Origin of the sequence: Ornithinibacillus xuwenensis, from assembly GCF_039614845.1 — a bacterium.
GTDB classification, from domain to species: domain Bacteria; phylum Bacillota; class Bacilli; order Bacillales; family Amphibacillaceae; genus Ornithinibacillus; species Ornithinibacillus xuwenensis.
This window is the reverse complement of sequence record NZ_JBDIML010000002.1, coordinates 346,028-402,115: the sequence shown is the minus strand read 5'-3', so window position 1 is coordinate 402,115 and position 56,088 is coordinate 346,028. Positions and strand designations below refer to the sequence as shown.

Sequence of the window (56,088 nt, the reverse complement as noted above, 5' to 3'; positions counted from 1 at the left end):
TCCAGGCTCGCTTTCTGAAGTGTTTTCTTACGTTGGAGAGATGCGCTTATAAAGGTTCTGTTTTGATTTAACATTGAATTTGTTTCAAAATGATTGGTGCATTGAAGGATAGAGTCACGGCGGATTTCACGTTTTTGAGGTGCCGCTTCTATCACACATGAATTTCCATGTTTATCTAGTAAGGAATAGTTATAGCAATACCCTTGTGGAATATGTGTCATGATATTAATCGCCTCATCCACATCCTTACACTGTTCTAAAATAATACGCACAATTGTAGTTGCTAAAAACCCTAGTCCATCACTATCCTCATTCACTAGATGTAATCCTACTACTAGACCGTGCTCGTTCATGCCATCCAGCCTACCTAGAATTTGTTGACTGAACCCCACACTTGCATAGCCATTATCCGGATTTTGAAACACGAACCTAGCATCATAGAGCTCTGGACTAAAATCATAATTTCGAATATAAACATTCCCATCTGCATAGGCTGTACAACCCATTGTTGGAAACTTTACATTAAACCCACTAAAAATTCTAATTGCCGTCTCTAGATTAATGTCCAGACCATCAGAGAGACCACGAATTTCTTCAAGCAGTCCTGGTGAGTATTTTAAGAGTTGTGCAGTCGCCTGTTCTATATTCACAGAATTGCTCATGGACTGTAGTCCTTCAAACCTGCGATCTAAAGATAGTTGTTTCCCCTGTTCATAACCAATTTGATAATGTGATCCACAAGCTTCTATGATATCAACCTTAAGATCCTGATACATCTTCTTTCCCTCCTAGCTTCATGACAGGTATGAAAAGCATGACATCATCCAAATTTTTTCCACGATACATTTCCATCATCGGGCCTACTGGCACAAAGTGATGTTCACTCACATATTGAACAACCCTTTTATAAGCTACTTCTATTTTGGAGAAGTCCCCTTTAAAGCTCTGTGCGACACATAAGGATTTCACCAGCTTCTCCTCCATCTGCAGGTTATGCAGATGGGTCGTACTACAAGTATCGTTAACGCCAAAACCAAGCCATGCTTTTACTCTCTTTCTTCCTGATACATATTTGAGATAGTAATTCGTGACGGAAATATCATTTTCTCTTAATTCCTTCTCCCCTTGTAAGAACCGTTTACCAAATTTACCTTGGTCTTCCTCGGCTTCAAACCACAGAATTCTATCCTCCGGCGTCTCCATGAGAGATATCCCCTTGTCATCCGAGTGATTCCCTAAAAATTTCAGTTGTACATCTAATAGTTGTCGCTGTCTATTTAATGTTTGCTTCCAGTTTTCTTTCAGGCTTATCTTCTTCTCCTCATCTGCCATCAAATAGAGCTTGATTTCCTTCAATGGAATATTGACTAATCGTAGACTTGCTATCCACGTAGCTAGTTCAATTTGCGCTTCTTGATAAAGCCGGTATCCATTTTCTTGATTCCTAGTAGGTATTAATAATTCCGCTTCCTCATAATAGCGAAGTGTACTTTTAGGTATTCCTGTCTTCTCAGAAAAAGCTTGAATTGATAATAATTTTTGCACATCATCACTTCCCCTCTACTCCAAGATAAACCTTAAAGCAGCTTGAAGGTCAAGACAATTCTTTAAAAAAAGACCAAATTATACAAATCGTATCATTTGGTCTTTGCATTAGGATAAATTGTTCAAGCCAACTGCTAGTTTCGCACCTAGTAATGCATTATTTTTCACTAGTGCAATATTAGATTCTAAGCTCTTTCCACCTGTCATCTCTTTAATTTTACCTAATAAGAAAGGAGTTGTATCCTTTCCAGCAATTCCTTTTTCCTCTGCTTCTTTTAGTGCAGATTGAATAGCATTGTTAATGACATCCTCAGGCATCGCATACGCTTCAGGAATTGGGTTCGCAATTACTGCTCCGCCATTTAACTGTAAGTCCCATTTTGCTTTTAACGTCGTTGTAATGGTTTCAATGTCATTCGCCTGAAAATTAACAGGATAAGCACTGCTACGCGTATAAAATGCCGGTAAAACGTCTGTCTCAAAGCCGATTACTGGTACCCCTTTTGTTTCTAAGTATTCCATTGTTAGACCTAAATCAAGTATTGATTTCGCCCCTGCACATACGACTGCAACATTTGTTTGTGCTAATTCCTCTAAGTCGGCGGAAATATCCATTGTCGTCTCTGCACCTCGATGAACACCACCGATTCCACCAGTAACAAATATTTTGATATCTGCAAGTTCCGCACAAATCATGGTAGCAGCTACTGTTGTCGCTCCCTTTTGCTTGGTGGCCAGTAAATATCCCAAATCGCGACGTGATGCTTTTGCAACACCTGTACTATTCCCAAACTCCTCAAGCTCTTCATCTGTTAAGCCGATTTTTATTTTTCCATCTACCAATGCAATCGTAGCTGGCACCGCACCATTATCTCGAATTATTTGCTCGACCTCTCTTGCTGTCTGAACATTTTGAGGGTATGGCATTCCATGTGAAATAATAGTAGATTCTAAAGCAACAATTGGCTTACCTGTTTCTTTTGCTGTTAACACTTCTTCTGATAATTCTAGATAATTTTTCATTTATATTTCCTCCATATCTTTCTGTAATTGTAAGGAAGACAGGTTTTGTCTTACGGTATATTTGGTTTGCACTGTTTTGGCAGCATTTACAGCTCCAGCTTTCGCTATTTCCTTAAGACCTCTTCCCTCTAGCCATGTGTGGATGACGGCTGCCGTGAATGCATCTCCTGCACCAGTCACATCTTGTATATCTTGAATTGCAAGAGCAGGCATAAAATGAATGCCCTCTTCCTTATTCCCGATCATGGACCCTTCCTTACCATTTGTAACAACGACATTCTGCACACCTAAATCCAGCCATTTCTGAAGGCCATTCTCCCATTCTTTCTCTGTCTTCATTTGGATATTAAAATAAGCCTCAGATTCTTCTCGATTCGCAATTAACCATGTTAAGCCATCCAAGTTATCTGGAAGTCTCGACATTTTGGGAGCTGATACAGCAATAAATACAAGTGGAATCTTCCGTTGGTTTGCAAATTGTTGCAAATAAAATAATGCATCTGATGCCAGGTTTAAATCTGCTATGATACATCTTGGCTGCGGGAATCCAGTAAGACGAGTTTGTAATAATTCTGGTGTAATGGCATCATATATATCCATGTCTGCAAGTGCTAAGATTAGTTCTCCAGTATCATTAATGACCGCTGAATAGGATCCAGTTGACGCTTTCGGCATTGGAATCACATGATTTAAATCCATATACGTAGAAGAAGCAACTTCAATAAAGCTCCATTCAGCATCCAATCCACTTGCTGTTATTAAGGAAATATCCATACCTAAACGTCCTAAATTTTCAGCAACATTTCTTGCTACCCCACCTGCACTCTGTGTCGATCGAATAGGATTGGAGGTTCCAAATTGTAGCTCTCCCTTTACATAGAATTTGCGATCGACATTGGCACCACCTATACAAATAATCTGATTCGATTCATTTACCACATAGGCTTTTCCATGAATATACCCTTTTTTCACAAGGCCTGATATGAGGTTTGCAATAGATGGTCTAGATAAATCCATTTCGTTTGCTAGTTCCTGTTGAGAAACAAAAGGATTTTTCTTTATCAATTCAAATATCCGTTTCTCATTTTCATTTAATGCATTGTTCATAAGGGACCCCCCTTTTTTCAAACTTTTGTTTAAAATATAAACTTATGTTTATATGGTAACGCTTTCTTTTGTGGAGGTCAAGTGCTAAATACTTCATGAAAAATAAAAAAGACATCTCTTATCTTTTTGAGAGATGTCTCTTACTTTTTATACCAGCCTGACTCCTTATATCGTGATATTGCTTCAATACGATTACTAACGTCTAGTTTATCCAAAATAATGGAAACGTAGTTACGGACAGTCCCTGTTGTTAAAAACAGTTGTTTCGCAATTTCCTTTGTATTCTTTCCTTCGGCAATTAGTTTAATCACTTGTTCTTCCCGCTCTGTTAATGGATTGTACTCTTTCTTATAGGCAATATCGACTAACTCTGGAGCATAAATTTTTCTACCATCCATTATCACTCGAATTGAGTTCGCTAATTCCTCACTTGGACTGTCTTTTAATAAATATCCACTAACATTTGCATTTCGGGCACGTTCAAAATACCCGGCTCTCGCAAAAGTTGTTAAGATAATTACCTTACAGTCATGAGTTTTTAATTCCTCAGCTACATCCAAACCACTTTTCAATGGCATTTCAATATCCATAATACAAACATCTGGCTGATGCATCTTCACCAGCGCGAGTGCTTCTTCCCCGTTTTTTGCCTTACCAACAACTTCCATATCTACTTCTAAATCAAGTAACGAACCCAGAGCACCAAGCAATAATTGCTGGTCTTCTGCTATCACAATACGAATCATAATAACCTCTCCTCTGATTGTTGTTGAATAACATTTGGAATCGTAATGGAAAGAATCAAACCATCGTCACTGTCTATGTCTAAGCTTCCATTTACAAACTCTAGTCGCTCCCTCATGCCACGAAGGCCATTTCCTTTTGATGTATCATAATCGCCAAGACCTACGCCATCATCGATTACGTTGATACACACCTGACTTGGAGATTGCTGAATCTGAACGGTACAAGATCTTGCCTTACTATGTTTAACGATATTGGTAACAGCCTCTTTTAAACACATACTCAGCACATTTTCTACTAATAATGGTGTCCGTTCAAGAATTGGATTACCCTTTAAACAAAACTGCATTTCCGCAGCCTCTATCATCTGTTGAACATGCGTTATTTCGTCCTCCAACCTAGTTCTACGCATATCGGAAACCATTTCCCGTACTTCTTTTAACGCAGTTCTTGCAGTTTGGTGAATATCTAGTATTTCCTTTTGAACCTTTTCGGGATGTTTGTGTAACAACTTTTCTGCCAAATCGCTTTTCAGTCCAATAAGGGAAAGCTTCTGTCCTAGCGTATCATGTAAATCTCGAGCAATCCGTTGTCTTTCTTCTATAACCATCAATTGTGATATTCGTTTGTTAGCGTCCTCTAGTTGGGTTTCCAGCTTTTCTCGCTTTATTCGGTTATACATATTAAATGGCAACAGTATGACACCTATTACACTGATGATAATAAATGGAAATTGTGTATAAAAAATTTGACTTTGTGTAAAAAATCCAATGCTTGTGGCAGTAATCGTCGTTACTAGATGAACAACATATAATGCAATAAACCCTGCTTTGTTTTGAATATTACCAATAAAAAACGCAAGGAATAGTGAAAAATAGACAAAACCAAAATAGAACGTCATGCCGATACTAATCACCATTTCGATGCCAACGGATACATATACTGTCCAGCCCTTTTTTATGAAGGACAATCGAAACGTTGTAAAAAATACAACAATCATGACAATCCCCATTAAAACTTCCGTTGGTGTTGATGACCTGATAATGAAGTAGATAGGGAGAACACAAAAGATAATCCAAATATAAATGCTCAGACCCGTATTCTTCGAGAAAATATGATACCACTTCTGCATGTTCATCCTCCTACATTACTCCATTATGCTTTGCTTGAGTATATCATAGTGCGTACTACAAAAAACCCTTTAATCTAGTTTTATATTAAAGGGTTTTTTATTTTTATTTTTCTGGAACACTAGTTCTTTTGGTAGAAATTCGCATACTTGACTGGTGATTTCTCAAACGAGCTTTAATTTCTCTAAAGCTAACAAAGGTTTTACTTTCCTCATCATATAATCGAAAGCGAATGGATTTTAAGCTTGAGATCAAGGTGATAGTCGTTGCTTTCTGCAATGGTGGTGTAGATTCATGCGCCTTCTCCAAATTATAATTTGGAACTCTTGGACTCAAGTGATGCACATGATGGTAACCAATACTTCCTGTTAACCATTCGATAATCTTTGGTAGTTTATAGTACGAGCTTCCGTCCACTGCTGCTTTTACATAGTCCCATTCCGCTTCATTTTCAAAGTAGGAATCCTCAAACTGATGTTGTACATAAAACAGCCAGATTCCTAGGGCCCCGGAGAGGAATAGAATTGGAAGTTGTACGGTTAGGAAGGCCTGCCAACCAATTGCCCAGATTAAAAGGGCATAAATTAAAGCGATCGTAACATTAATAAAGTAAGTGTTCATTCGTTCCTTTCGCTTTGCACCCTTGCGATTAAAACGGTTGGATATTAAAAATAAATATAGTGGTCCCAAACCAAACATTACAATTGGATTTCGATAAAGTCTATAAGCCAATCTACCCCAAAAGGATGAATCTACATACTCATCCACTGTCATGACCCAAACATCACCAGTTCCCCGTTTATCCAGGTTACTACTTGTTGCATGGTGAATGGAGTGACTCCATTTCCATTTTTCAAACGCAAAATGTGTGATGATTCCGGTAATGGTTCCGAGAACACGGTTAGCCTTTTTATTTTGAAAAAAGGACATATGTGTACAATCATGAAAAATAATAAAGGTCCGAACCACAAATCCTGCCGCTAAGATGCATAGGGCAAATGTTAGCCAAACAGATACGGTTAGACTTTTATATGCGAGAAACCACAGAAGCAAATATGGGACAATGGTATTGAGTATTTGAATGATACTAGCTCTTGTATCGGATTGTGCAAATGGTAATACACTTTTTCTCAACTGGGCTTGCTTTTGTTTACTCATTTTATTCCTTCCTCCTAGTTATAGCTTGTTATCTTCTATATTAGGAGCAAAACACTTGTTATGTAAGTAATAATTGTCAGGAATTTCATATGACAACTGTCATATGTATTCCGAATAGGGGATGGTACCTCTGGCACCATCCCGATAGCTTCCTAATTCTTAATCTGTACTAGCAGGGTGCAGTGGCGGTGGCACTAACCAGCCTTTTTCTTTATTTAATCGAAGTAATTTTGCTCCAAATGCTGCCTTTTGTGTATGCATTGTACCAAATAATGCCGCCAAATCTTCTCGAATACATTGACCAATCATTTGACTATCTGCTATCAATCCCGCTGCAACATCAGCTGACATTTTTGCTGCAATCTCATTATCCATAAACCTTGCCCCAGTTGGAATTGCTTCTAAATCTGCTTCCGGTCTCTCTGGTGGTGTAGGCGGCAATCCTACGCCATTTTCTTTCAGAAGGTTTTCGATTGTTGTAATATCCTGCTTCCCTTTATCAATTGCTTCTTGAATCAGGTTTTTTAAATCCTTATCACCAGCATGATTCAGTAATGTCTGATACGCAACAACCATTGCCTTCCCAGTAATTACCGCTAGCCATGTACCATATACCTCACCATAATGCATTGGCTCATCTTGTGGATTCCCACTTAATATTCCCATTGTAAACCTCCTTACCATATTCAAATCTTGTGCCACACTTCTATTGCACATCCTTATATTGTCTATAATAGAGAAATTGAGTCATTTTTTTCGTAATTCTTTTGTACTTGAGAATGAAATATTGGTTTTACACTTAGGATGATTAGTATAATAGAGAAAAGAGCTTATCAGGAGTGATAAATATGAATATTGACAGCATCCTGACTACATTAGCTGAAAAAGAACCAGGAATTATGGGTCTAGAAAACTTTAGGAGATCTGCCGTGTTAATTCCACTTGTTGAACGAAATAGTGAAACGCATATCCTATTCGAAGTTCGATCACTGAATATGCGTCGGCAGCCTGGTGACATTTGCTTCCCAGGCGGTAGAATTGACTCCAATGACCCTACCCCACAGGCTTGTGCCATTCGAGAAACGGTGGAAGAGCTCGGGATAAGCAACCAAAGCATATCAGATGTAACCCCTATTGATTATGTTGTATCAGATATGGGGAGAATCATTTATCCCTTTGTTGGTAGAATTCCAGATGTCAAAAAAATTATGCCTAACGAGTCAGAGGTTGGGGAGGTTTTTACCGTCCCGCTGTCACACTTCCAGCAAACAAAGCCAGATTCGTATAAGGTCAATTTTAAAGTGATTCCAGAGGAAGACTTTCCATTTAACTTAATTGTAGGTGGAGAAAATTACAACTGGCAGATACGGCATATGGAAGAATTATTTTACCGCTATGAGGACAGAGTAATTTGGGGATTAACAGCGAAGATATTACAGCACTTCTTAACATTAATATCAGATAAATAAAAACATCGGATTTCTCCGATGTTTTTTTATGATGCAATCTTTTCTTCCACTTCTTCATTTAAGAACTTAAAATAAGGGATGACTAAGCCCAAGATAGAAACAACACAAATAACGGAACCAATCAGATAATATAACGGTCGAACTCCGAAGTGTTCACTTAGGATTCCGCCTAACAATACTCCGATTGGCATCATTCCCCTAATCACAAGTAATCGTACGGAGAAGATTTTCCCCATTAAATGGTGTGGTACAACTTGTTGAAAAATGGATGTATTATGTACATTAAATATAGCCATGGCAATACCCGCAATCGTTTCGGTTGTTATTGCAAAGATAATCGAATGGGTATAACCTAAGTTCAAAAAAGTTAAGCCGCCAATAATTAAAGCCCCTAACATGACGAACCTTTTATTTTTCAGCTTAATCCTTCCAACAAGAATGGTGCCGATAACATAGCCTAACGGAAAACCAGCCATAAAGTAACCATACACCGCATAGCTTCCATTCAATTCGGTCGTAATGTAAGGGATATTCGTCACCATTGTTACCCCAACTCCAAATTGCACAAAAGCTAAAAATATTGATAGCCAAACAATCACTCTATTCTTAAAGAAATAGTGTAACCCCTCCCGAAACTGCTCTAGCCACGTACCACGAATAGTTTGTACGTGACGATTTTCTTTAATAGGCAGTAATAAGAAGCCACTAGCTAATAAGGACATGCTGACAAATAGTAAAGTCGGTTTAATTCCAATGTATTCAATGACGACTCCTGCAATAATAGGAGCCATAAATGTCATCAGGCGCACCGTCCCATCAATATAACCATTTGCAGCAGGCAACTGTTGCTTTGACACTATTGTCGGTAATATTGCTTGGTTAGCAGGAACGTATAGGGGTGTAATACAGCCAATAATAATTTGAACAATATATATATGCCACGGCATTAAGGAACCTAGTGAATAGGCTAATAGCGGAATGAAAAAGATTATTCCTCTACTCCATAAAGCTATCATCATAATCCACTTTCTACTCCAACGATCAATGTACGGCCCACTAAATAACTGCACAATAAGTGATAGCGAAAAATATAACAGCCACATGCTTCCTAAAGCCATCGTTGAACCAGTCAATTCAAAAATCAATAGACCATTACAGAAGGTCCCAAAAGCTCAGCCTAACTCTGAAAATGCATTACCAATCCAGATTCCTAGAAATGATTTATTTTTCCACATTATCCACACCAGTTTTCGAATAGACTCTGGGTCTTTCACGGATGACTAGGTCTATTATAAGGCAACTATCCCATATGTGGTAGTTACGATTAAAATCTAATTGTAGTACTAATTACTCTTTTTCAATTTCAACTGGTAATACACGGTTGATAGGCTGTTGATAGCTGTCCTGTTCGGTCGCCTTCATCCAAATATGGACTGTTCCATAATCCTTATTCGTTCGAATTAATCTTCCTACACCCTGTCGTAATCTAAGAAGCATATACGGTAAATCAACCTCTTTCTCAGGATTATCCACATGCTTTCGCTTTGCTTTAAATACTGGGTCCTTCGGTGGGAATGGTAGCGAAGAAATTATCACCTGAGTTAACGCTTCTCCCGGCACATCAAGCCCCTCCCAAAGGTGATATGCACAAAGCACTGAGTTTGTTACATGTTGAAAGTTCTTCACTGTTTCACTAATTTCTTGGTTACCTTCATAAAAAACTTCGAATGGCCATGATTTTTCCTTTGACCAATTTTTAAATAATTCCATTTCCTCTAAAGTAGAAAACAACACAAGTGTACTTCCATTATTCTGAAGTAAGCTCTTTTCGATTTCTTCCCATTTATCATCTCGATTATGGTCTCGATGAACATAGAGTTTCATCTTTTCTTCATAGTCAAATGGCGAATTTACCGAGAAGGAATCATATGACTCAATCCCTAAGCTTTGGGCAAGGTATGTAAAATCCCCACCTTGAGAAAGTGTAGCGGAAGAGAATACGAATGGTACTTCCTTTGCAAATACTTCTTTCCTTAAAACATCCTCTACCAATCGTGGCATCATGACAAGCGTTGTCGTGTCCATATTTTCTTCGAGCCAAAAGATTCCCTCATCCTGTTTTAAGAATATGGATAGACCATAATGATAGAACTCCAAATACTCTTCGATAATTTTCAAATGATATTCATCAATTGTAAACATCTCCGAATCAAACACTAATTGATCTAATAGTTTTTCTACCTTTTCAAATAAGGATGATGAAATTCGTTTCATGTCTGAATTTAATTCAATCTCTTTACGGCTCGAGCCCTCAATTGACATTGCTGCACGGTCTAATTCATCAAACCAATCCTCGTGCAACGTTAAAATATCCTCGATTAAATATAACGATTCTTCTCGTACATCTTGTCCCATATAGCCAGTTAATACCTGATGTAAGGTCTCCGAATGAAAGCGATAGGTCAGTCCTTTTTGTGCGGCAAATTCGAGCAGATGACCTTCATCAAAAATTACAGTACTAGCCTCCGGAAGTAATGGCATTTGGCCCTCTCTTTTGCGAGAATCCTTCGTCCATACATGTTCCATATAGAAATCATGAGAACAAATAATTAAATCCTTTGCATGACGGTAGTATTCGCGATTTAAGGTTTGTCCGCTGCGATGCCTTAATTGACAGGTTGAACATTGTTGTAAAGGATCCCAAGCAATTTTATCCCAGGTCTCATCTGATACCCATGGATATTCTTTTCGATCGCCATAGCGTTCAAATAGCTTCTTAGCTGGGCTAGAATCATATACAAAGTCAGGAATATGATCATGAACACGTAAAATGTCCTCGTTCTCTGTGATGCTAGATAGTTGATCGAGCTTCCTAGCACATACATAATTCTCCCTTGCCTTTGCCAGTCTAACATCTACCTCAAGACCCAAAGCTTTTTCTAATTTCTCAATATCGCCACCTTTTTTCACAAGCTGTTCAATTAAGGTTTCATCCGCACAGGATATTATCGCTGGCACTCCTTTGTATCTTGCATAACAAATAGCGTAAAGTAGGTAGACAAATGTTTTACCTGTTCCAACTCCCGCCTCTGCAAAGATCGTTCGTTTTTCTTTGAAGGCTTTTTCTAATTGGAAGGCCATGTAAATTTGTTCATCCCTTAATTCGTACCCTTGTTCAGGTAAAATATCATAGAAGACATCTCCTACATAATCACCTAAACGTTCAAAAAAGTTCTCTGTTCTCGCAACTGTAAATGGTAAAGCGTTTTTTGTCATATTCATACCTCATTATGTTTCATTAATAAAGTTTAATTGTATCATGCCAAGCTACACCAACACACTCAAAAGCTACAAATCATACCAGTTTACTGTAGCTTACATTTTATTTTTCACTAATTTTTGATTATCATAGATATATAACCAATATATATTGGAGGAGTCATATGGATATCGGTATCGGTTCACTAATATTTTTATTTTCCATCATGTTAATTATCGGTGTACTAGCCACAAAATTCTCTTCTCGCCTCGGATTACCCGCTCTTATTTTATTCCTCCTAGCCGGAATGCTATTAAATAATCTTATCTATTTTGCAAACGCAGAGCTTACGCAATTAATAGGAATTATGGCTCTTATTATTATCCTGTTCGATGGCGGAACACAAACAAAATGGACAAGTATACGTCCTGTAATCGGACCAGCGAGTGTACTTGCTACAGTAGGTGTTCTGTTAACTACCATTATTACTGGCTTTGCTGCGATGTATATTCTGGACTTCTCCTTAATGGAAGGAATGCTATTTGGTGCAATTGTTGGTTCAACAGATGCTGCGGCGGTATTCTCTGTATTAGGTAATAAGAACTTTAACAAGCGGTTAACATCAACACTAGAAGCTGAATCAGGCTCCAATGATCCAATGGCTGTATTTTTAACAGTGGCATTAATTGAGCTCATTCAAATACCCGAAACGTCTATTTGGATAGCTATTGGAGGCTTCTTTCTCCAAATGGGCTTAGGCCTAGTATTTGGTTTGGTCCTTGGAAAAGCAACGGTTATGGTTATTAATCATATTAAGCTAGATACTTCCGGATTGTATCCGGTATTAGCAATGGGAGCGGCAATCTTTACCTATGCCATAACGGATTCACTTGGTGGTAGTGGTTTGCTCGCAGTTTATGTAATGGCTGTATTTGTTGGAAATAGTGATCTAACTTATCGCTATACAATATTACGCTTCAATGAAGGATTTGCTTGGATGATGCAAATCGTCATGTTTACCTTATTAGGATTACTAGTCTTTCCAAGTCAATTACTTGATGTTTTCTGGCAAGGAATATTGCTCGCCATAATCTTAATGTTTATTGCACGACCTGTGGCCATATTTATTAGCATGTTATTCATGAAGTATAATGTAAAGGAAAAGCTCTTTATTTCTTGGGCAGGATTAAAGGGAGCAGTTCCCATTGTATTAGGAACCTATCCCATCATAGCAGGCTTAGAAAATAGTCAGCTAATTTTTAATGCGGTATTTTTCGTTGTTCTATTTTCTGCATTAGTCCAAGGCGGCACACTAACATGGCTAGCCGAAAAATTACGACTGATTAATCATGAGGATGATGATTCCACTCCAAGCATAGAGCTAATTAACTTAGGGGCGACAGAGTCCGAAATCATGAAGATGACAATCGTTAAAAGAAGCCCTGCAAATGGTGTTTCGTTAAATCATTTGAACCTGCCAAAAGACACCTTAATCATTGGCATTACTCGAAACAACACCTTACTTACACCTACGGGAGAGTCTGTTATCCAAAAAGGTGACACCGTTTATGTATTAAGTGATAAAGAAAGTAGGCTTAAAGCCAAAGAAATTTTAGTTGGAAAATAACGAAGAAGCCGATATTCTTTTCATCTGAATATCGGCTTTTGTCATACAAATTTATTACATCAATAATTGAATCATCCAAGGTGTCATAATAGAGACCAGAACAGCACTTAAAATCATTGCAATGGAGCCAATAGAGCCAGCTAATTGATTGTCCTCCATCGCAGATGCTGTTCCAATAGCATGAGATGCACTTCCAAGTCCTAGTCCTTTTGCAAGACTATGTCTTACCCGAAACACCTTAAATACGAGCGAGCTGATGGATACTCCGCCAATTCCTGCAATCATAACAAACACGGCAGCCAATGATGTCCCACCACCTGTTGTTTCAGCAATATCCATCGCAACAGCTGTTGTTACATTTTTCGGAAGTAAGGAGTAGGTAATAAAATCGGATAATCCAACTAGCTTTGAAAGAATGATCCCCGTTACGAGCCCCCCAATTGAACCAAATAAACTCCCTACTAGTATGGGCGTCCCAAGTTTTAGTAACGTTTTTCGATTAACATATAATGGGTAGGCTAAGGCTACTACAGCAGGTCCTAAAAGCTCATTAATCCATCTTCCACCAATCATATACGTATCATAAGGAAGCTTACATGCTAAAAGTATCACAATCACAATAATCGTCGAAATAATAACCGGTGCCGTAAAGGGATAGTTATATTTATGATGAACGTTAACGGCAACTAAATATATGCCAATCGTAGCTATAATTACAACTATACCAATGAAAAGATTAATCATGGTTTACTTCCCTTCTTCTAAAAAGCCATTGGCCAATAAGTCCTGATCCAGCCATGACGAATACCGTACTAATTAATACAATGACAATTAATAAAAATCCTTTACCCGCAAAAAGCTCATAATAATTCATAATACCAACCGTTACCGGTATAAAAAACAGAGCAAGGTTATCAACTACTAGCTTTGTACCCTCCTCAATCCATTTCAGCTTTATGACATTAGTTATCAGTAGTAGGAACAGAATAAGCATTCCAATAACACTTCCAGGTAAGAACAAATGAAATGCTTGTTGTATCCATACCCCAATGAAGTAAATCACATATAATACTCCTATATGAAACATTATTTTCACAAATTTTACCAAGGTCTCGCCACTCCAGTAATAATTACTCTTTTTGTCATCCAAACATTATACCAGATGAATGCACTTTCAATTTACAGACATTTTTTGACACATCAAAAAAGACTTTCGGATTACGGTATCCAAAAGTCTTTTCCTTTATAGCTTTTTTTCCACAAATGTTACATTAAAATCCCCGACAGCATTTTCTTCATATAGATTCGTGGCTGAAGTAAAGTAATTTTCGATGGCTGCTTGGAAGTCTATATTCCTTTCAGGAACGCGAATGCGAAAATCGTTTTTATATAGCTCCACTGTAACATCATGATATTGCTGGTTCGTTACTTTGAATGCAATAGTCAATCGTTTAAGATTATTATCTTCCTTTTCAACATCCACATAATCCAATTGTTCGACAGCAACAGAAAGCGAATTAATCAAAACCGTTGTGTTCATGTTGTACACCTCCACTATTACTTCTCATTTGTAAAGGTCTTGGGCATGACAACTGCCATAACTTCTCCCTTTGCACAGCAAACATCTCCTGCATAAACCTCCGTCATGACCTTCCATTTCTTAGGATGGATCTCTTCAATTTTCCCAATTGCCTTAAGGGTAACGCCATGTGATGTAGGCTTGATGAAGTCGATTTTTAGAGATGCTGTGACAAATCTTGGCGGTTCAACACCATCACCAGGCTCATGGCCGTTCTTCCGATGTAATGCTAGTGAAGCCGAACCAGTTCCATGACAATCGATAAGGGATGCAATTAATCCACCGTAAACAAACCCTGGTATTGCGGTATACTCCGGTCGTGGTGCGTACATGGTAATCGTTTGGTCATCATCCCAGCCTGTTCGCAGCTTAAGTCCGTCGTTATTTAATCTTCCACAGCCATAGCACCAAGCATAATCATCCGCATACTCATCTTGGATTGCGTGTAATACTTGCTCAACCATTTCTCCATCTCCTTTATAAAGGTCTAGCTACTTAAGAATTCCAGTTGGATTTACAGTTAATCGCTTATAAAACCCTCTAATTTAGCCAAGCATAACCTGTACATACTAATCATATATATATTCATTCCAGATGACAGCAATGGCTTTTACCATTATAATAAACATAATTCAGGTGTTCACACAATTAAAAAAATTATTAAATAAAGGGTGACAATATGGGAAAGCGTATCTTCTATTTTTTACTATCTAACATTCTAGTGCTTCTAACAATCAGCATTATTTTTTCAGTATTACCAATCGGTAATTACATTACCAGCGATGGAATCAATTTTGGCGCATTATTATTAGTCAGTGCAATAATTGGTTTTACCGGTTCCTTTATTTCTTTAGCTATGTCTCGCTGGATGGCGAAGAAAATGATGGGTGTATATGTTATTGACCCTAGTGGTCCAATGAACGATTATGAAAAGGCTGTTGTTGAAAAGGTTCACCGCTTATCGAGAGCAGCAGGGTTAATGCACATGCCAGAGGTTGGGATCTATCAATCCAAGGAAGTAAATGCCTTTGCTACTGGACCTTCTAAAAAACGTTCATTAGTAGCTGTTTCAACAGGCTTACTTCAGGAAATGGATGATGATGCTGTAGAAGGAGTAATTGCGCATGAGGTTGCTCACGTAGCTAATGGTGACATGGTGACGATGACCTTATTACAAGGCATTGTGAATACCTTTGTTGTATTCCTTGCTCGAATCGTTGCATTTGCTGTTTCCCGATTTGTAAAGGAAGAGCTTGCTCCAATCGTTCATTTTATTGCAGTGATTGTCTTCCAAATCGTGTTTTCCATTTTAGGAAGCCTCGTTGTATTTGCTTACTCTAGACACCGGGAGTTCCATGCTGATAAAGGCGGTGCTGATTTAGCTGGCAAGGATAAAATGCGTCATGCTCTTGAAAGCCTAAAAGCCTATACTAGTCGCATTAAAGGAGAAGAGCAAACAGCTATTTCAACACTTAAAATAAACAACAAACGTAAATCATCCCTATTTTCAACTCATCCAGACTTAGATGAACGAATTAGTCGCTTGGTTTAAAATGCCTAGAAGTGTTTCCAATGAAACACTTCTTTTCTTTTTGGAAAGATGGTACATAGAAATTTTTTCTACACTATCCGCTTCAGTCGTACATATATTTACCATATATAACCTAATAAAGAGGTGAAGTTATGTACTATCAAGCTAGTCCATATTTTCGAAGTCAGTACCCCGTTCGTCCCAGTGGTAATAAACTGAAGGTGATTGGCGAAGGAACGGTTTCTGCCCAACCAGATCAAGCCACCGTCGTACTGGGAGTCGTAACGGAGGATGCTAATCTACAACAAGCACAAGAAACAAATGCCAATCACACGACCAATGTTATAAACGCTCTTCTGAAGGAAGGAATACCACGAGAAAATATTCGAACTTCGGAATACCGTGTAGACATGAACTATGATTTTCAAGATGGCGTTCAAGTATTTCGTGGATATCGCGTGACAAATTTATTAACCATTACAATTGACGAATTGAATCGAGTAGGCGAAATTGTGGATATTGCTGTGGATAATGGCGCTAACACGGTTCGCAATGTAAATTTGACGATTTCTGATAAAGAAGGCTATTATAACAATGCCCTTACCAAGGCCATTCAAAATGCACAACAAAAAGCGGCAGTTGTTGGAGAAACCTTAGGGGTAACCATCGATGAAACACCTGTTCAATTAAAAGAGCTTGGAAGCCGCTCCCCTGATGAACCACGACCATTTGTATTGGGGGTATCAACTGAGAAAGCAAGCACAACACCAATAGAAGCTGGACAGCTACAAATAACAGCTGTCGTGGAAGCTTATTTTCGGTATTAAATTCAATAGTAAAAGCACCTCCTCAAATCATGATGACTTTCGGGAAGGTGCTTTTTCTCTTCCTTAATTTAGGTTATTTATCAACTCTAGCTTAATCATGTTCCTTCATATGATGTTCGAAATAAAACTTATCCTGATTATCTTCAAATGGAAATATTTTTAATTGTTTCGCTTCATCAGCATACCCCTCAAATATTTCACTTAATATTTCATTTGCTTCCTTACCTTCTGTCTCAATACCTAGTTTTTCAGCCGAATCATATATTTTTGCTTCGTGAAGCTCCATCACTATTTCATGATGCTTCTTCCCTTCAATATCAACACCATATTCATCGGCTTCTTTTTCAAGTATTGCCATCTTTACTTCTTCAAGAAGCTCCTTTTTATCTTTTCCTTCCGTTTCAATCCCTAGCTCATCTGCTTTTTTCACTAGCTTTTCATCCATTACTTCTTTCGCTAGGGCTTTGGGATCTTTACCTTCTGATTCAATCCCTAATTCTTCTGCTTCCTTCAGTACTTTCGCTTGATGGACTTCTTTGTACAAGTCTTTTAATTCTTTACCGTCTGTACTAATTCCTAATTCTTCTGCTTTACTTAGAAGATTTGCTTCTGAGACTTCTTTTGCTAACGTTTTTAGGTCCTTACCTTCCGTTTCAATCCCTAACTCTTCTGCCTTATACTTTATCCAAGCTTCATGTTTATGTAGTCTTTTTTCTTCTGCATGATCTGGAGTTGATTCTTTTTCATCCTTGTCCTTTTTAAAGAAATCAAACCATACATCCTCTACTTGATTTTCTCCAAAGGCAGTTGAAGCCTGCCAAGCTACAGCCATCAAGACAGCAGCTATCAATACAATGAATTGTTTTTTCATATTTAATCCTCCTGTTTTATCATTTTCTGTTAATCGTTTGATATTATTTCCAATTATAGAAAATACATGAATGATTCTTTAGCTTTTTTATCCGTTTTCAAACAAACTTCATTTTCCTACTAGTCTTACCCCCATTTCTTTGATACTCTTATTAGAGATGGAAAGCGTTTCCGCTTAATAGTATCCCGAATACTAGAATATTGATTTCTACTAGGGGATGGGGGTAAATAATATGCGTAATTTAGTAATACTTGGCGGCGGTTATGGTGGTATGAAAATCGCGCTAGGCTTAATTGAAAAGGGTTTACCAAATGATACGAAACTTACAATTGTTGATCGAAATCCATACCAATCATTAAAAACTGAATTCTACACGATTGCTGCTGGAACGGTAGCTGATCGAGAAGTACGAGTTGATTTTCCTAAAAATGAGCAAATAAATTATGTATTTGGCGAAGTTGCGAAAGTAGATACAGAAAACCAAAAAATCTTATTCTCGGATAAAAGCGAACAAGTTTTTTATGATTATTTGGTTGTTTCATTAGGATGTGAAGACAATTATCACGGTATTGAAGGGGCAGAAACCTATACAGAGAGTGTACAAACCTTTGCCAATGCTAGAAAGACCGGCCTTGAAGTTGGTAATTTGAAAGCATATGGAAAAGTTACCATAGTGGGAGCAGGTTTGAGTGGGATTGAGGTTGCTTCGGAAATTAGAGAAAGTAGAGCAGATTTAAATATCCGTTTACTGGACAGAGGCGCTTCTGTATTAAAAGCGTTCGATCCTCGAATTCAAGGCTATGTTGCTGACTGGTTTAATAAAAATGATGTAGAAGTTTTACACCATGCCAATGTCGAGTATGTGGAAAAAGATGGCGTATGCAATAATGGGGTATGCTATGTGAATGATGTAACGATCTGGACTGCAGGTGTTCGTCCAAACCGCATCGCAAGAGAGTTACCATTTCAAAAAGATCAGCACGAAAAAATTGTCGTGAATGAATACTTCCAGGTACCAGAACAAACAAATGTGTATATTGTTGGTGATTGCGCATCATCCATACATTCACCTAGTGCACAGCTCGCAGGTGTTCAAGGTGAGCAAGTAGCGGTCATTTTAAATGCTATCCTGCGTCATAAAGAACCAAAACAGCCGAAGGAAATTCGCTTAAGAGGTACCCTTGGTTCTCTTGGTAAAAATGATGGATTTGGTAATATGATGAAGCAGCCGATGACTGGTATTGTACCACGTCTGGTTAAATCCGGTGTATTGTGGCTGAATAAACGACATTAACGAAAACAACCACCCGTGAGAACGGGTGGTTTCTTCATAGATTCTGCCCTTCAAAGATAATATGCCGCTTATTAACCATGCGTTCAGCCGATGTTTCTCATGGACCAAGCTTTATTCTCCTTTGGTTTTACTTTCCTTCTTTTGATCCATCATTAAGGTTAATGGTTTATCATTTCCTGAAATCAGTTTAAATAAAAAAGTGGAGGTGAGTTTATAGCTTTCTTCAATCTTCTCTGCCACAAAACTAGTTCTTTCAAATAATATTGATCGTAAATTACTCAGCTGGCGATAGGATTTTTCCAGTAATGCTTCCTGATTCTCTATATTGTGTATGACCTTATCTTGTTTATCATTTTGAACATCAATTTGTGCTGACATCGATTGTTGTAAAGTAACCAGTTCATCCATTTTACTAGTGAAATGATGATTGGCATGCTCATATTTTTCTAACTGGCTTACGATTTCTTCATTGGATTTATGAATTCGATTTATTTCGTCTAACATATCCTGATTAACCATACTATTTTTCTCAACTACCCGATGTAGCTCTTTACTATTATCCTCCAACATCATCAACCAATCCCTTGCCTGTTTTTCGAATTCAGCGTGTTTATCTCCTGTCTTTTTTATTCCTTCTATTTCATCAGCAACCTCTCTCCATCTACTATCATCCATATATTTTTGTTTTTGCAACGATATCCTCATATCCTTAAATGCTTTATGAAACGAATCATTTGCTTCTTGTTGCACCTGTAACCACTCTTTTAGGAAGTCGCTTTTAAAGTAGCTTTGATTTGGTTCTTCGATTAATTCGTTATTTTTAAATAGATTTGGATGTCCACTCGTGTTCATAAATATTCCCAAGGTAACACTCCCTCTCACATGTCCCTATTCACAATTAGATTCAACTACTTCATTCTATGCACCACTATCCTTCCACGGGACAAATAACTATCCTTCGTTGTATGCAAATAAAAACGCCAGAGGCACGACTCATGCATCTGACGTTTAAAATTTTATATGTTCTTGATTGCATCGGAGATTAATTCATCTCCAGAAATTAAATCAAATGCACGATTAATGGTGGCAGGCTCATCTAGTGCAGCGACAACTGTGCGCGCAACATCCTCTCTCGGAATAGAGCCACGCTCTAAATTATTTGCAGCCCTAACATTACCGGTTCCAGGTTCATTTAATAATCCACCTGGTCGAATGATGGTATAATCTAGGCCTGAGGCCATCAGCATTCTATCTGCATAATGCTTTGCGACATAATAAGGCTTTATTACCTCACTCCAATTAGTACGGTTATGCGCTTGAAGTGCACTGACAATAAGATAACGTTTTACTCCTGCTAATTCAGCCGCTTCCATCGATTTAACTGCCCCATCTAGATCCACCAGCAATGTTTTATCAAAGCCTGTTTTTCCACCAGAACCCGCAGCGAAAACAACTGCATCACAGCCTTTTAACGCATCTGCAAGCGCATCAACAGAACCCTCTAAATCGGCTATAACTGTCTCAACGCCTTTTTCTCGTAGAGCATCTGCTTGCTCTTTTTTGCGAACCAATGCTCGAACTGTATGGTTTTCACTAGCTTGTAAAAGATCTACGATGTGTTTACCGATTTGACCGTTTGCACCAATAAGTAAAACCTTCATTATGAAACTCCTTTCAAAAATACCTTTATCTATATTATTTGATATTTCCTACATAAATGAAAGGATTTCGCATTTTTATGGTCTCAAGTAAAAAAACAAGTAGGAGAGGAAAACCTCTCTTACTTGCTTTTTAGTCCTTCCGATTTAAGTATTCATTTGGTTCTTCACTACCATGTACAGAGCTATTTTTAAATTGACTTTTTCGTCCATTTCGGTGCTCACCATGATTTTTATTTTCTTTAAACATATTATTAAATTCCTTTTCCTTATTGACCAACTCATCGCCTCCCTTTTCATATTCATTATAGTTTTTGGACTTATAGCAAACTTATACTCTCTTTCTGAATTCGGGGTTATGAGACCATTTAGCCCAAAGAATTATTCTAGGATGACCTATTCGCACGTTGGTTCATATGATATTTAGACTAATGAACCATAAGGGAGAATTGTATATGCCAAATGAAGTTTGGGGAGTTGATTCTGCAGCAAGTGTCACCCAAGCGCTCTACAATTGTGTGATAAATAATTTTGGAAAGCCTTCGTATTGGGGAAGATATCTAACAACCGTTCCAAATGTATCCGAAGGTTTAACGGAAAGTGAAGCTTCCTTCATACGCCGTAATGGGATACGGATTTTACCTATTTACAATGATTTCAATTCAGCCGTCGGCTATCGTAACGGGAGAGTTACGGCTGCGAATGCAATATTTCATGCGAGAAGACTTAATTATCCAGAAGGCAACTTCGTCTTTGCTAATACAGAAAGATCCTTTGATATAGATGAAGCATGGATTCGTGGATGGGTTGATGCTTTATATCCGAGTGGCTACCGCCCTGGTATTTATGCAGACCCAAGTACATCTAATTTTAACGAGGCTTATTGTGCAGCAGTTGCCAATAATGCCGAAGTAAGCAACCAGCTTGTTATATGGAGTCAGGAACCAACACCTGGACCAACTAGAAAAAGAGATGCACCAGCGTACAATCCAATTACCCCTAGATGCCAAGCAAATGTGTGGGGATGGCAGTACGGTGAAAATGCTGAGGAATGTCCGATTGATACTAATTTATTTGATACGAGATTATTGGAAGGTCTATGGTAAGAACAAAAGCGCAAGCCCCATGATAGAGACATACGGACGGTACTGGACCGTAGGAGATAAAGGAAACACAGCGACCGAAGAAAGCCGATGTTGACTACTTATCCTACGAAGGCGAGGGAAGTCTCGCTTGTCTTTGGGCGCTGAAGCTGGACGTGGCTGTTCCTGTTAATGGATGAAGTCACTCCAAACATTTATACTTTCTTTACTTACGAGAAAAGGATGCGTAGCTCTATTGCTACTCATCCTTTTCCTTCTTGCGTAACAGTTTTTGTTATAGCGCCTTTGCCCAGCGCTTCGACAACACTTTTACCAGAAATCCTACCTGAGAATAAACACCCACCTAAAAAAGTGCCTTCAAGTGCACGATACCCATGAAGACCACCACCTCCAAAACCGCTTACTTCACCCGCAGCAAAAAGTCCTGTGATTGGGTCTCCGTTATTATCAAGAACCCTAGCTGATAAATCTGTCTGAAGTCCACCTAAGGTTTTCCTACTCAAAACATTTAACCGAACTGCAATTAACGGTCCATTTTTGGGATCTAAGATTTTATGTGGTGACGCAACACGAATTAATTTATCACCGCGATAATTCCTTGCTCCTCTTAACGCTGTTATTTGAAGGTCTTTTGTAAAGGTATTATCCATTTCTAAATCTCTAGCAGTAATTTGTCTTTCAATTTCCTTTACATCAAGTAAGTGATCACCGGTAAGTTGATTCATTCTTTTAACCAATTCATGCAAATTATCCTCAACGATAAAGTCTTCTCCTTTATCCATAAATGCCTTAACCGGAGCGGGCGGACCAGGTAATATTCTCGATAAAACCTTCCGAATGCTTTTTCCAGTTAAATCTGGATTTTGCTCTGAACCTGATAATGCAAATTCTTTTTCAATAATCTTCTCGGTCAGAATGAACCATGAGTAATCATATCCCGTTTTCATAATCGTTTCTAATGTTCCTAACGTATCAAATCCTGGAAAGTTTGGAGCGGCGAATCGTCTTCCACGTGCATCCAACCAAATAGAAGAAGGTCCTGGTAATATTCGGATACCATGCTGTGGCCAGATCGGACTCCAGTTTTTTATCCCTTCCGTGTAATGCCACATTCGATCACGATTGACAATTCTTCCTCCGGCTTTTTCTGTAATTTCGAGCATTCGACCGTCAACATGTGCGGGAACACCTGCTACCATCCGTTGAGGCGGATTTCCTAATCGAGTCGGCCAATTTTTACGGATTAGTTCAAAATTTGCACCAATACCTCCACTTGTAACGATTATCGCTTCTGCCTCGTATTCAAAATCCCAGACAACATCACGAGAGCTAGTTTCACCTCTTTTAGCATCGCTTGGTACTAGCACAGCACCTCCCGCTCCTGTCACACGCCCATTTGCGTGTACTAAATAATCTACGCGATGTCTCGGCCGATAGTCAATCAGACCTTCCTTCCTATATTCACGAACCTTGGTTTCAAATGGTTTAACAATACCAGGACCTGTTCCCCATACAATATGAAATCTAGGCACCGAATTCCCATGCCCTTCTGCTAGATAACCACCACGTTCTGCCCATCCAACTACAGGAAAGAATCGTACACCTAAACTGCGTAGCCAGGACCGCTTTTCTCCTGCTGCAAAATCCACATACGCTTCCGCCCATTTTTTTGACCAGTAATCTTCATCCGCTTCACGGTCAAATCCTGCCGTTCCTAACCAGTCCTGCCATGCCAGCTCTTTAGAATCTTTAATTCCCATTCGACGCTGTTCTGGAGAGTCAACCAGAAACAGCCCGCCAAATGACCACCAGGCTTGTCCCCCTAAGGATGCCTCTGGCTCCTGATCAAGCAATAAAACCCGCTTTCCTGCATCCGCAAGCTCAGACGTAGCAACTAACCCTGCAAGTCCTGCCCCTACAACAATTGCGTCGAACTTCTTCATCATCATTCTCCCCCAATAACATTCGTGACTTTTAAGTGGTTACACTCCATGATGACTTTAATTTCTATCGCATAAACCTTGTTCGTGAACCACCTAACATTAGACCGGAACAAAAGCATATAGAACGATTCTTTACCTAAGTATAGTATTACGATGTCATAACCTCAATTATTTTTTGAAAATTATAAACACAAGTACTTCTAAGCGCTTATTATGATACACTACAAATAAAGTAAAACTTTAATTCGGTGTAGAACTACTGCCCGATACATGCGGGATAAAAATTAAAAACGCTTGTATGAAACATCTATGCTATTCATCACGTCTTATATACGAGATAGGAAGTTAGGAGGAAATTGAGTGGGCCACTCGAAAGCTTTCCATCCGACATGTGATAAAGAAGACCTGGAAATCGTTCAATTAAACCCAAGCCAGGCTATTGAGATAATCATGGATACGTATGGAGATGAGATTAAAAGACTTGTATTTACTTACCTAAAAAACAGTGCCGATACAGATGATGTAACACAAGAGGTTTTTGTGACTATCTACCAAAAACTAAATACCTTTCAAGGAAAATCTTCTTTAAGAAGTTGGATCTACTCTATCGCCATTAACAAAAGTAAAGATTATTTGCGAAGCTGGAATTCCCGCAATAAAAGACTGCGCGAGAAGCTTGCACAATCTTCACATACGATAACAAAGGAAGAGATAACACCTGAAGATAGGACACTCCAAAAGGATAATTCGAATGAGTTGTTCACAAAGGTGATGGACCTACCGGTAAAATACCGTGAAGTTATTATCTTATTCTATTTTAAAGAATTATCTACAAAGGAGATTAGCCAAGCATTAAAAATGAATGATGCAACTGTTCGAACCAGGCTCAATCGAGGCCGTGAAAAATTGAAGGAATGCTTATCTCCAAAACGAGGTGGTGAAAGCCATGGATAAGCAACTAAAAGATTTAAAAACAAAATTCGAAAAGGACATACCGACGTCATTTACCGAAAAAGACAAACAAGCGATTCGAAGTAAAATCAACCAACTTACAGATAAGCAGCCGCGCCGCAGAAGCTTTCGTCTCTATCCACAGCTTCTTACTGGTGTTGTCATTGCGGTTACCATTCTTATAGTTGCTGTTACGATTAATAATCAACCAAATATGTTTAATAGTAGTGACAAAGCCACTGATGCCGAAAGTGAAAAAACGGCTGAACTCAATACTGCCGAAGCACAAATGGATTCTTTTGAAGGTGAAACAGCAGGTGAAGAAGACAGTGCCGGAATGGCAGAGTCAAATTCACTCGGAAATGTTTTCAATCCGGAAACCGTCCAACATGATCCTAGTTTTTCAGTAGAGAACATCGAGGAAAATAGTAATGAAATCATCATTACATTTAGTGGGGCGATGATTGCAGGGAACTTTATGAATAATCAACCACTGGAATTCCAGCCCACTGAAGAATCACGACAGGAAATTCCGATAGCAATGGGCGATGAAGCAAAAGAAATCCCTATATTTATTTCCAATGAAGAATTTGCTCGGGCAGTTTATAAGAGTGAGATTGAGAATTCAGCCCAGCTTTCCTTACAGGTTACGGAGATAAATTATCACTATTCACCCGAAGGATCTAGCATCTATGTAAAGGTCGCCGACCAGCAAGGTATGTCAGGGATTGCAATACAAAGCTATTCCACTACAATCGCATTATCCAAGGAACTACAAGCGGTATATGAAGACTATAAAGCTTCACTAGACGATAAGCTGCTATCCGGATTAAATCCAATTGACGTCTTTAAAATCTACCAACACGCTACCTATAAGGGAGATCTTGAAGTAGAATATGCTTTGTATTACAAACAGGAAAATCATTACTATCCTGATAAAGAAACCTTCTTAGCGGAAGCAAGTTATTCTGAGAACAACGCCGCGGAATTTTATCAAAGCATGCTAGAAGTAAAATCTTTTGAGGAATTTTACCTGAACGAGGAAGAAGTGCTCATTCGATACACCTTAGATAATCTCATCAGTTTCCGACTCTATAAAGACAGCTCATCCAACGTCTGGAAGGTTTCTTATTTGCCTATTCAGTAAATCGAAAAAACATCCGTAACCCAGTAAGGATTACGGATGTTTTTTTGGTGCACGTGGGGCACTTTCAAAGTCTAACTGTCGATGTGTGCCATCACAAAATGGTTTATTTGCTGAATGACCACATCGACATAATGAAAAACTCTTTTTCGTTTCAAATACATTCCCTTCCGCATCCACTAACTCCGCATTTCCGGTAATGCGATAGGAACCATTATCATTAACTTTAATCACTACCTTATCACTCATATAACCCTCTCCTCTGATAATACTCTTTATAAAACCATTGGATGTATTATCTTACGTTTTACAGCCCAAAATGTGCCGATACGCATTTTGCGGAGAGAAGTGACCAGTCGTACAATTTTCACTTGCAATAAAGTTAAATTTCACAGCTATACGGATAAATATATTTAAAATATTATGCTAGTATTATGTTAGAAATTATTAAGCTAACTGTGAAGTAATGTGGAATAAGAAAGTTGTAAGTATTTAGGCTTAGACTAAATACTGCACAGCAAAGCTGATTACTATTTCATGTATGAAAGACTACTAACCAAGGGTGTCCTAATGCACATTTTAGATCAGATACAGGTTTCTTTTAAATTAAATTTAACAAAGTTAATTAGTTCATAAGTTGACATGATTGGTAATACATTTTGCTATTCAAGTAACTTTATAGTTGCATACACTTGACACGCAACCATTTGGTTGCTTATACTTGCTACATGAATTGGGATAATGACGCTATATTCAAAGCACTTAGTGACGCCACTCGGAGGCTTATATTAGATGAGCTATCTGAACGCAACGAGTTAACGTTGTATGAACTTACAACACGTCTCGTTATGAAGCATGACCTTTCCATCTCGCGACAAGCGATAGCAAAACATCTTACTGTATTGGAAGTTGCTGAGCTCGTAAAATCGCAAAAAAAGGGAAAATATCGAGTACTCATTTTCAATAATGAACCACTCAAAAATTTGTTGAAAGGATGGATAGAGTAATTTTTCAAAAAACATCTAACGAGATTCAAGCTCAATTAATAGTAGAGCATTAATCAGATATTAAGGGAGGAAAAACATTTGAAGATTGTTGTTACCAGTATATTCGTAGATGACCAAGAAAAGGCATTAGAATTTTATTCAGAAACGTTGGGATTTGTAAAAAAGCATGACGTTCCTACAGGAGAACATAGATGGTTAACGCTTGTATCACGGGATGAACTAGACGGAACAGAGCTTTTACTCGAACCGAATGAACACCCAGCTGCAAAAGAGTATCAACAGAAGTTATTTGACGATGGAATTCCAGTAACAATGTTTGGTGTTTCAGATATTCACAAGGAGTATAAACGTTTAGTGGAAAAAGGAGTACAGTTTACTATGGGCCCTACAGAAATGGGGAATATTACCATAGCAGTTTTCGATGATACTTGCGGCAATCTTATTCAGATAATACAGCAGTAATTTATGATATAGCATTGAAAATTAGGTGGGATAAAAATGGATAGTAACATAAGATTGGAATTTGAAAAATCTAAATCGGGCGATAAAAATGAGCGTTATGAAGCCTATCATAATATCCTAAAAATAACGGATCAAAAAGTTGATTGGGCGTATGAGATATGGGATCAACTAGTGGAGGACTTAACGCATAAAGATAACCATCAACGCTCTCGTGTAGCTCAATATTTAGCTAACCTAGCCATAAGCGATCCAGAGATGAGGATGATGAAAGATTTCTCTAAATTATGGGAAGTAACCTATGATGAAAAGTTTGTGACAGCTAGGCATAGTCTCCAATCCATATGGAAGGTCGGAATTGCGGGCGCAGCCCAAAAAGAAATGGTGATGGAATATATGGTTCAACGTTTTAAAAAAGGAGCAGATGAAAAGAATTTCACTTTAATTCGTAATGACATCCTTCAAAATATGAAGAATCTATATGACCATTTAAATGATGGGTCTATCAAACAAACGGCTTTAGATTTGATTGATACGATTGAGGACAAAAAGTACCAGAAAAAATATATGAATATATTTAAGTAGTACCTCAATATCATGGCTTGCTGAAGATTAAAAATATCTTCAGCTTTCTAATTTATCAAAGTTTCAAACATAAGTATGTGCTTCACAGTACAAAAAAATTTAAAAAGATGGGGAAGAACGATTAGGTGTTGAGTAAATGATAAAATCGGAGAAAGCACTTGCGTATGATAAGTATAGTGTAGTGGAAAAACCCGATGTATATATTAACGGTAAATTAATCAATCATACTAATGTGGATAGTAACAATAAGGTATCCGATAAAAGAATGTAGAGGCTTAATCGAAATTAAGCCTAACAGAGAACTCCCTAAGAAGTTTGAAGTTAAGTTTAATTTAAACAAAGTGTTAAACCAATCTGGTAAATGGACAATTAAATTTTCTCTGTAACATAAGTCAGCAATACTGATTTTTGATTCTGGAAACATATATGCAACTTGCAAATTTTTCTTATTTAACCAAAGGATGCAAAAGTGAAACAACACGGTCATTACTGTCAATGGACTTTTCTTGACTTCGACTATATTAGTATAAAATCGTGACTTCTTAAGCTCACTGAAAAAAAAATAGTGGAACAGGTGAATATCAGTAAATTTGTGCCATTTTTGTTAGTATTATTGTCCAATTTGTCAAGAACAGTCCAGTGATCAGCGAAACGTTACGAATCTCCTACACGATTTTCCATCCTGCCAATCTTTTCAATTTCCAGGGTAACCAAATCACCAGCTTGCAGAAATTTGGGTGACTCCATTCCAAATGCCACGCCATCAGGAGTCCCTGTCATAATGATATCACCAGGATTAAGTGTAATAAGGTTGGAAATGAAAGCGATTAGATATGGGATATCAAAGATAAATTTTTCTGTGTTAGAAGACTGGCGTTCTTCACCATTCACATAGCTTTTAATTACGAGACTACCAGGATCTTCTATTTCGTCTGCCGTTACAACCCATGGTCCAATTGGAGTACTTCTATCCAATGTCTTACCCTGCAGCCATTGTGGTGTTCGTTTTTGTAAATCCCGTGCTGTAATATCATTTCCGATGGTATAGCCTGCAATAAAATCAAACGCATCCTCTTTCGGCACATTGGATGCCTCTTTTCCGATAACAACGGTAAGCTCTACTTCATAATCAAGCTTGTCGGTAGCTGGTGTTTTGTTAATCTCATCCTCAGGACCAATTAAGGCATTCGAGAATTTAGCAAATAACACTGGATAGTCAGGAATATCACTCTTCATTTCTGCAGCATGCTCCACATAATTTCGACCAACACATATTATTTTTGATGGATTGGGAATAGGGGTGCTTAGATATACTTCTTCACGCAGCAAATAGCTTACATCGTTTGGATTATTTTGAACGTATGTATAGGCTTCAATTCCTTTGGTTATTACAGCATTCCCTGTCTTATAAAAATCATTTGGACTGGTTGGAATGGATCCATCTAAGTCCTCGTTCCTTCTCTGTTTAGAAAGCATTTGTAGATATGCCTCTTGTAAATCTACAACCTTATTTTCTAAAACAAATCCAATCCGTAATGGATCATTATGATCCTTCAAGCGATAACTGACTAGTTTCATTTGCACACCTCATTCTCTATTTTTGGGACTTTCTTTGCACAATTATCCCTACTAATATTCCTAAAATTCCAAAGAAAAGGTATATCAGAAGTCCTTCTAAATACCAATATGAAATGGGTTCACCAATAAGCATTCGATTTCCATCCACTATAATTAGATTATCTTTATTAACACGTATACTGTCTATTATGGAGATCTTGTCTTTATAGATTAATCCCACCAGTAACCTAATAGCACCTATAGAGGAAAATCCAAATGTTAGCCAAAATGCCTTCCACTGGTTTTTTGCATGTAAAAACACAAGAATTAACGGAAAAAATAATACGAGCAAAAACACGCAAAAATGTGTTATCAGATTGGGAAATTCCCACGGGGACAATAACAGATATAAAAAAAGAGACACCAATAGCGCAACTCCATAACGAATAATTACTTTTGACATTGGAATCCTCCCTATTATTGTACCTTATTATGTGGTTATCTGATAATTATGCAAATTCAGTTGTGGGTTTACTTCCTTATTGATATTGTAAGTATAAGGAGAAATTTACTAATAAAGAAAGAAGTTGAACACGATTATGACGAACCCATTAAATTATATTGTAGGGTGTATGGCAGCTAGCGAATTAAACTATGAAACACAAAAGATACAAACCGAACACCGTCTTAAATTAGCTCGCTTTTGGGGTATTGAGGATGGTAACAATATATTAGAAATAGGCTGTGGCCAAGGGGATACTACGGCTGTTCTTGCTTATTTGGTAGGAGAAAATGGTTTTGTACATGGCGTCGATATCGCTTCTCCTGATTATGGAGCCCCGCTTACCTTAGGCGAATCGATTGACTATCTAAAAAGTTCTTCCTTATCCTCTAGAATACAGGTTGACTTCGAACGAGATATCCTATCTGATGACGTAGCATTTAATGAGCATACTTTTGATGCAGTAATTTTATCACACAGTTCATGGTACTTAAACAATGCTCATGAACTTGAAAAAATTCTGCAAAAACTGAAGAAATGGGGTAAGAAATTATGCTTTGCTGAATGGGATACGCGCGTAACAACTGCCGAACAGCTCCCTCACTTTCTTGCCGTTCTTATACAGGCTCAATATGAATGCTTCCAAAGTGAGACATCATCAAATGTTCGCACACTATTTACACCGATGGATTTAAAAGAAATAGCGACAAAGGCTGGGTGGAATATTACGCACGAGAAATCTATCTATTCGCCTATGCTCCAAGATGGGGAATGGGAGATCCATCAAACGCTTTCGGAATATCACGATAAACTAATAAACAGTAATGAAATGCCTTCAAGGCTCTCGACATTAATACAGTCACAAATAAAGCTACTAGAAGATGCCATTAACAAGAATAACGTGAGACCCATGGCTGCTTATACCTTTACAGCGGAGTAATCGTTCAAGTAATATAAAATCTCTTGGCTTCTTTGACCAAGAGATTTTTCTATGCTTCATATTCGTGCTTTAACATGGAATACACTACTGTATCATGAAAGGCTTGTCCATCAAAATCCGTATGCCTTAGTACCCCTTCTTTTTTAAAACCAAACTTTTCTAATAGCCTTCTCGATCCTTCATTTCCGGAAAATATATCACCAACTAATCGATTAAGGTTCAACGTCTCAAAAACATAAGGAAGAATAACCCCCAACACTTCGGTCATCACGCCTGTTTTTTGATAATCCTGCTGAATTACAGCTCCCATTTCTGCTTTTCTGTGCCACATATGTAGCTTATGCAATCGGAATTGTCCAATTAAAGCTCCATCTTCTTTATGAATAATTACCCAGGGTATCTCTTTTTGTTCCTGAAACTTAGCTAAGTATTGTTTAATGGCCGCCTCCATTTCTTCTTCAGTCTGCACGGGATGTGGTGTAATGAATTGCATGGTGATTTTATCTTGCATGAAGGCGAACAGCCTACTTGCATCATCAAGCGCTACTCCTCGTAACAAATAATTCTTTGTTTCCAATATCGGTATTTCCGTTAAAGCCTGGTGCTGTTTCATATTTCTCCTCCATTTTTATGTGAACCTAGTTCTACAGATTATTAGATAGTATTACGTTAAGCTCTATTATATCAAATGGCAGTGACAGCATAATTCGCCGTACAGTGTTATGCTATTAAAATCAGAAGCTATCTTTCTAGATTACTATTTTTAATATCCACTACTAATTCTGCTAGTCCGTTTTCAAATAAGTGACTACTTCCATCCTGAATACGTATGGTCGTATCCGCAAAACCCTTCGTAAGTTGGACTAAGTGATTAATTGGGACAGTTTCATCATGCATACTGTGATAAAAATAAGTATCAATCGATTGTGGTAATTTCGCGTAGAATCTTTCATCTAGTACAAAATCTGAACGACTCCAGTCCCTATCAATTCCCCAATAGGGTGTAGCTACAATAAAAAGCCCCCTTATCGAAACGTTACATTCCTCTTCTGACAGATATTTCAATAATACTGTACCACCTAAGGAATGCCCGACAAGTATGACCTCACCGGTGAGTGAATCGAAGTTTTTCTGAAGTTCTTTTTTCCACTGATGATAAACTGGCTCCTCTGGGTTTGGCATGCTGGGATTGAGTAAGCTATACTCATTGCTAAGATTTTGCTGTAAATATTCAACTAACCCTTCACTTCCTTGTTGATTTCCTTGAGGACCTGCGCAATGAATAAATAACACTTGCTTTTTCATTTCTGGATACCTCCCTAAAAATTAAGCGGTTGTATTACCAACCTCCATTACATGCATCTCTACTTTTCTTCTATAGTCGAGACTTGCCATAGGACACCAAATCTATCTTGAACTTGACCATATAAGGGACTCCAGAAAGTTTCTTGTAAAGACATTTCTACCTTACCACCATTTGCTAATTTTTCAAAGATTGTTCTCGTTTTCTCACTTCCATTAATCATAATAGCGATGGACAGCTGGTTACCAACTTGAAAAGGCTGATCTGGGAAAGTATCCGAGATCATTAAATCAGATTTCCCAATTTTCAATTGGGCATGTAATACCCGATCTTTAACATCAGCAGAAAAAGAGTCGCTCTGGGCCGGATTTTCTCCGAAGGTTTGAACGCCAAGAACGTTTGCATCTAATGCATCTTCATAAAACTTAATGGCTTCCTTTCCATTACCATTTGTTATTAAATAAGGGTTTATTTCAACTACCATTTTCTCACCTCTAATTTATTTTTTATGGCGTTTAGTACGCCATTTTTCACTAGTATTACAAGCTAAAAAAGTACCCTCCATATAAAAAGGCAGGTGTGGAAAATCAACGAATTCAAGCTGTTTGTCCAGTTTGATAACTACTCCATGAATATGATATTACGTAAGCCATTTTTCAGTTGATTGGAGGGAAAATTAAGATGAAGCTATATCTTGATCCTGGTCATGGAGGTAATGATCCTGGTGCACAGGGAAATGGCCTTCAAGAAAAAAATATTAATCTAGATATCGCTTTAAAAATTAATAATCTATTAACTAGTAATTACGAAAATGTAGACGTGAAGATGAGTCGAACTAGTGATATTACCAAGAGCTTAAGCCAACGTACGAACGAAGCAAATACATGGGGAGCAGACTATTATGTTTCCATTCATTGTAATGCGTTTAATGGTTCTGCTCAAGGCTATGAAGACTATATTCATAGCTCACTTTCCGATTCTTCCCAAACAGCACGCTATCAAGATATTCTGCACGAAGAAATTACCGCGGTAAATCAATTACGCGATCGTGGCAAGAAAAAAGCAAATTTTCATGTACTCCGTGAATCCAATATGCCTGCATTTCTTTCTGAAAACGGGTTTATCGATAATGCACACGATGCATCCTTCATGCGAGATAATTCTTGGAGACAGCAGGTAGCGCAGGGGCATGTAAATGGAATTGCGCGCGCGTTTAACCTTCCGCAAAAAAACAACAACGATCCTGAACCTGATGTGTTTTACGTTATTTTAGCGGGCTCGTTTCAATCAAGAGACAACGCAGAAAGTCGTGTAGAAAATCTTCAAGACAATCATATTGCTGCATTTGTATCAACAACTACTATTTCAGGAGAACGTTGGTACCGGGTGCAAGCTGGTGCATTTGCAAACCCTAATAATGCCGAGAGACATCTTGATACTGTACAGCAAATTGTTCCAGACGCTTATATACAGCAAGAACAGCGATAATCACGAATCTGCCAAGCGGTGCTTGGCAGATTACATAACCAATTCTATAATTGTACTTCTTTTGGCTCTTCTCCTGTTTGATTGGGCATTAATCTCACGAGCTCCGGCTTAATTTCTAAAATCGTATAGGCTGGGTCCTGCGGTCCATCAAACCATGGCGCCATATTATCAGTCCATAGCTTTTGCTTTAGTTCCTCTGAATTATTAATTGATACCTTACCATGATAATCCACATACTGATCACCATATCCTTCTCCTTGGTAACCAATTAATATATGTGTATATGGATTTTCTTCAACTTCCTCCACCTTATCCGTTTCAGTGCTTGTAGCCGTATATAAGGTTAAATCCTCATGGAAAAAGGTCATAAATCTTGTATGTGGGCGATTATTTTTTATCGTTGCCATTGTACCAACTTTATTTTCTTCAATAATTTTCTCCACTTCTACACGTATATCTTGTTGACTCAACAAACACACTTCCTTTACGTAAATTCGATATGCTTAGTATTGCTAACTATAGCCAAATTTAAACAAAGGAAGGTAAAAAGGAGTAACTATCATGAATCAAAATTACTCCTTTTTTAATAGGTTACGCTTCTACACCAACACCATTAACCTGTTTCACAAATTCTTTCATTAAAGTCGGTAGGTCTGGCCAAGCATGACCCGATATTAAGTTACCATCCGTATGATTGGACTCACTAACATAAGTTGAACCTAATGCTTCTACCTCAGGCTTACAAGCAATATAGGCCGTCAGTTCTCTTCCTTTCATATGCTCACGAACAGTCGATAACACTTGCGCCGCATGACAAACAGCCGCAATTGGTTTATTTTCTTCAAAGAAGTGACGAACAATTACAGGTACATGCTCACTCAAACGCATATGCTCCGGTGCACGACCACCCGGAATAATTAACCCATCATATTCCTCAGGATTGATAGCTTCGAAGCTTGCAGTAGCTTCAATTAAATATCCTTCCTTTTCTGTGTATGTATCCCATCCGATGAAGTCATGAACAACAGTGTGCAGTTTCTTCGGTGATAATGCAGCAATTGTCGTTTCGAAGCCTTCCTCTAAACAACGAAAATAGGGATAATAAATCTCCAAAGCTTCTACTGCATCTCCAGCAAGAATCAGTACTTTTTTGGTCATGATTACTCCTCCTCATGATTTTATATTGAACACTTACATACTATATTCGATTCCAAGAGCAATTAGTCCTCCCAGAATTTATCCTTTACAGATAGGTCACAAGAACTGTTTTTCCATCAAATGAATCCACTTATATTTTGTTCTTCTTCTACTAATTTGTAGTACACTCTATATAGTGAATGTGGGGTAAGGAGGAAAAGGAATGCCGAAGATTTATGGACCGATAGTTGATGAACAAACGCGTTGTACACATTATCATACGGAGAAGGATATCATTGCGATAAAATTTAAATGCTGTCATAAATATTATCCATGCTTTAAATGTCATGAAGAAAGTGAGAATCACGACATAATTAGATGGAAAGCCAAGGAATTCGATACGAAGGCTATTATATGTGGCGTTTGCAAGACAGAACTCACGATTCATGAATACCTAAAAACAACACATTGCCCAAATTGCCAATCAAGCTTTAACGAAGGATGCCAATATCATCACCACCTATACTTTGAGGTGACATAAAATCTGTCATTCTAGCATATCTGAGAAAAATAAGAAGCAATCACCTTTCAATCTATGGTGATTGCTTCTTTTCGTTACGTATCACTAGAATTTAAATCGCTTTTCCTTCGATAAAAACATGTTCTACTTGACTGCGTAAGTCGAATGGATTACCACTCCAAATGACAAAGTCGGCATCTTTTCCTACTTCAATTGAACCAACTCGATCAGCAACACCAAGATGCTTTGCTGCATCAATTGTTATTGCTCGAAGTGCTTGCTCCTCTGTAATACCTCCATTAATCGCGTGTACCGCACTTGTCACTAAGTAGGATATTCCTACAACTGGATGATCTGTTGTGATAGAACAGGATATTCCAGCATCCATTAGTGTTTTAATGGTATTCCAACCCTTGTCCTTCAGTTCTACTTTAGATCTACTGGACATTGTTGGACCAACCGAGACACGGACATCCTCATGCTTCGCAATATAGTCGGCAATATGATGCCCTTCTGTACAATGCTCAATTGTTACATCAATATCAAATTCGCGCTTAATGCGAAGAACCGTTAAAATATCATCTGCTCGGTGTGCATGCACACGCAATGGAATTTCTTTACGTATTACTTTAGCAAGATTCTCCATATCTAGTTTTCTTTCTTTTTGTTCACCATTTAAATAGTTTTGTGCTTCAATCAATTTTTCACGAAGTCTTGCAGCAACTCCCATTCGGGTGACCGGCATCTTACCCTTAGGACCATGCACCATTTTAGGGTTTTCCCCCAAAGCTGCCTTCATACCCGAAGGTGCCTTCACAACCATTTCATCTACAATATGACCTGCAGTCTTTAAAACGACCATTTCTCCACCAATGACATTCGCACTCCCTGGCATTACCTGTACAGTGGTAACCCCTGATTTCCGAGCATCTTCAAATCCTTTTTCCATTGGATTAATTCCATCAATGGCACGCACTTGAGGGGTAATTGGACTGCTCGTTTCGTTAAAATCGCTTCCCTCTTTTCCAACACCTTCCTCGGATACACCCAAATGAGTATGTACGTCAATGAGTCCTGGTGTTACCATTTTTCCAGCAGCATCGATTACCTGATAGCTATCTGGAATCGCTTTATCATTTGTTATCGATTCGAATTTCCCGTTCTTTACAAGAATCACCTTATCTTCTATTTTGTTTCCTGTTCCATCAAAAATTGTGGTATTTTTAATTGCTAGCATCCTATTCCTCCTCTTTATTCGCTTACTATTCTATTATTATAACATGGTGAATATTTCACCGGTTTTCTGTGAGCGATCAACCGATGAAACTTTCTAATTTTCTAGGTACTATTTCCCTTTTTGAATGATATTGGTGACAGGATGAAGTAATTTTGTTATGGTAAGTTTGTGTAACCGAATATGAAACATTACTACTAGGGGTGCCCTAAAATTCGTGGGCTGAGAGGAAAGCACGTAAGCTTTCCGACTCTTATGGACCTGATCTGGTTAATACCAGCGTAGGGAAGTAGTCAGACGATGTATGTCTATTCTATTTCAGCTTATGGAAGCCAGGTCCCTTTGTGGATCTGGCTTTTTTGGTCATCCCTAAAAGACGGGAGGGAGACAATTTGAATCGAACACGACTGTTAACAACCATGGCAATCCTTGTGGCAATCGGTACCCTGGGAGCACAGCTACTTTGGTTTCCAGCGGGAATTGCGAAGGCATATCCTGTACAGCATGCCGTTAATGTCATAGCTGCAGTAGTGCTAGGTCCAGGACCTGCTGTCATCATCGCATTTGTGATTGGTCTATTGCGAAATATGCTTGGTCTAGGAACATTACTAGCTTTTCCTGGTGGAATGATTGGCGCATTTCTAGCTGGGTACTTCTATCAAAAATCGAAGAAAAATATCGCCGCGGTCATTGGGGAAGCGGTTGGTACTGGATTAATAGGATCGGTGTTTGCCGTACCTTTTGCAATCATTTTGATGGGTAGTTCTGTTGGGGTATTTGCCTTTCTTCCATCATTTCTCATTAGCAGTATTACTGGTGCACTCATTGGCTGGTTTATCTTGTCACGTGTCAACCAGGATAGTCTAGTAAAAAGCTTTTAGGAGAATCAAATTAGTATGAGGAGGATTTTTAAATGACGTTTACGAATCAATTGAGAAAAGAAAATGATGATATTTTTCAACTAATTTTTGAGCACCCATTTGTAGAAGGTATCGGAAAGGGTGATATTGCTAAAAGCGCGATTGAGCACTATGTAAAAGCCGACTTTGAATATTTAAACGCATTTATGAAAATTTACGGGTTAGCCTTAGCAAAATCAACAAGTCGGAAGGATATTATGTATTTCCATGACAAAATAAGCTTCATCCTGCATGATGAAATTCACCCACATCACAATTTCTGTGATTATATCGGAGTTGGCTATGAATCACTTCAGGGACACTCACTTCCACCAACAGCAGACCATTATATCAAGCATATGATGTATCATGCACAGCTTGGAACTTTAGGGGAGATACTAGGTGCCTTACTTCCTTGTCCTTGGACCTATTTAGAAATTGGAAAAGAGCTAATGGAAAAATACCAGCCGAAAGAGGACCATCCTTTTTATCAATGGATTCGCTTTTATGCTGATTCCAGAGTAGAAAACACAACCAATGACATGAGAATGCTTCTGGACCGCTATGCAGAACATATTTCTCCTGATGAGAAATTACGGATAAAGGATGCATTCCGAAAAAGCTGTCAGCTAGAATTAAAATTCTGGGAAATGGCATATAGTCTGGAACAATGGCCTTCTGATGGAAAGCAGGCGATCCATTCATGACGATTCCTTGTTCCTTAACGATTGCTGGAACAGATCCAAGTGGAGGTGCAGGAATTCACGCCGATCTGAAAACATTTCAAGAGATAAAAAGCTATGGAATGTCCATTATCACCTCGGTAGTTGCTCAAAATACAACTGGGGTCCAAGCAGTACATCATTTACCGAATGAAATGATTCATCAGCAATTCGATTCCGTTTTGTCTGATATGCCGGTTCATGCATTTAAAACAGGGATGATTGCAACCATTGACATGATGCAGCTTATTAGGGAACAAATAGCTACTATCAATGCTCCCTATGTCATGGACCCTGTCATGGTTGCGACAAGTGGGGACTCCTTAATTGACGGGAATGCCCGTAATTATTTACGTGAACATCTTTTACCGCTAGCCTCCGTTGTTACACCAAATATTCCAGAGGCAGAATTTATTATTGGCCAATCGATTGAAACGGTGGAAGATATGCAAGAGGCCGCAACGATAATTGTTCATCAATACGGTGCAGGTGCAGCCCTTGTAAAAGGAGGTCATCTATCAGGAGAAGCAATTGATTTTCTATATGATGGCAAAAAAATGCATACCTTTACAGCAAAAAGAGTGGAGACAGCCAACACCCATGGGACAGGGTGTACATACTCCGCTGCTATAACCGCCTATTTAAGCCAAGGCATTATGCTACCCCTAGCAGTGGAAAGGGCAAAGGAATTTGTAACAAATGCAATCCAACATTCCTTTGATCTCGGTAGTGGAAATGGTCCAACTAATCACTTTGCAGCAAGAATGGTTGAGGTGGAGTAATGGATTTTTCTATTATCCAAAATGTTCGTTCACAACAACCACTTATTCATCATTTAACCAATCAGGTGGTCATGAATTTTACAGCAAATGGGTTACTGTCTTTTGGTGGGGTACCAATAATGGCAAAGGCTGTAGAAGAAGTAGCAGATATAGCAACAATTGCGGACGGTGTATTAATTAATATTGGAACACTAACACCAGCTGAGGTTCCCGCTATGATTCTAGCAGGTAAAACCGCCAATGATCGCAATATTCCAGTAGTACTTGACCCTGTCGGGGTAACTGCAACCCCCTTTCGTTCATCTATGGTTCACCAACTATTAAAAGAAGTTCAACCGACAGCAATTAAAGGAAACGCCGGTGAACTTGCCCATTTGGCAGGAATCCCATGGAAATCAAAAGGCGTCGACTCTATTGGTGATGGAAATACAGAGGAAGTAGCAATTAAAGTGGCCGAAGTCTATGAAACTACTGCGGTTCTAACGGGAAAAACTGACATCATATGCTCCGGAACCAAGCTTATGCATAATCAATTAGGGAACGACATTCTTACAAAAGTTACTGGTGCAGGCTGTTTACTAGGGTCTCTATTAACCGCATGTTTCACTACCGATGATTCTATTGACAAACAAGCATTAACAGCTGTTTCATTCTATGGATTAGCTGCTCATCATGTCGCAACTAAACCAGAGGTAAATGGTCCAGGGACATTTATTCCCCATTTTATTGACGCATTGTCCATGAGCATGGACAAATTAGGAGGGAGCTAATCCATGGAGCAGACATTAGAAAAAGCTTTACGCATATACTTCATTATGGGCTCTCAAAACTGTAAGCAAGATCCTGTTAGTCTCTTAAAGGAAGCAGCTAAGGCAGGAATCACAGCCTTTCAATTTCGAGAAAAAGGAAAGGGTGCCCTTACCGGCAGCCCAAAGCTAGAGCTAGGAAAAAAGCTGAGAGAAGTATGTTGGGAGCATCAGCTATTATTTATCGTCAATGATGATGTTGAATTAGTAGACAAATTAGAAGCAGATGGCCTTCATGTTGGTCAGGATGATCGTTCTGTACAGGAGGTTCGAGATGAGTTTCCTGAAAAAATCATTGGTCTTTCTGTTTCCAATTCTCATGAGGTAGACGAAAGCCCTATTGAACTAGTAGATTATCTTGGAGCTGGACCGATTTTTGGCACAACAACAAAACCAGATGCAAAAAAACCTGTTGGCATTGAGTGGATTCAAGACCTAAGAGAGCAATTTCCAACTATTCCTCTAGTTGGGATAGGTGGTATTCATGTCGACAATGCAGCCAGTGTTATGGAGGCTGGTGCCAATGGGGTGGCAGTAATCTCAGCAATCACTGACTCCGTAAATGTAACCCATACTGTAAGGCAGCTGTGATTGTTTGCCCCAAAGAGAATGATGGGTTACAAAACTAATTTTCTTATTCAACTTAAAAATGGTGTTGACATTTGCGCTTTATCACTTTATTATAATAAACAATAAAATTGTTCGAAAATTTAATATTGGGTGTTGAAGAAGAGGAGTAACTTTTTCCTAAGGCTGTAGAGAGCTGGTGGTTGGTGCAAACCAGTGCTAAGGGGATAGTGAATGGGCTTCGGAGCCTCCAAACCGAACGTAAGGAAACTTTTCAGTAGGCTTTGGCGAATGTCTCATCGTTATAAGAGACCTATATTAAAGCGCACGGCGTAAGATATAGAACAAGCGAATTGCATACTGCAATTAATGAAGGTGGCACCACGGGTTCCTCGTCCTTTGGATGAGGGGCCCTTTTTGTATTTTTAGGAGATTTCTGATGAAAGATTAACACGTTTCATAATAAAAATTTCATACCATAAATCGTTTTAGTAAGAGTAGTACGTATATCGAAAGCATTACAGAGAGTTAAGCAGTGGTGAGAGCTTAGCATGATAGGAGATACAGAATGGACTTACGAGAGGCTTTCTGAACCATCTAACAGTAGGGAAGCACGGGATTCTACCGTTAAAAGGATAGGGTATCCAATACTGTTGAAGTATATACGTACCTGAAGAAGTGAGATTGAAGTCTTCAATCTAATGAGAGGTGGCACCGCGGCTACTCCGTCCTCCAATTACATGTTTTCTATGTAATTGGGGGGCTTTTTTTATGGAGAAGAAACTATTGGAGGAGGAAAACACAAATATGGATTCACGTGTATCAAAGACCATTTCACTTAAAGTAAAGGAAATCGAGGGAGATACATTAACTCCCATTACCATTTTCCATCGTTTACAAGGAAAAAAGAAATTTCTGTTAGAAAGCTCACGCAAACACGAAAACACTGGACGCTATTCGTTTATCGGAAGTGACCCCTACCTTGAGCTAAGAGCATTTGGAGAAGAATACGAGATTCACCGGATTCTAGAAAAATCCAGAACTAGACAAAAGGGACAAATTCTGGAGATTATGCAGCAACAATTAGGTGTCCCAGATGAGGTACTCCCCTTCCCTTTCTTTGGAGGAGGTGTTGGGTATATTGGCTATGACGTCATCCGCCAATATGAAAACATCGGCAAGATACCTAGTGATGAAATGGAAATGCCGGATACACACCTCATGTTTTATGAAAAAGTAGCCATTTTGGATCACCAATTACAAAAAATATATGTGGTCGTCCTGAATCTTTCTGGAACTGTTTCCGATGGACAATTGCAACATGAGCTCAATCTTATGGCGGAACAGCTCCTCACTCCTTCGACACAGGAATTAACGTTGGAACCAGTAAAAGTAGGAGCTGTTACCTCAAATTCCTCGAAGGAAACCTTCACGGATATGGTAAAAACAGCAAAGGAGCACATAAAAAAAGGGGATGTATTTCAAGTAGTTCTATCACAAAGATTACAAGCCAAAATGGAGGGAAATGCCTTTTCCTTCTATCGGAATTTAAGAAGAACAAACCCCTCACCTTACATGTTTTATATTGATTTTGATGATTATTTGCTTTTAGGAGCATCACCTGAAAGCTTAGTCTCTGTTCGAGACAATCAGGTATTCACCAATCCAATAGCCGGAACCCGCAAAAGAGGCTTGACTGAAGAAGAAGATTGTAAGTTAGAAGAGGATTTATTATCGGATGAAAAAGAGCTTGCTGAGCACCGCATGTTAGTCGATCTAGGGAGAAATGATCTAGGTCGTGTGTGTGAATTTGGAAGTGTATCGCTTACTAAGCATTTAACGGTTGAGCGCTATAAACATGTCATGCATATCGTTTCAGAGGTAAAAGGAGCACTCCGAAAAGATGTATCCGCACTGGATGCATTACTATCCTGTTTACCTGCGGGAACCGTATCTGGTGCCCCCAAAATTCGCGCCATGCAATTAATCAACGAACTAGAACCTACAAAAAGAGGTGTGTATGCAGGTGCAGTAGGCTATGTCAATGTAACAGGAAATCTTGATTTTGCATTAGCAATTCGAACAATGGTAGTCAAGTCACAGACAGCCTATGTTCAAGCGGGTGCGGGAATTGTACTTGACTCTGTTCCCGAACAAGAATATGAAGAAACGCTTCAAAAAGCAAGAGCATTATTGGAGGTGAAGGAATGATATTACTAATTGATAATTATGATTCGTTTACGTATAACCTATATCAGTATTTAGGAGAGCTCGGTGCGAAAGTCATCGTAAAGCGAAATGATGACATAACGGTGGAAGACATCGCATCTATGAACCCAAATGCAATCATCTTGTCTCCCGGTCCAGGTCATCCAAGAGATGCTGGTATCTGTGTAGAGGTTATTCAATCCTTCTATCAAGTGATACCTATTCTTGGAATATGCTTGGGACATCAAGCCATTGGGGCTGCCTTCGGAATTCCTATTGTTCAAGCAAAAAAGATCAAACATGGAAAAGCATCGCAAATAAAGCATAACGGAAGCAGGTTATTTGAATACATGCCAGTTCCACTTGAGGTGATGCGGTACCATTCCCTAGCCATCGATAAAAAAAATACCTCGCTACAATTTGAGGTTACGGCTACATCCATGGATGATGGGGAAATTATGGCAATACAGCATCTGTCCTATCCATTATTTGGACTGCAGTTTCATCCAGAATCAATTGGAACACCTTACGGAAAGAAAATCCTAAAGAACTTTTTAGCGTATACAAGAGAGGAGACAATGAACCATGCAACCGTATCTTCAGAAATTAGTTAACAAAGAGAATCTAACGCGGACCGAAATGAAAGCTGTAGCTGAATTGCTATTTTCCGAATCCACTTCCGATAGTGAAATAGCTGCTGTACTTATGGGACTTTCATTAAAAGGTGAAACACCAGAGGAAATCGCTAGTCTTGTTGAGGTGCTGAGAAGACATGCCTTACCTTTTCAAAGACGGCTCTCTGGTGTAATGGATAATTGCGGAACTGGAGGTGATCATTCGCAGAGCTTCAACATTAGTTCGACTTCAGCCTTTGTCATCGCAGCTGGAGGAGTTCGAGTAGCGAAGCATGGAAATCGAAGTGTCTCTAGCAAAACTGGAAGTGCAGATGTATTAGAAGCATTAGGTATTTCACTTGATTTTTCTGTAGCAGAAACGGAAGAGCTTTTAGAAGAAAATGGAATTGCCTTCTTATTCGCACCACATGTTCATCCAAAGCTAAAGCAAATCATGAAAGTGCGGAAAGACTTACGAATCCCTACTATATTTAATTTAATTGGTCCTCTGACCAACCCAGTAGAATTAGAAACACAATTACTAGGAATCTATCGAAGAGAGCGGTTAACGATGATGGCAGAGGTACTGAATCAATTAGGTAGAAAACGCGCCATCGTTGTAAATGGAGCTGGTTATATGGATGAGGCTTCACTCGTCGGAGAAAATCATCTTGTGTTAATGGAGCAAGGGAGTATTACAGAATTTACGCTGACGCCAGAAGAAGTAGGATTAACAAGGTACCCACTAGAAGCGATTAGAGGTGGCGATACAAAAGAAAATGTGCAAATTCTATTAGATGTCCTACGCGGGGTAAAGGGGCCCTATTTTGAGACCGTGCTATTAAATAGCGGACTTGCATTCTATGCGCATGGAATAGCTACCACCATTCAAGAGGGAATAGCACTAGCAAGGGAAAGCATTGCATCCGGTGCAGCACTAGAAAAATTGGAATACTTAATTGCCTATAGCAATAAACGAAAAGCGGGGTAGAAAATGATGACCATATTAGATGATATTTTGAAAGTAAAGGAAAAGGAAGTTGCTAGCATCAAAGCAGATGGGGTTACATTTCCTAATAACGACTATCAGCCACGTTCACTCTATGATTCCTTCATGAAGAACAATCAATTAAATGTGATAGCAGAAATAAAACGTGCCTCCCCTTCAAAGGGGGATATTCTAACAAAGGTAAATCCTGCTGAACAAGCCAGCAAATACACCTCAGCAGGCGCTGGTGCAATTTCCGTATTAACGGATAGTCCTTTCTTTAAAGGGTCCATACAGGATTTACAAGCCGTGCGTCACGTAGTGGACATCCCAATTTTATGCAAAGACTTTATCATTGATACTGTTCAAATTGATCGAGCAAAGGCTTGCGGCACGGATGTAATTTTATTAATTGCGGCAGCACTTCCGAAAGCAAAGCTAATCGAATTATATTTTTACGCAAAATATCAGGAGCTAGAAGTCCTACTTGAAGTTCATAATCAGGAAGAATTACAACTTGCTCTTGAGATGGACGCTAAGATTATCGGAATTAATAATCGTGATTTGAAAACCTTTCAGGTTAGCTTGTCGGTAACGGAGAAATTAGCAAAGCAAGTAAATACAAACGAAGTACTACTGATTAGTGAGAGTGGGATTGTCACAAAAGCTGATGCAAAAAGGGCTGCACATGCGGGCGCAAAAGGCATTTTGGTTGGGGAAACACTTATGCGGTCAACAGACATTAATGCTACGATGCGTGAACTTACGATAGAGCTTGGAGGTGAAAAAGAATGAAGGTAAAAATTTGTGGCGTGAAGGATGAAAGGACCGTTCAAGCGGCGATTAGGCAAGGAGTAGATTTTTTAGGGTTCATGTTTGCTGAAAGCAAGCGGAGAATTTCCGTGGAGAAAGCAAAGGAGCTTGCACATTTTGTGCCAGAGCACGTGAAGAAAGTTGGTGTTTTCGTTAACCCAACAATAGAAGAAGTATTATCGGCAATTAGCCAAGTAGGATTAGATTTGGTCCAGCTACATGGTGATGAGACACCTGAGTTTTGCCGTAACATACCGCTTCCAGTGATTAAAGCATTTCCAATTCGTAGAGAAGAGGATATTCATCGCACGAAACCCTATAAAGTGGATTACTTTCTTTTTGATAGCGCCGGCGGGAAATACCGAGGTGGAAGCGGCATGACGTTCGATTGGAAATTACTACAACAGCTAAACATTTCAAAGGAACAAGTAATCGTCGCGGGAGGGTTAAACCCAGATAATGTTCAAGCTGCCATAACAGAAACAAACCCTGCTATTGTTGATGTTTCTAGTGGTGTGGAGACAAACGGCGAAAAAGATCTAGAAAAAATTAAGGCATTTATGAAGGCAGCTAAAAAGAAGGAGTTGAAGGATCTTGTATAATTTTCCAGATCAACATGGACAATTCGGATTGTACGGTGGTAAATATGTTCCGGAAACCTTAATGCAGGCAGTAACTGAATTAGAAGAGGCTTATGATCGGGCAAGAAAAGACCCTGATTTCACGGAACAACTAAACTATTACTTAAAACAGTATATTGGTAGAGAAAATCCATTATATTATGCTGAAAATTTATCAAAGCACTTAGGGGGGCCTAAGATTTATTTGAAAAGAGAAGACTTGAATCACACTGGTGCTCATAAGATCAACAATACCATTGGGCAAGCGCTCTTAGCCGTACGTATGGGGAAAAAGAAGATCGTCGCCGAAACAGGTGCTGGGCAGCACGGTGTGGCGACAGCGACCGTTTGTGCCTTGTTGAATTTAGAATGCGTCATTTTCATGGGTGAAAAAGATATTCGTCGTCAAAAGCTGAATGTCTTTCGAATGGAATTATTAGGTGCAAAAGTGGTGGGAGTTCACCAAGGTAGCGCTACATTGAAGGATGCTGTTAATGAAGCCCTTCGCTACTGGGTTACACATGTAGAGGATACCCATTACATTATTGGTTCTGTTTTAGGGCCACATCCTTTTCCAAAAATGGTTCGAGATTTTCAAAGTGTAATTGGCAAGGAAACGAAGAAACAATTTCAGGAAGCTGAAAGCCGACTACCGGATGCTGTTATTGCTTGTATTGGCGGCGGGAGTAATGCCATGGGGATGTTTTATCCATTTATCCATGATGAAACAGTAGCAATGTTTGGAGTGGAAGCAGCCGGAAGCGGATTGGCTACCAACAAACATGCCGCTTCTCTAACAATGGGCACTCGAGGCATCCTTCACGGCGCAATGATGTATCTATTGCAAGATCAACACGGACAAATCCAAGAAGCACATTCTATTTCCGCAGGGTTAGACTATCCAGGAGTTGGTCCTGAGCATAGCTATTTAAAGGATATAGGACGTGTTCATTATACATCTGTCACCGACGAAGAGGCATTACAAGCTTTTCAATTATTATGTCGCACAGAAGGGATTATCCCTGCTTTAGAAAGCTCACACGCGATTGCATATGCAGTGCAATTGGCTGAGAAAATGACCACTAATCAAGCAATCGTTATTTGTTTGTCCGGTCGTGGCGATAAAGATGTGGATACGATACAGGAAGCATTAGGAGGGGCTAAACATGAGTAATCTATTATTAGATACAGCCTTCGAAAAAGCTAGAAATTCTGGTAGAAAAGCATTTATTCCTTATGTCATGGCTGGAGACGGTGGATTAGAATCCTTAGAAAAGAAGCTCTTATTCTTGCAAGAAGCAGGCGTAACAGCAATTGAAATTGGCATTCCCTTTTCAGATCCTGTAGCAGATGGACCTACCATTCAAGAAGCAGGTAAGCGTGCTCTGGATCAAGGCACTTCTTTAACCATGGTGTTAGATTATGTGAAAGGGATTCAGCAGAAATTAGAAGTACCTCTCATCTTAATGACCTATTTGAATCCAATCTATCAATACGGTGTTGAGAATTTTGCTAGCGATGCTAAGGCTGCTGGTATTAGTGGCGTTATTGTACCAGACCTACCACTAGAACAATCACAGCTACTTTCCAGTCATTTAAAGCATAATAGCATTTCATTCGTTCAATTAATTTCCTTAACTAGTCCGGAGGATCGCATCAAAAAAATAGCCGCAGCTTCAGAAGGGTTCCTGTATGCTGTAACCGTAAATGGGATAACAGGTGCTCGTTCCACTATTGGAGAAGAATTGCAGGGCTATTTTAAACGGATTAAGCAGTATAGTCACACACCAGTTCTAGCCGGATTTGGCATCTCTACTCCGGAACACGTACAGACAATTGGTGAGCTTTGTGATGGCGTCATTGTAGGAAGCAAAATTATATCGCTGCTGGAAGAAGATAAGTATGACGCCATTAAGAAGCTTGTTCAGGCTTCTGTTTACAATCCTTCATAACGGGAAGGGATAGCACCCCTTCCCGTTAACGATTGATGTCTTCTACCAACTACTAAGGATTTGGTACTGAATCTTTATGGATAAATCCTTTACTTTCTTCCACTACTTTATTCCTTAGTTAAAGCATCGTTTGAGTATATTATCTTATTTTTCTGAAAATTAAAGGGTATCCATCTGGAACCGTCGAATACATGTTAGTAACACAGAGAACTTGCGGAAAGGAGGCAACTAAATGAGACAAGCTGACAAACAGAGGACCATTTTTCTCGACACCTCATAAAGCTACACTATTTTCTTCATCACCACGTTTCAATTACATTGTACGTTCTTATCCACCTTAGAAGTTTCAAACGCCTTTCTGAAAAATAATTTCTATTATTAGGAGGAGATTTGTTATGAAGCTTTATTTAGATCCTGGTCATGGTGGTTCAGATAGTGGAGCAAGTGGAAACGGGTTGTTAGAAAAAAATATTAATTTGGATATTGCACTTCGCATTCGAAATACGTTAGTAAATAGTTATGAAAATGTGGAGGTTCTCATGAGTCGTACGACAGATACGACCAAAAGCCTTCAACAGCGAACCGATGAGGCAAACGCCTGGGGAGCAGACTACTTTTTATCCATTCATTGTAATTCCTTCAACGGAGCGGCACAAGGATATGAGGATTATATTCATAGTAATTTATCCGATTCATCATTGACTGCTAGCTATCAAGATATTCTCCATACTGAGGTTACAAGAGTTAACCAACTCACTAATCGCGGGCAGAAAAAAGCTAATTTTCACGTGTTACGTGAATCCTCCATGCCTGCGCTTTTAACAGAAAACGGATTTATCGATAATGCCCAGGATGCGAATTTAATGATGCAATCAACCTGGCGCCAAACAGTAGCACAAGGACATGTTAATGGAATCGCAATTGCATTTAATTTACAGCCGAAGCAAAACGATACAGATATTCTTTATAAAGTAATTGCCGGATCCTTTCAATCAAGAGATAATGCAGAGGAGCGAGTTGCCTATCTTAGCGGTCGGGGTATCGACTCATTTATTGGTACGGTTACCATTTCTGGAGAGCTTTGGTATCGTGTCCAAGCAGGTGCCTTTTCAACTCGTGATAGTGCAGAAGCACGTCTTGAAGAGGTACAAAATGCAGGAGTCACAGATGCCTATATCGTAACAGAGCAAAAACTCACGATTGTACAAACCGCTGTCAGCAACTAATGGTTTAGCGGGTGGCTTAAATAGAGTCGCCCGCTAACCACTTTGAAAAAGCAAGTAGGTCTGTAAACTGCATCGAGGCAGCTATTGAAGATTCTTCTCGATTTCCTACTAATACCGTTTTTGTACCCGCCTCCCTACCAGCATCAATATCAGGTTCACGGTCTCCAACCATGTAGCTTTCCGCTAAATCAATTGCATACCTTTCCGCAATATCGAGCAGCATTTGTGGTTTTGGTTTACGACATGCACACCCTGCATGTGGCTTATGAGGACAATAAGCAATATCGTCTATAGATGCACCAAACGCTTTTAGATCATCCTTCATTTTCTGATGAACCTTCTCTAATGCGGACTCCTTCATATAGCCTAATCCAATTCCTCCTTGGTTGGTGACAACAAAAACGTTATATCCTAAGTCATTCATTAATTTAATTGCCTCACCTACTCCCGGTAATAAATAGAAATCACTTGGTTTATTAACAAACCTCACACGTTGAGTCAGAACCTCATTAATAACACCGTCACGGTCAAGAAATACAGCTTTATTCATTATCATCACCCACACCTTATCATACCGCTTTTATAAAATTGTAAACCTCGTTTGTAGCTTTTAGGATCATATCTACTCTTCTACGACATTGACATGCTTCGTTAACAACGGTACATTCAGTATAATTCTATCCATTATTACAGGAGCCTACTATGTCCATTATTGATAAATTAAACCTTCATAAATATGAAAATATGGTAGTTCTCAATCAGCCAAGTGATTATGATACGTTTACTCGTTATCCGACAACGTTAACGAAGAATCATGATGCTATCTTTATTTTTGTTGAGACATTAGAAGAAATGATTAAACAAACTACAAACATAATCGATAACGTCCAACTTTTGGATGAAAAAGGTTATATTTTCTTAGCGTATCCTAAAAAAGGAAATAAACGATATAACACGTTTATTCATCGTGATGATATGTTCCCCGCCTTAAAAGTAGGGGAAGATGGATACATCGGAAATAGCGATATTAAATTCTCCAGAATGGTAAGTATGGATGAAGTCTTTACTGTTGTTGGCTTGAAGCGAGAGAAGAAGAAAAGCAAAAAATCCTCCGCAGCAAGTCAATGTGTCGCAGATTATGAGAACAACGTTCAAGACGTGGAAGCGATTCTTGCAAATCACCCAGAAGTGCTCCAATTCTATCAAAACTTAACACCGGGTTATCAAAAGGATTGGGCACGCTATATCTTCTCAGCTAAACAGCAACAAACACGTGAAAAGCGTTCGAAGCAAATGGTCGATATTCTCTCACAAGGGTATAAGTCAATTGATTTATATCGAATGAAGAAGAAATAAGAAGTTCACAAGCAAAAGGAAAGACCCTATGTTATGCAGGGTCTTTCCTTCTATTTATTATCAAATTATGTGAAGTACTTTTAATAAATTTAGCCACTTATTTACCTTCTCAGGAAGCATATTAAATCGATCATCTGTCATTATTTTTTCATTAGGTAATTCATTGAGTTTTAAGCTACTCATGACCTGGTCAATTAAGTCATTTAATTCAAGCTTACTTTGATCGAGTTCCACCAAAAAGTGTTGTTCTCCTTGCTCGGATAGTAGTATTTTTTCTAGTTTCTTCATGGTTTTCGTATTGATTTGGTATAGATCTTGGAAATCTATTTCTACATGACTCCTTAATTGATTCTCCCCCACATATGACCATTGCTCGGAATAAATCTCCGGGATCATATAGATCGAATCCTGGCTACCATCATGAACTGTACAATGAATTTCCATTCCACAGTGGTTACATGGTATTGTCCCGACTTGACCAATTCGAGCATTTTGAAAATAGAAAAAACCTTCTATCTGCCTTCTGCAAGAAGCACAGTAAGCTGGTATTATCGTTACATTTAACTCACTGCCATCCGTCATACATGTAATATCGTATTCTAGTTCTTTTTTAGGGTCTTCTATTAACGTGATCATAATATCCCCCACTTCACTTTTAGAAATACTCTCTTCCATAGTATTCTAGATAATTCCAAAAAATCCTCTATAAGAAAATAGTTTCATATATATCCCTTTTTCTTCCAGCATTATTTTACTTTATTAGTATAGCCTAATCAAATAACTTTGACATACGTTCTAAAATGTAGTACATTACCAAAGGACGAACAATTTTTGTTTATCCAAAACAAAACATTCGTATTTAGGAGTGTATTTCATGGAAAATGTATTTGATTACGAAGATATTCAATTAATTCCCGCAAAATGTGTTGTGGATAGTCGTTCTGAATGTGATACATCGATTACATTTGGCGGACGAACATTTAAATTGCCTGTTGTCCCTGCAAATATGCAGACAATTATAGACGAAAAAGTTGCATTACAATTAGCTGAGGGTGGATATTTCTACATCATGCACCGCTTCGAGCCACAAAAGCGCATTGATTTTGTTAAGGATATGCAAGCTCGTGGATTAATTGCGTCCATTAGTGTGGGGGTAAAAGAAGAAGAATATCGATTTGTTGAAGAATTAAAAGCAGAAAACCTTACACCAGAGTATATTACAATTGATATTGCACACGGACATTCCAATTCCGTTATTAGCATGATTCAACATATTAAAAAGAACCTACCAGAGACCTTTGTTATTGCTGGAAATGTTGGTACACCAGAGGCAGTACGAGAATTAGAAAACGCCGGTGCTGATGCAACAAAGGTTGGAATCGGACCTGGTAAGGTATGTATTACGAAAATAAAGACTGGTTTCGGAACAGGTGGTTGGCAATTAGCGGCCCTTCGTTGGTGCGCAAAGGCTGCGAGCAAGCCTATAATCGCGGATGGCGGAATTCGTACTCATGGTGATATTGCTAAGTCCGTACGTTTTGGTGCTTCTATGGTCATGATTGGTTCATTATTTGCTGGTCATGAAGAATCTCCAGGTGAAACAGTAGAAAAAGATGGTAATCTCTATAAAGAATATTTTGGTTCGGCTTCTGAATTCCAAAAAGGCGAAAAGAAAAACGTTGAAGGGAAGAAGATGCTTGTTGAGCACAAAGGCTCCCTTACAGACACGTTAATTGAGATGGAACAGGATCTTCAATCTTCTATTTCATATGCTGGCGGAAACAAACTAGATGCTATTCGAAATGTTGACTATGTCATTGTAAAAAATTCTATTTTCAATGGTGACAAAGTATATTAAGGTAAATCGTACTACGAAAGGCAACTCAATATTTGTGTAAATAAAAAGGTGAGTGGGATTTATCCACTCACCTTTTCCTAATTAGTCAACCATTTTTTGAAGCTCTTGTAGCTGAAATGTCCGAACCGATCTAGGTAAAAATCTACGAATTTCATCTTCGTTATACCCTACTTGTAGACGCTTTTCATCGATAATAATTGGCCTTCTAAGTAATCCAGGGTTTTCCTGAATCAGTTGATATAATTCCTTCATTGGTAGCTGGTCAATATCAACATCAATTTCCTTAAAAACCTTGGACCGCTCCGAAATAATTTCTTCTGTACCATCTTCTGTTAAACGTAAGATGCTTTTGATTTCATCAAATGACATCGGTTCTGAAAAAATATTACGCTCTTTAAATGGTATGTTATTGTTTTGGAACCATGCTTTAGCCTTTCTGCAGGATGTACAACTTGGTGTGACATATAGTGTTACCATGTAATTACTTCCTTTCTCTTTACAAGAGATTTGACGAACTCATCTACGGAATGTTTCCTATTTGTTCAAAGGAAGACATTTTAGTCCTGTAATAAAATTTATATCAATTAATTTTAAATATCTTTAATTCAATATAATATTATTACACTTGTGAACCGGTGTCAACCTTACGAACCTTACAATTATGTTAAAATAAAGCCCATTTGAAATAGCCTTATAAGGAAGTATTCCCTTAAGGCTATTATATTTATGCACTAATCTTTTGTTTCAACTGATTATAGATTCCATCCAATGGGTAACCATGCATTTTACTAATAATCAGTTTACCTTCTGTGTGTCGAATAATAATCCCGTTCCGCATCACTTTTATATCCTGAATGTCAGACAGCTTCGTTGTTTTCGGCTTTTTACTTTCAACCAGTTGCAACTCATCATCCGTAATAATAACCTTCTTTATTGGCCTACACATATAAACAAGTGGGACACCTACAAATCCACCCGCAGCAGCACCACCTAATGCAAATAAAACTGCGTTAAAAAATTGATAATCATCCCCTTGTGTCACACTGCCAATGAAGAATGCCAGAAATGCTACAATTAATCCACCTATAAGCATAATCGTATAATATTTATTATTCCCTTGAAACTCCATCACAACACCCCAAATCTATTTTTCTCTCAAGGTCAGTTTACCAAAAGAAAATCGTAATGAAATGGTAAAATAGTTCTATTTATGGATGCATTCTCGCGGTATCCAGCCAACTTGTCCATTATTTTTCTTAATTAAGCTATAGCCTTTACATGCATCATCAACAACCTTCACGTATTCACCGGAATGGACTGTTACAAAGGTTGTACTAAGATCGTTTTTACAGAAAAACTGACCATCCTTTTCTATTAAATACTCATTTTTTATCCATTGCTGAATACCAAGCTTACGATTCTCACATAGTGTGAAATAGTCCTCGCGTTTTAAGAGATTCATTTCATAGTTTGGAAAGGTAACCGTACCAACTCTGTCTGCATGTTCCGTGTAATCGCGTATTATCATTTCTTCTTGTCCTAATTCATCGACATAGGTAAAGGTATATTCTCCACCTTCTATAACGAGCGCGTTTAGCTGTCCATCTTGCTTAATTTGATTGCCGCCATCTATACAAATAATCCTTTTTTCAAGGTCTATTATCGGATTGTGCGAACTCGCCTCTGCAGCTCGGTAATTTACCACTGGCCAATGACCGACAACAACTGTTTTCTCAGACTGATGCCCTGACTCGTAGAATGCTCTGGCATATAGTGCTTGAGATTCATCTGTTTCATACCAATCATTGTGATTATCTATACCTGCATGAATGATGATGAGATCCCTCGTCTCATAAGCAACCGGTAATGACTCTAACCATTCAATCTCAGATTGAAAATAGGTATGGTAGAACTCTCCTAATTCTTTTAGACCCGAAAAATCATCTAGACTTTTACCATGTATGGCCATCATTTCATTCAAAATGGAGTGTTTTCTCTGTTTTATGTATGGTAGTATCCCTTCATCTTCACGAAATACATACCGGAAAACCACATCACAATTACCCTTTGTTAAAAAGATATTTTCGTTATTCTGAATAAGCGTACGTACATAATGGATTAATTTAATACTATCTGGTCCTTTTTCACAGAGATCTCCATTGATAAATAAATAATCCTCTTTTGAGAAATGGACCTTTTCTAATAGTTCTTGGAAGAGCTTTAAGTTTGTATGGATATCGGAGGTAATAATCATTCTTCTTGTTTCATCTAAATCAAGCTTTTTAATATTAATCATGGAATTCTTCTCCTATCGTTTCATACCATTTGATTGCTTCTGACTCGATCTCTAGCACTACATTATGTTTGCCTCTTATATAAGAATCCATATCAAATGGATGTTGTTTAGCTAGTTCTTTCTTTAATTCTCCATATCGTTTTACGGCACTCCGATGTGTTCTTAAGTAATCACGGAATGCTAAGTGACGTTTAATTTCTTGGCTTCCTTGTTCATAAACATGTACATGATGCGTTCGATTATTACCACCCTTTTGAAAATATCTTCGTCCAGGGATACCATTCTCACCTCGAGGTTCATACCCAATCCCAATCATCGCGTCATGAAAATCATCTATTCTATTAATATCATGAACAACTGGCATTATATCAATAATTGGCTTAGCAGCAAGACCTGGTACAGCAGTGCTACCTATATGATAAATATGGTCTACTTCTAATCCAAAAATTTTCTTTAGCTCAGCTACCTCGCTTTGAAATAATGATGGCCATTCCTTCCTATACGGTACAACCGAGACACTTCGCATGCACACCCTCCCAATTACGCTCGTTTTCTATCATCATTTTAATATACTTTAGTAGATATTGCAGAAAATTTGTACAGACGACTTAATCCATTAACCGAGGATAGAAACTTTTCACACAAATACTTCCAAATATTGTCGATAACCGATACAATACTAATAGTAAGATTTAATACGTCTAAGCTTAGCGCTTCTAGGGGGAAAATTATCGTGAAGCTTACTACTAGAGAAATACTTTCAATACCTAATGTTTTGTCTTATATAAGACTACTATTAATACCTATATTCGTGTATATCTACATAACAGCAGACGGTCCAAGTGACCATTATGTATCAGCACTTATCATATTATTATCAGGACTTACGGATATGTTTGATGGATTCATTGCTAGGAGATTCAACCAGATAACCGAGCTTGGCAAAACAGTGGATCCGGTTGCGGACAAGCTAACCCAAGCAGCAATTGTAGGCTGTCTCATGTTTCGCTATGAGTACATGTGGCTCTTAGTAGTATTACTCATTGTAAAGGAACTGTTTATGGGGATAAATGGTTTAATCCTACTGAAAAGAGGACAAAAGCTAGATGGTGCAATGTGGTTTGGAAAAATCTCAACCGCAGTATTCTATGCAGCTACCTTTATCCTAATTGGCTTCCCTGAGATTGATCTTCAGGTTGCGTCAGCTCTAATGCTTGTTACGGGAGCATTCCTTGGTCTATCTTTTATTCTATATATCCCTGAGTTTATGAAACTATATCGCAATGTATAAAGAAAACCAAATAGAGGACACCACATCGGAACAGCTACTCCATTATCAAACGACAATGCGAGTTGTCCTTATGTGGTGTCCTTCATGTTGCTTATCAATCTATAAAGCTATATTGTTATTACTTGATTGGATTCCGCCGCTTCTACCATTTTTAATATCACACGTAATGATAACCATGCATCTTGCCCAGTTACCTGTGGCTCCTCGTCATTTCGCACGCATTCAACAAACGCATCGATTACACCACTATTCGTTTGATTATCATTTGTTTGAATAGACTCCAGCTGATAACGATTCCTTTCCCCATTTTCCGTAATAACCTCAATTGGACAGTCATGACGATGATATATCTTGATGATTCCTTTTTGACAGTACAAAATTGTACTATTATCTTC

The 56,088-nt window shown here is 38.5% G+C and carries 65 protein-coding genes, 1 pseudogene, 1 riboswitch and 2 other annotated features (2 of these 69 only partly in view); of the genes and pseudogenes, 31 read left to right on the top strand and 35 right to left on the bottom strand.

What is annotated here, in order from left to right; translation table 11 throughout:
• From ABC228_RS07895 to ABC228_RS07860, 8 genes are all read right to left on the bottom strand, one after another.
• Window positions 1-776, bottom strand: the 5' portion of a protein-coding gene (locus ABC228_RS07895; RefSeq protein ID WP_345824564.1) for a C45 family autoproteolytic acyltransferase/hydrolase. The gene continues 241 nt to the left of window position 1, outside the view; the window shows 776 of its 1,017 coding nt (coding positions 1-776); its start codon is at window positions 774-776; its stop codon lies off the left edge, out of view.
• Window positions 760-1,545 carry a MerR family transcriptional regulator gene (locus tag ABC228_RS07890; RefSeq protein WP_345824563.1) on the bottom strand — a complete coding sequence of 262 codons (786 nt, stop codon included), beginning with the start codon at window positions 1,543-1,545 and terminating at the stop codon, window positions 760-762. The genes ABC228_RS07895 and ABC228_RS07890 overlap by 17 nt, the downstream gene beginning before the upstream one ends.
• A gap of 108 nt (window positions 1,546-1,653) precedes the next feature.
• Window positions 1,654-2,568 carry a pseudouridine-5'-phosphate glycosidase gene (locus ABC228_RS07885; protein ID WP_345824562.1) on the bottom strand — a complete coding sequence of 305 codons (915 nt, stop codon included), beginning with the start codon at window positions 2,566-2,568 and terminating at the stop codon, window positions 1,654-1,656.
• Window positions 2,569-3,675, bottom strand: a complete 1,107-nt coding sequence (locus ABC228_RS07880) for a PfkB family carbohydrate kinase (protein ID WP_345824561.1) — start codon at window positions 3,673-3,675, stop codon at window positions 2,569-2,571.
• 140 nt (window positions 3,676-3,815) lie between these two features.
• A complete protein-coding gene (locus ABC228_RS07875) occupies window positions 3,816-4,421 on the bottom strand; it encodes a response regulator (RefSeq protein WP_345824560.1) in 606 nt (201 codons plus the stop codon).
• Window positions 4,418-5,551: a sensor histidine kinase gene (locus tag ABC228_RS07870; protein WP_345824559.1), complete on the bottom strand. Its 1,134-nt coding sequence runs from the start codon at window positions 5,549-5,551 to the stop codon at window positions 4,418-4,420. The genes ABC228_RS07875 and ABC228_RS07870 overlap by 4 nt, the downstream gene beginning before the upstream one ends.
• 103 nt (window positions 5,552-5,654) lie before the next feature.
• The gene (gene desA / locus ABC228_RS07865; RefSeq protein ID WP_345824558.1) at window positions 5,655-6,707 is read right to left on the bottom strand and encodes a Delta(5) desaturase DesA; all 1,053 of its coding nucleotides are present in this window, start codon (window positions 6,705-6,707) and stop codon (window positions 5,655-5,657) included.
• 159 nt (window positions 6,708-6,866) lie between these two features.
• Complete coding sequence (locus ABC228_RS07860; protein WP_345824557.1) at window positions 6,867-7,373, bottom strand: DUF3231 family protein; 507 nt, start codon at window positions 7,371-7,373, stop codon at window positions 6,867-6,869.
• A 182-nt stretch (window positions 7,374-7,555) separates the two neighbouring features.
• Between ABC228_RS07860 and ABC228_RS07855 the strand changes: the two genes are divergently transcribed.
• On the top strand, window positions 7,556-8,176 hold the full coding sequence (locus ABC228_RS07855; protein WP_345824556.1) for an NUDIX hydrolase: 621 nt from the start codon (window positions 7,556-7,558) through the stop codon (window positions 8,174-8,176).
• Between the two features lie 26 nt (window positions 8,177-8,202).
• On the opposite strand, the pseudogene ABC228_RS07850 reads toward ABC228_RS07855, so the two are convergent.
• Together ABC228_RS07850 and ABC228_RS07845 are read right to left on the bottom strand one after the other, a co-directional pair.
• A pseudogene (locus ABC228_RS07850) lies at window positions 8,203-9,411 on the bottom strand (MFS transporter).
• A gap of 112 nt (window positions 9,412-9,523) precedes the next feature.
• Window positions 9,524-11,452 carry an ATP-dependent DNA helicase gene (locus ABC228_RS07845; protein ID WP_345824555.1) on the bottom strand — a complete coding sequence of 643 codons (1,929 nt, stop codon included), beginning with the start codon at window positions 11,450-11,452 and terminating at the stop codon, window positions 9,524-9,526.
• Window positions 11,453-11,619: 167 nt separating this feature from the next.
• Between ABC228_RS07845 and ABC228_RS07840 the strand changes: the two genes are divergently transcribed.
• Window positions 11,620-13,062 carry a potassium/proton antiporter gene (locus ABC228_RS07840; protein ID WP_345824554.1) on the top strand — a complete coding sequence of 481 codons (1,443 nt, stop codon included), beginning with the start codon at window positions 11,620-11,622 and terminating at the stop codon, window positions 13,060-13,062.
• Window positions 13,063-13,116: 54 nt separating this feature from the next.
• Here the strand turns inward: ABC228_RS07840 and ABC228_RS07835 are convergent, their stop codons facing one another.
• From ABC228_RS07835 to ABC228_RS07820, 4 genes are all read right to left on the bottom strand, one after another.
• Window positions 13,117-13,806 carry an LrgB family protein gene (locus ABC228_RS07835; RefSeq protein WP_345824553.1) on the bottom strand — a complete coding sequence of 230 codons (690 nt, stop codon included), beginning with the start codon at window positions 13,804-13,806 and terminating at the stop codon, window positions 13,117-13,119.
• Window positions 13,799-14,158, bottom strand: coding sequence for a CidA/LrgA family protein (locus ABC228_RS07830; protein WP_345824848.1), 360 nt, complete (start codon window positions 14,156-14,158; stop codon window positions 13,799-13,801). Before ABC228_RS07830 ends, ABC228_RS07835 begins: the two co-directional genes overlap by 8 nt.
• A 147-nt stretch (window positions 14,159-14,305) precedes the next feature.
• Window positions 14,306-14,602 (bottom strand): DUF3219 family protein, encoded by a 297-nt coding sequence (locus tag ABC228_RS07825; protein WP_345824552.1) that lies wholly within the window; start codon window positions 14,600-14,602, stop codon window positions 14,306-14,308.
• A 17-nt stretch (window positions 14,603-14,619) separates the two neighbouring features.
• Window positions 14,620-15,105 (bottom strand): PaaI family thioesterase, encoded by a 486-nt coding sequence (locus ABC228_RS07820; RefSeq protein WP_345824551.1) that lies wholly within the window; start codon window positions 15,103-15,105, stop codon window positions 14,620-14,622.
• A 215-nt stretch (window positions 15,106-15,320) separates the two neighbouring features.
• Here ABC228_RS07820 and htpX point away from each other — a divergent pair, with 215 nt between their 5' ends.
• Window positions 15,321-16,193, top strand: coding sequence for a protease HtpX (gene htpX / locus ABC228_RS07815; protein WP_345824550.1), 873 nt, complete (start codon window positions 15,321-15,323; stop codon window positions 16,191-16,193).
• A gap of 131 nt (window positions 16,194-16,324) precedes the next feature.
• Window positions 16,325-16,999, top strand: a complete 675-nt coding sequence (locus ABC228_RS07810; RefSeq protein ID WP_345824549.1) for an SIMPL domain-containing protein — start codon at window positions 16,325-16,327, stop codon at window positions 16,997-16,999.
• A 91-nt stretch (window positions 17,000-17,090) separates the two neighbouring features.
• Here the strand turns inward: ABC228_RS07810 and ABC228_RS07805 are convergent, their stop codons facing one another.
• Window positions 17,091-17,870, bottom strand: coding sequence for a hypothetical protein (locus ABC228_RS07805; protein WP_345824548.1), 780 nt, complete (start codon window positions 17,868-17,870; stop codon window positions 17,091-17,093).
• Between the two features lie 232 nt (window positions 17,871-18,102).
• Here ABC228_RS07805 and ABC228_RS07800 point away from each other — a divergent pair, with 232 nt between their 5' ends.
• Window positions 18,103-19,164, top strand: a complete 1,062-nt coding sequence (locus tag ABC228_RS07800; protein ID WP_345824547.1) for an NAD(P)/FAD-dependent oxidoreductase — start codon at window positions 18,103-18,105, stop codon at window positions 19,162-19,164.
• A 111-nt stretch (window positions 19,165-19,275) separates the two neighbouring features.
• Here ABC228_RS07800 and ABC228_RS07795 read toward each other — a convergent pair whose 3' ends face one another.
• From ABC228_RS07795 to ABC228_RS07785, 3 genes are all read right to left on the bottom strand, one after another.
• A complete protein-coding gene (locus tag ABC228_RS07795) occupies window positions 19,276-20,028 on the bottom strand; it encodes a hypothetical protein (RefSeq protein ID WP_345824546.1) in 753 nt (250 codons plus the stop codon).
• 152 nt (window positions 20,029-20,180) lie between these two features.
• On the bottom strand, window positions 20,181-20,825 hold the full coding sequence (locus tag ABC228_RS07790) for an SDR family oxidoreductase (protein WP_345824545.1): 645 nt from the start codon (window positions 20,823-20,825) through the stop codon (window positions 20,181-20,183).
• A 130-nt stretch (window positions 20,826-20,955) separates the two neighbouring features.
• Window positions 20,956-21,102 carry a hypothetical protein gene (locus tag ABC228_RS07785; RefSeq protein ID WP_345824544.1) on the bottom strand — a complete coding sequence of 49 codons (147 nt, stop codon included), beginning with the start codon at window positions 21,100-21,102 and terminating at the stop codon, window positions 20,956-20,958.
• A gap of 175 nt (window positions 21,103-21,277) precedes the next feature.
• Between ABC228_RS07785 and ABC228_RS07780 the strand changes: the two genes are divergently transcribed.
• The gene (locus tag ABC228_RS07780; protein ID WP_345824543.1) at window positions 21,278-21,928 is read left to right on the top strand and encodes a glycoside hydrolase domain-containing protein; all 651 of its coding nucleotides are present in this window, start codon (window positions 21,278-21,280) and stop codon (window positions 21,926-21,928) included.
• Window positions 21,929-22,167: 239 nt separating this feature from the next.
• Here ABC228_RS07780 and ABC228_RS07775 read toward each other — a convergent pair whose 3' ends face one another.
• Window positions 22,168-23,871, bottom strand: a complete 1,704-nt coding sequence (locus ABC228_RS07775) for an FAD-binding dehydrogenase (protein ID WP_345824542.1) — start codon at window positions 23,869-23,871, stop codon at window positions 22,168-22,170.
• Window positions 23,872-24,228: 357 nt separating this feature from the next.
• Here ABC228_RS07775 and ABC228_RS07770 point away from each other — a divergent pair, with 357 nt between their 5' ends.
• Window positions 24,229-24,822 carry a sigma-70 family RNA polymerase sigma factor gene (locus ABC228_RS07770; RefSeq protein WP_345824541.1) on the top strand — a complete coding sequence of 198 codons (594 nt, stop codon included), beginning with the start codon at window positions 24,229-24,231 and terminating at the stop codon, window positions 24,820-24,822.
• Window positions 24,815-25,966 carry a hypothetical protein gene (locus ABC228_RS07765; RefSeq protein WP_345824540.1) on the top strand — a complete coding sequence of 384 codons (1,152 nt, stop codon included), beginning with the start codon at window positions 24,815-24,817 and terminating at the stop codon, window positions 25,964-25,966. Before ABC228_RS07770 ends, ABC228_RS07765 begins: the two co-directional genes overlap by 8 nt.
• A gap of 30 nt (window positions 25,967-25,996) precedes the next feature.
• Here ABC228_RS07765 and ABC228_RS07760 read toward each other — a convergent pair whose 3' ends face one another.
• Window positions 25,997-26,212, bottom strand: coding sequence for a CDGSH iron-sulfur domain-containing protein (locus tag ABC228_RS07760; RefSeq protein ID WP_345824539.1), 216 nt, complete (start codon window positions 26,210-26,212; stop codon window positions 25,997-25,999).
• Window positions 26,213-26,691: 479 nt separating this feature from the next.
• On the opposite strand from ABC228_RS07760, the gene ABC228_RS07755 reads away from it, so the two are divergent.
• The 4 genes from ABC228_RS07755 to ABC228_RS07740 all read left to right on the top strand — a co-directional run bounded on the left by ABC228_RS07755 (window position 26,692) and on the right by ABC228_RS07740 (window position 28,285).
• Window positions 26,692-26,970 carry an ArsR/SmtB family transcription factor gene (locus tag ABC228_RS07755; RefSeq protein ID WP_345824538.1) on the top strand — a complete coding sequence of 93 codons (279 nt, stop codon included), beginning with the start codon at window positions 26,692-26,694 and terminating at the stop codon, window positions 26,968-26,970.
• 78 nt (window positions 26,971-27,048) lie between these two features.
• Window positions 27,049-27,432 carry a VOC family protein gene (locus ABC228_RS07750; protein ID WP_345824537.1) on the top strand — a complete coding sequence of 128 codons (384 nt, stop codon included), beginning with the start codon at window positions 27,049-27,051 and terminating at the stop codon, window positions 27,430-27,432.
• Window positions 27,433-27,468: 36 nt separating this feature from the next.
• The gene (locus tag ABC228_RS07745; RefSeq protein WP_345824536.1) at window positions 27,469-28,014 is read left to right on the top strand and encodes a hypothetical protein; all 546 of its coding nucleotides are present in this window, start codon (window positions 27,469-27,471) and stop codon (window positions 28,012-28,014) included.
• 136 nt (window positions 28,015-28,150) lie between these two features.
• Window positions 28,151-28,285, top strand: coding sequence for a hypothetical protein (locus tag ABC228_RS07740; protein ID WP_345824535.1), 135 nt, complete (start codon window positions 28,151-28,153; stop codon window positions 28,283-28,285).
• Window positions 28,286-28,668: 383 nt separating this feature from the next.
• Here the strand turns inward: ABC228_RS07740 and ABC228_RS07735 are convergent, their stop codons facing one another.
• Complete coding sequence (locus ABC228_RS07735) at window positions 28,669-29,592, bottom strand: fumarylacetoacetate hydrolase family protein (protein WP_345824534.1); 924 nt, start codon at window positions 29,590-29,592, stop codon at window positions 28,669-28,671.
• A gap of 16 nt (window positions 29,593-29,608) precedes the next feature.
• Window positions 29,609-30,034, bottom strand: coding sequence for a hypothetical protein (locus ABC228_RS07730; protein ID WP_345824533.1), 426 nt, complete (start codon window positions 30,032-30,034; stop codon window positions 29,609-29,611).
• Between the two features lie 136 nt (window positions 30,035-30,170).
• On the opposite strand from ABC228_RS07730, the gene ABC228_RS07725 reads away from it, so the two are divergent.
• The gene (locus ABC228_RS07725; protein WP_345824532.1) at window positions 30,171-31,013 is read left to right on the top strand and encodes a class I SAM-dependent methyltransferase; all 843 of its coding nucleotides are present in this window, start codon (window positions 30,171-30,173) and stop codon (window positions 31,011-31,013) included.
• Between the two features lie 49 nt (window positions 31,014-31,062).
• Here ABC228_RS07725 and ABC228_RS07720 read toward each other — a convergent pair whose 3' ends face one another.
• The 3 genes from ABC228_RS07720 to ABC228_RS07710 form a co-directional block, all read right to left on the bottom strand.
• The gene (locus ABC228_RS07720; protein WP_345824531.1) at window positions 31,063-31,626 is read right to left on the bottom strand and encodes a GNAT family N-acetyltransferase; all 564 of its coding nucleotides are present in this window, start codon (window positions 31,624-31,626) and stop codon (window positions 31,063-31,065) included.
• A 128-nt stretch (window positions 31,627-31,754) separates the two neighbouring features.
• On the bottom strand, window positions 31,755-32,318 hold the full coding sequence (locus ABC228_RS07715; RefSeq protein WP_345824530.1) for an alpha/beta hydrolase: 564 nt from the start codon (window positions 32,316-32,318) through the stop codon (window positions 31,755-31,757).
• Between the two features lie 59 nt (window positions 32,319-32,377).
• Window positions 32,378-32,800, bottom strand: coding sequence for a VOC family protein (locus ABC228_RS07710; RefSeq protein WP_345824529.1), 423 nt, complete (start codon window positions 32,798-32,800; stop codon window positions 32,378-32,380).
• Between the two features lie 197 nt (window positions 32,801-32,997).
• Between ABC228_RS07710 and ABC228_RS07705 the strand changes: the two genes are divergently transcribed.
• Entirely contained in the window at window positions 32,998-33,804 is an 807-nt protein-coding gene (locus ABC228_RS07705) for an N-acetylmuramoyl-L-alanine amidase (RefSeq protein ID WP_345824528.1), read from the top strand.
• Between the two features lie 44 nt (window positions 33,805-33,848).
• On the opposite strand, the gene ABC228_RS07700 is transcribed toward ABC228_RS07705, so the two are convergent.
• Both ABC228_RS07700 and ABC228_RS07695 read right to left on the bottom strand, forming a co-directional pair.
• Complete coding sequence (locus ABC228_RS07700) at window positions 33,849-34,283, bottom strand: pyridoxamine 5'-phosphate oxidase family protein (protein WP_345824527.1); 435 nt, start codon at window positions 34,281-34,283, stop codon at window positions 33,849-33,851.
• Window positions 34,284-34,395: 112 nt separating this feature from the next.
• Window positions 34,396-34,962, bottom strand: a complete 567-nt coding sequence (locus ABC228_RS07695; RefSeq protein ID WP_345824526.1) for a DJ-1/PfpI family protein — start codon at window positions 34,960-34,962, stop codon at window positions 34,396-34,398.
• 202 nt (window positions 34,963-35,164) lie between these two features.
• Between ABC228_RS07695 and ABC228_RS07690 the strand changes: the two genes are divergently transcribed.
• Complete coding sequence (locus tag ABC228_RS07690) at window positions 35,165-35,482, top strand: CHY zinc finger protein (protein ID WP_345824525.1); 318 nt, start codon at window positions 35,165-35,167, stop codon at window positions 35,480-35,482.
• Between the two features lie 91 nt (window positions 35,483-35,573).
• On the opposite strand, the gene ABC228_RS07685 is transcribed toward ABC228_RS07690, so the two are convergent.
• Complete coding sequence (locus ABC228_RS07685; RefSeq protein WP_345824524.1) at window positions 35,574-36,698, bottom strand: amidohydrolase; 1,125 nt, start codon at window positions 36,696-36,698, stop codon at window positions 35,574-35,576.
• Window positions 36,699-36,884: 186 nt separating this feature from the next.
• Window positions 36,885-37,000, top strand: a riboswitch (TPP riboswitch).
• An 87-nt stretch (window positions 37,001-37,087) separates the two neighbouring features.
• Here ABC228_RS07685 and thiW point away from each other — a divergent pair.
• The 13 genes from thiW to ABC228_RS07620 all read left to right on the top strand — a co-directional run bounded on the left by thiW (window position 37,088) and on the right by ABC228_RS07620 (window position 48,892).
• Complete coding sequence (gene thiW, locus ABC228_RS07680) at window positions 37,088-37,576, top strand: energy coupling factor transporter S component ThiW (RefSeq protein WP_345824523.1); 489 nt, start codon at window positions 37,088-37,090, stop codon at window positions 37,574-37,576.
• A gap of 32 nt (window positions 37,577-37,608) precedes the next feature.
• Complete coding sequence (tenA, locus tag ABC228_RS07675) at window positions 37,609-38,301, top strand: thiaminase II (protein ID WP_345824522.1); 693 nt, start codon at window positions 37,609-37,611, stop codon at window positions 38,299-38,301.
• The gene (thiD, locus tag ABC228_RS07670) at window positions 38,298-39,098 is read left to right on the top strand and encodes a bifunctional hydroxymethylpyrimidine kinase/phosphomethylpyrimidine kinase (protein WP_345824521.1); all 801 of its coding nucleotides are present in this window, start codon (window positions 38,298-38,300) and stop codon (window positions 39,096-39,098) included. Before tenA ends, thiD begins: the two co-directional genes overlap by 4 nt.
• Window positions 39,098-39,868, top strand: coding sequence for a hydroxyethylthiazole kinase (thiM, locus tag ABC228_RS07665; protein ID WP_345824520.1), 771 nt, complete (start codon window positions 39,098-39,100; stop codon window positions 39,866-39,868). The genes thiD and thiM overlap by 1 nt, the downstream gene beginning before the upstream one ends.
• A 3-nt stretch (window positions 39,869-39,871) precedes the next feature.
• On the top strand, window positions 39,872-40,495 hold the full coding sequence (gene thiE / locus ABC228_RS07660; protein ID WP_345824519.1) for a thiamine phosphate synthase: 624 nt from the start codon (window positions 39,872-39,874) through the stop codon (window positions 40,493-40,495).
• A gap of 123 nt (window positions 40,496-40,618) precedes the next feature.
• Window positions 40,619-40,874: a binding site (T-box leader), on the top strand.
• Window positions 40,875-40,949: 75 nt separating this feature from the next.
• Window positions 40,950-41,207: a binding site (T-box leader), on the top strand.
• Window positions 41,208-41,242: 35 nt separating this feature from the next.
• Entirely contained in the window at window positions 41,243-42,682 is a 1,440-nt protein-coding gene (gene trpE / locus ABC228_RS07655) for an anthranilate synthase component I (RefSeq protein WP_427902216.1), read from the top strand.
• Window positions 42,679-43,293 carry an anthranilate synthase component II gene (locus ABC228_RS07650; protein WP_345824518.1) on the top strand — a complete coding sequence of 205 codons (615 nt, stop codon included), beginning with the start codon at window positions 42,679-42,681 and terminating at the stop codon, window positions 43,291-43,293. The genes trpE and ABC228_RS07650 overlap by 4 nt, the downstream gene beginning before the upstream one ends.
• Window positions 43,265-44,284 (top strand): anthranilate phosphoribosyltransferase, encoded by a 1,020-nt coding sequence (gene trpD / locus ABC228_RS07645; protein ID WP_345824517.1) that lies wholly within the window; start codon window positions 43,265-43,267, stop codon window positions 44,282-44,284. Before ABC228_RS07650 ends, trpD begins: the two co-directional genes overlap by 29 nt.
• A gap of 3 nt (window positions 44,285-44,287) precedes the next feature.
• Window positions 44,288-45,076 carry an indole-3-glycerol phosphate synthase TrpC gene (gene trpC / locus ABC228_RS07640; RefSeq protein ID WP_345824516.1) on the top strand — a complete coding sequence of 263 codons (789 nt, stop codon included), beginning with the start codon at window positions 44,288-44,290 and terminating at the stop codon, window positions 45,074-45,076.
• A complete protein-coding gene (locus ABC228_RS07635) occupies window positions 45,073-45,696 on the top strand; it encodes a phosphoribosylanthranilate isomerase (protein WP_345824515.1) in 624 nt (207 codons plus the stop codon). The genes trpC and ABC228_RS07635 overlap by 4 nt, the downstream gene beginning before the upstream one ends.
• On the top strand, window positions 45,689-46,888 hold the full coding sequence (gene trpB, locus ABC228_RS07630) for a tryptophan synthase subunit beta (protein WP_427902215.1): 1,200 nt from the start codon (window positions 45,689-45,691) through the stop codon (window positions 46,886-46,888). The genes ABC228_RS07635 and trpB overlap by 8 nt, the downstream gene beginning before the upstream one ends.
• The gene (gene trpA / locus ABC228_RS07625) at window positions 46,881-47,666 is read left to right on the top strand and encodes a tryptophan synthase subunit alpha (protein WP_345824514.1); all 786 of its coding nucleotides are present in this window, start codon (window positions 46,881-46,883) and stop codon (window positions 47,664-47,666) included. Before trpB ends, trpA begins: the two co-directional genes overlap by 8 nt.
• 395 nt (window positions 47,667-48,061) lie before the next feature.
• Window positions 48,062-48,892 (top strand): N-acetylmuramoyl-L-alanine amidase, encoded by an 831-nt coding sequence (locus ABC228_RS07620; RefSeq protein ID WP_345824513.1) that lies wholly within the window; start codon window positions 48,062-48,064, stop codon window positions 48,890-48,892.
• Window positions 48,893-48,908: 16 nt separating this feature from the next.
• Here the strand turns inward: ABC228_RS07620 and ABC228_RS07615 are convergent, their stop codons facing one another.
• Window positions 48,909-49,442: a D-glycero-alpha-D-manno-heptose-1,7-bisphosphate 7-phosphatase gene (locus tag ABC228_RS07615; protein ID WP_345824512.1), complete on the bottom strand. Its 534-nt coding sequence runs from the start codon at window positions 49,440-49,442 to the stop codon at window positions 48,909-48,911.
• A gap of 152 nt (window positions 49,443-49,594) precedes the next feature.
• Between ABC228_RS07615 and ABC228_RS07610 the strand changes: the two genes are divergently transcribed.
• Window positions 49,595-50,248: a YdeI/OmpD-associated family protein gene (locus ABC228_RS07610; RefSeq protein ID WP_345824511.1), complete on the top strand. Its 654-nt coding sequence runs from the start codon at window positions 49,595-49,597 to the stop codon at window positions 50,246-50,248.
• 60 nt (window positions 50,249-50,308) lie between these two features.
• On the opposite strand, the gene ABC228_RS07605 is transcribed toward ABC228_RS07610, so the two are convergent.
• Complete coding sequence (locus tag ABC228_RS07605; RefSeq protein WP_345824510.1) at window positions 50,309-50,884, bottom strand: hypothetical protein; 576 nt, start codon at window positions 50,882-50,884, stop codon at window positions 50,309-50,311.
• A gap of 238 nt (window positions 50,885-51,122) precedes the next feature.
• Here ABC228_RS07605 and guaC point away from each other — a divergent pair, with 238 nt between their 5' ends.
• Window positions 51,123-52,106 (top strand): GMP reductase, encoded by a 984-nt coding sequence (gene guaC, locus ABC228_RS07600; protein WP_345824509.1) that lies wholly within the window; start codon window positions 51,123-51,125, stop codon window positions 52,104-52,106.
• Window positions 52,107-52,187: 81 nt separating this feature from the next.
• On the opposite strand, the gene spxA is transcribed toward guaC, so the two are convergent.
• The 4 genes from spxA to ABC228_RS07580 all read right to left on the bottom strand — a co-directional run bounded on the left by spxA (window position 52,188) and on the right by ABC228_RS07580 (window position 54,928).
• A complete protein-coding gene (gene spxA / locus ABC228_RS07595) occupies window positions 52,188-52,583 on the bottom strand; it encodes a transcriptional regulator SpxA (RefSeq protein WP_345824508.1) in 396 nt (131 codons plus the stop codon).
• 247 nt (window positions 52,584-52,830) lie between these two features.
• On the bottom strand, window positions 52,831-53,235 hold the full coding sequence (locus ABC228_RS07590; RefSeq protein ID WP_345824507.1) for a hypothetical protein: 405 nt from the start codon (window positions 53,233-53,235) through the stop codon (window positions 52,831-52,833).
• Between the two features lie 75 nt (window positions 53,236-53,310).
• On the bottom strand, window positions 53,311-54,402 hold the full coding sequence (locus tag ABC228_RS07585) for a metallophosphoesterase (protein ID WP_345824506.1): 1,092 nt from the start codon (window positions 54,400-54,402) through the stop codon (window positions 53,311-53,313).
• Window positions 54,395-54,928, bottom strand: coding sequence for a GrpB family protein (locus ABC228_RS07580; RefSeq protein WP_345824505.1), 534 nt, complete (start codon window positions 54,926-54,928; stop codon window positions 54,395-54,397). The genes ABC228_RS07585 and ABC228_RS07580 overlap by 8 nt, the downstream gene beginning before the upstream one ends.
• 207 nt (window positions 54,929-55,135) lie before the next feature.
• Here ABC228_RS07580 and ABC228_RS07575 point away from each other — a divergent pair, with 207 nt between their 5' ends.
• The gene (locus tag ABC228_RS07575; protein ID WP_345824504.1) at window positions 55,136-55,693 is read left to right on the top strand and encodes a CDP-alcohol phosphatidyltransferase family protein; all 558 of its coding nucleotides are present in this window, start codon (window positions 55,136-55,138) and stop codon (window positions 55,691-55,693) included.
• A 107-nt stretch (window positions 55,694-55,800) separates the two neighbouring features.
• Here ABC228_RS07575 and ABC228_RS07570 read toward each other — a convergent pair whose 3' ends face one another.
• Window positions 55,801-56,088, bottom strand: the end of a protein-coding gene (locus tag ABC228_RS07570; protein WP_345824503.1) for a Gfo/Idh/MocA family protein. The gene runs 741 nt beyond the window's last position; only the last 288 of its 1,029 coding nucleotides appear in the window; its start codon lies beyond the right edge, outside the window; the stop codon is at window positions 55,801-55,803.

Excerpts from the sequence above, each read along its gene's own strand:
- ABC228_RS07885 (WP_345824562.1), bottom strand. The coding sequence starts at position 2,568 with ATGAAAAATTATCTAGAATTATCAGAAGAAGTGTTAACAGCAAAAGAA.
- ABC228_RS07880 (WP_345824561.1), bottom strand. The coding sequence starts at position 3,675 with ATGAACAATGCATTAAATGAAAATGAGAAACGGATATTTGAATTGATA.
- ABC228_RS07875 (WP_345824560.1), bottom strand. The coding sequence starts at position 4,421 with ATGATTCGTATTGTGATAGCAGAAGACCAGCAATTATTGCTTGGTGCT.
- ABC228_RS07870 (WP_345824559.1), bottom strand. The coding sequence starts at position 5,551 with ATGCAGAAGTGGTATCATATTTTCTCGAAGAATACGGGTCTGAGCATT.
- desA (WP_345824558.1), bottom strand. The coding sequence starts at position 6,707 with ATGAGTAAACAAAAGCAAGCCCAGTTGAGAAAAAGTGTATTACCATTT.
- ABC228_RS07860 (WP_345824557.1), bottom strand. The coding sequence starts at position 7,373 with ATGGGAATATTAAGTGGGAATCCACAAGATGAGCCAATGCATTATGGT.
- ABC228_RS07855 (WP_345824556.1), top strand. The coding sequence starts at position 7,556 with ATGAATATTGACAGCATCCTGACTACATTAGCTGAAAAAGAACCAGGA.
- ABC228_RS07845 (WP_345824555.1), bottom strand. The coding sequence starts at position 11,452 with ATGACAAAAAACGCTTTACCATTTACAGTTGCGAGAACAGAGAACTTT.
- ABC228_RS07840 (WP_345824554.1), top strand. The coding sequence starts at position 11,620 with ATGGATATCGGTATCGGTTCACTAATATTTTTATTTTCCATCATGTTA.
- ABC228_RS07835 (WP_345824553.1), bottom strand. The coding sequence starts at position 13,806 with ATGATTAATCTTTTCATTGGTATAGTTGTAATTATAGCTACGATTGGC.
- ABC228_RS07825 (WP_345824552.1), bottom strand. The coding sequence starts at position 14,602 with ATGAACACAACGGTTTTGATTAATTCGCTTTCTGTTGCTGTCGAACAA.
- ABC228_RS07820 (WP_345824551.1), bottom strand. The coding sequence starts at position 15,105 with ATGGTTGAGCAAGTATTACACGCAATCCAAGATGAGTATGCGGATGAT.
- htpX (WP_345824550.1), top strand. The coding sequence starts at position 15,321 with ATGGGAAAGCGTATCTTCTATTTTTTACTATCTAACATTCTAGTGCTT.
- ABC228_RS07810 (WP_345824549.1), top strand. The coding sequence starts at position 16,325 with ATGTACTATCAAGCTAGTCCATATTTTCGAAGTCAGTACCCCGTTCGT.
- ABC228_RS07805 (WP_345824548.1), bottom strand. The coding sequence starts at position 17,870 with ATGAAAAAACAATTCATTGTATTGATAGCTGCTGTCTTGATGGCTGTA.
- ABC228_RS07800 (WP_345824547.1), top strand. The coding sequence starts at position 18,103 with ATGCGTAATTTAGTAATACTTGGCGGCGGTTATGGTGGTATGAAAATC.
- ABC228_RS07790 (WP_345824545.1), bottom strand. The coding sequence starts at position 20,825 with ATGAAGGTTTTACTTATTGGTGCAAACGGTCAAATCGGTAAACACATC.
- ABC228_RS07780 (WP_345824543.1), top strand. The coding sequence starts at position 21,278 with ATGCCAAATGAAGTTTGGGGAGTTGATTCTGCAGCAAGTGTCACCCAA.
- ABC228_RS07775 (WP_345824542.1), bottom strand. The coding sequence starts at position 23,871 with ATGATGAAGAAGTTCGACGCAATTGTTGTAGGGGCAGGACTTGCAGGG.
- ABC228_RS07765 (WP_345824540.1), top strand. The coding sequence starts at position 24,815 with ATGGATAAGCAACTAAAAGATTTAAAAACAAAATTCGAAAAGGACATA.
- ABC228_RS07760 (WP_345824539.1), bottom strand. The coding sequence starts at position 26,212 with ATGAGTGATAAGGTAGTGATTAAAGTTAATGATAATGGTTCCTATCGC.
- ABC228_RS07755 (WP_345824538.1), top strand. The coding sequence starts at position 26,692 with ATGAATTGGGATAATGACGCTATATTCAAAGCACTTAGTGACGCCACT.
- ABC228_RS07745 (WP_345824536.1), top strand. The coding sequence starts at position 27,469 with ATGGATAGTAACATAAGATTGGAATTTGAAAAATCTAAATCGGGCGAT.
- ABC228_RS07740 (WP_345824535.1), top strand. The coding sequence starts at position 28,151 with ATGATAAAATCGGAGAAAGCACTTGCGTATGATAAGTATAGTGTAGTG.
- ABC228_RS07735 (WP_345824534.1), bottom strand. The coding sequence starts at position 29,592 with ATGAAACTAGTCAGTTATCGCTTGAAGGATCATAATGATCCATTACGG.
- ABC228_RS07730 (WP_345824533.1), bottom strand. The coding sequence starts at position 30,034 with ATGTCAAAAGTAATTATTCGTTATGGAGTTGCGCTATTGGTGTCTCTT.
- ABC228_RS07725 (WP_345824532.1), top strand. The coding sequence starts at position 30,171 with ATGACGAACCCATTAAATTATATTGTAGGGTGTATGGCAGCTAGCGAA.
- ABC228_RS07720 (WP_345824531.1), bottom strand. The coding sequence starts at position 31,626 with ATGAAACAGCACCAGGCTTTAACGGAAATACCGATATTGGAAACAAAG.
- ABC228_RS07715 (WP_345824530.1), bottom strand. The coding sequence starts at position 32,318 with ATGAAAAAGCAAGTGTTATTTATTCATTGCGCAGGTCCTCAAGGAAAT.
- ABC228_RS07710 (WP_345824529.1), bottom strand. The coding sequence starts at position 32,800 with ATGGTAGTTGAAATAAACCCTTATTTAATAACAAATGGTAATGGAAAG.
- ABC228_RS07705 (WP_345824528.1), top strand. The coding sequence starts at position 32,998 with ATGAAGCTATATCTTGATCCTGGTCATGGAGGTAATGATCCTGGTGCA.
- ABC228_RS07695 (WP_345824526.1), bottom strand. The coding sequence starts at position 34,962 with ATGACCAAAAAAGTACTGATTCTTGCTGGAGATGCAGTAGAAGCTTTG.
- ABC228_RS07690 (WP_345824525.1), top strand. The coding sequence starts at position 35,165 with ATGCCGAAGATTTATGGACCGATAGTTGATGAACAAACGCGTTGTACA.
- ABC228_RS07685 (WP_345824524.1), bottom strand. The coding sequence starts at position 36,698 with ATGCTAGCAATTAAAAATACCACAATTTTTGATGGAACAGGAAACAAA.
- tenA (WP_345824522.1), top strand. The coding sequence starts at position 37,609 with ATGACGTTTACGAATCAATTGAGAAAAGAAAATGATGATATTTTTCAA.
- thiD (WP_345824521.1), top strand. The coding sequence starts at position 38,298 with ATGACGATTCCTTGTTCCTTAACGATTGCTGGAACAGATCCAAGTGGA.
- thiM (WP_345824520.1), top strand. The coding sequence starts at position 39,098 with ATGGATTTTTCTATTATCCAAAATGTTCGTTCACAACAACCACTTATT.
- thiE (WP_345824519.1), top strand. The coding sequence starts at position 39,872 with ATGGAGCAGACATTAGAAAAAGCTTTACGCATATACTTCATTATGGGC.
- trpE (WP_427902216.1), top strand. The coding sequence starts at position 41,243 with ATGGAGAAGAAACTATTGGAGGAGGAAAACACAAATATGGATTCACGT.
- ABC228_RS07650 (WP_345824518.1), top strand. The coding sequence starts at position 42,679 with ATGATATTACTAATTGATAATTATGATTCGTTTACGTATAACCTATAT.
- trpD (WP_345824517.1), top strand. The coding sequence starts at position 43,265 with ATGCAACCGTATCTTCAGAAATTAGTTAACAAAGAGAATCTAACGCGG.
- trpC (WP_345824516.1), top strand. The coding sequence starts at position 44,288 with ATGATGACCATATTAGATGATATTTTGAAAGTAAAGGAAAAGGAAGTT.
- ABC228_RS07635 (WP_345824515.1), top strand. The coding sequence starts at position 45,073 with ATGAAGGTAAAAATTTGTGGCGTGAAGGATGAAAGGACCGTTCAAGCG.
- trpA (WP_345824514.1), top strand. The coding sequence starts at position 46,881 with ATGAGTAATCTATTATTAGATACAGCCTTCGAAAAAGCTAGAAATTCT.
- ABC228_RS07620 (WP_345824513.1), top strand. The coding sequence starts at position 48,062 with ATGAAGCTTTATTTAGATCCTGGTCATGGTGGTTCAGATAGTGGAGCA.
- ABC228_RS07615 (WP_345824512.1), bottom strand. The coding sequence starts at position 49,442 with ATGAATAAAGCTGTATTTCTTGACCGTGACGGTGTTATTAATGAGGTT.
- ABC228_RS07610 (WP_345824511.1), top strand. The coding sequence starts at position 49,595 with ATGTCCATTATTGATAAATTAAACCTTCATAAATATGAAAATATGGTA.
- ABC228_RS07605 (WP_345824510.1), bottom strand. The coding sequence starts at position 50,884 with ATGATCACGTTAATAGAAGACCCTAAAAAAGAACTAGAATACGATATT.
- guaC (WP_345824509.1), top strand. The coding sequence starts at position 51,123 with ATGGAAAATGTATTTGATTACGAAGATATTCAATTAATTCCCGCAAAA.
- spxA (WP_345824508.1), bottom strand. The coding sequence starts at position 52,583 with ATGGTAACACTATATGTCACACCAAGTTGTACATCCTGCAGAAAGGCT.
- ABC228_RS07590 (WP_345824507.1), bottom strand. The coding sequence starts at position 53,235 with ATGGAGTTTCAAGGGAATAATAAATATTATACGATTATGCTTATAGGT.
- ABC228_RS07585 (WP_345824506.1), bottom strand. The coding sequence starts at position 54,402 with ATGATTAATATTAAAAAGCTTGATTTAGATGAAACAAGAAGAATGATT.
- ABC228_RS07580 (WP_345824505.1), bottom strand. The coding sequence starts at position 54,928 with ATGCGAAGTGTCTCGGTTGTACCGTATAGGAAGGAATGGCCATCATTA.